This window comes from Roseburia sp. AF02-12 (assembly GCF_003461765.1).
GTDB classification, from domain to species: Bacteria; Bacillota; Clostridia; order Lachnospirales; family Lachnospiraceae; genus Roseburia_C; species Roseburia_C amylophila.
This window is the reverse complement of sequence record NZ_QTXS01000002.1, coordinates 640,652-698,322: the sequence shown is the minus strand read 5'-3', so window position 1 is coordinate 698,322 and position 57,671 is coordinate 640,652. Positions and strand designations below refer to the sequence as shown.

The 57,671-nt window shown below is 41.9% G+C and carries 51 protein-coding genes (1 of these 51 cut by a window edge); 5 read left to right on the top strand and 46 right to left on the bottom strand.

Going from position 1 to position 57,671, the window contains the following annotated elements:
- Window positions 1–82: 82 nt before the first annotated feature.
- The 4 genes from DV740_RS12735 to DV740_RS12720 all read right to left on the bottom strand — a co-directional run bounded on the left by DV740_RS12735 (window position 83) and on the right by DV740_RS12720 (window position 5,553).
- Entirely contained in the window at window positions 83–1,471 is a 1,389-nt protein-coding gene (locus tag DV740_RS12735; protein ID WP_117946494.1) for a uracil-xanthine permease family protein, read from the bottom strand.
- A 176-nt stretch (window positions 1,472–1,647) separates the two neighbouring features.
- Window positions 1,648–2,418 carry an Mrp/NBP35 family ATP-binding protein gene (locus tag DV740_RS12730; RefSeq protein ID WP_022244172.1) on the bottom strand — a complete coding sequence of 257 codons (771 nt, stop codon included), beginning with the start codon at window positions 2,416–2,418 and terminating at the stop codon, window positions 1,648–1,650.
- Between the two features lie 136 nt (window positions 2,419–2,554).
- Window positions 2,555–3,643, bottom strand: coding sequence for an S-methyl-5-thioribose-1-phosphate isomerase (gene mtnA, locus DV740_RS12725; RefSeq protein WP_118088256.1), 1,089 nt, complete (start codon window positions 3,641–3,643; stop codon window positions 2,555–2,557).
- 11 nt (window positions 3,644–3,654) lie between these two features.
- Window positions 3,655–5,553: an ABC-F family ATP-binding cassette domain-containing protein gene (locus tag DV740_RS12720; protein WP_118088255.1), complete on the bottom strand. Its 1,899-nt coding sequence runs from the start codon at window positions 5,551–5,553 to the stop codon at window positions 3,655–3,657.
- Window positions 5,554–5,676: 123 nt separating this feature from the next.
- On the opposite strand from DV740_RS12720, the gene DV740_RS12715 reads away from it, so the two are divergent.
- Window positions 5,677–6,030, top strand: a complete 354-nt coding sequence (locus DV740_RS12715) for a cupin domain-containing protein (RefSeq protein ID WP_022244169.1) — start codon at window positions 5,677–5,679, stop codon at window positions 6,028–6,030.
- On the opposite strand, the gene DV740_RS15120 is transcribed toward DV740_RS12715, so the two are convergent.
- The 18 genes from DV740_RS15120 to DV740_RS12615 form a co-directional block, all read right to left on the bottom strand.
- A complete protein-coding gene (locus DV740_RS15120; RefSeq protein ID WP_022244168.1) occupies window positions 6,027–7,187 on the bottom strand; it encodes an N-acetylmuramoyl-L-alanine amidase in 1,161 nt (386 codons plus the stop codon). The two genes, DV740_RS12715 and DV740_RS15120, sit on opposite strands and share 4 nt — an antisense overlap.
- Window positions 7,188–7,215: 28 nt before the next feature.
- Complete coding sequence (gene arcC, locus DV740_RS12705) at window positions 7,216–8,148, bottom strand: carbamate kinase (protein ID WP_022244167.1); 933 nt, start codon at window positions 8,146–8,148, stop codon at window positions 7,216–7,218.
- A gap of 17 nt (window positions 8,149–8,165) precedes the next feature.
- Window positions 8,166–9,086 carry a sugar phosphate nucleotidyltransferase gene (locus DV740_RS12700; protein WP_118088254.1) on the bottom strand — a complete coding sequence of 307 codons (921 nt, stop codon included), beginning with the start codon at window positions 9,084–9,086 and terminating at the stop codon, window positions 8,166–8,168.
- Between the two features lie 131 nt (window positions 9,087–9,217).
- Window positions 9,218–9,724, bottom strand: coding sequence for a 5-(carboxyamino)imidazole ribonucleotide mutase (gene purE / locus DV740_RS12695; protein ID WP_022244165.1), 507 nt, complete (start codon window positions 9,722–9,724; stop codon window positions 9,218–9,220).
- Between the two features lie 49 nt (window positions 9,725–9,773).
- Window positions 9,774–11,867, bottom strand: a complete 2,094-nt coding sequence (locus DV740_RS12690; RefSeq protein WP_118088253.1) for an aminopeptidase — start codon at window positions 11,865–11,867, stop codon at window positions 9,774–9,776.
- 30 nt (window positions 11,868–11,897) lie between these two features.
- Window positions 11,898–12,230, bottom strand: a complete 333-nt coding sequence (locus tag DV740_RS12685) for a DUF6142 family protein (protein ID WP_117697499.1) — start codon at window positions 12,228–12,230, stop codon at window positions 11,898–11,900.
- Between the two features lie 33 nt (window positions 12,231–12,263).
- Complete coding sequence (locus DV740_RS12680; protein WP_117697497.1) at window positions 12,264–12,734, bottom strand: VanZ family protein; 471 nt, start codon at window positions 12,732–12,734, stop codon at window positions 12,264–12,266.
- A 28-nt stretch (window positions 12,735–12,762) separates the two neighbouring features.
- The gene (gene pyrE, locus DV740_RS12675; protein ID WP_022244161.1) at window positions 12,763–13,440 is read right to left on the bottom strand and encodes an orotate phosphoribosyltransferase; all 678 of its coding nucleotides are present in this window, start codon (window positions 13,438–13,440) and stop codon (window positions 12,763–12,765) included.
- 101 nt (window positions 13,441–13,541) lie between these two features.
- The gene (locus tag DV740_RS12670; protein ID WP_242994312.1) at window positions 13,542–14,876 is read right to left on the bottom strand and encodes a sensor domain-containing diguanylate cyclase; all 1,335 of its coding nucleotides are present in this window, start codon (window positions 14,874–14,876) and stop codon (window positions 13,542–13,544) included.
- Between the two features lie 545 nt (window positions 14,877–15,421).
- Window positions 15,422–16,327: a dihydroorotate dehydrogenase gene (locus DV740_RS12655; protein WP_117697493.1), complete on the bottom strand. Its 906-nt coding sequence runs from the start codon at window positions 16,325–16,327 to the stop codon at window positions 15,422–15,424.
- Window positions 16,327–17,094, bottom strand: coding sequence for a dihydroorotate dehydrogenase electron transfer subunit (locus DV740_RS12650; protein WP_022244410.1), 768 nt, complete (start codon window positions 17,092–17,094; stop codon window positions 16,327–16,329). The genes DV740_RS12655 and DV740_RS12650 overlap by 1 nt, the downstream gene beginning before the upstream one ends.
- Window positions 17,095–17,103: 9 nt before the next feature.
- Window positions 17,104–18,030 carry an orotidine-5'-phosphate decarboxylase gene (gene pyrF / locus DV740_RS12645; protein ID WP_118088251.1) on the bottom strand — a complete coding sequence of 309 codons (927 nt, stop codon included), beginning with the start codon at window positions 18,028–18,030 and terminating at the stop codon, window positions 17,104–17,106.
- 21 nt (window positions 18,031–18,051) lie between these two features.
- Window positions 18,052–19,335, bottom strand: coding sequence for a dihydroorotase (locus DV740_RS12640; protein WP_118088250.1), 1,284 nt, complete (start codon window positions 19,333–19,335; stop codon window positions 18,052–18,054).
- Window positions 19,336–19,392: 57 nt separating this feature from the next.
- On the bottom strand, window positions 19,393–20,643 hold the full coding sequence (hflX, locus tag DV740_RS12635; RefSeq protein WP_118088311.1) for a GTPase HflX: 1,251 nt from the start codon (window positions 20,641–20,643) through the stop codon (window positions 19,393–19,395).
- 25 nt (window positions 20,644–20,668) lie between these two features.
- Complete coding sequence (locus DV740_RS12630) at window positions 20,669–22,105, bottom strand: methyl-accepting chemotaxis protein (protein ID WP_158561574.1); 1,437 nt, start codon at window positions 22,103–22,105, stop codon at window positions 20,669–20,671.
- A gap of 127 nt (window positions 22,106–22,232) precedes the next feature.
- A complete protein-coding gene (locus DV740_RS12625; RefSeq protein WP_118088248.1) occupies window positions 22,233–23,507 on the bottom strand; it encodes a M18 family aminopeptidase in 1,275 nt (424 codons plus the stop codon).
- Between the two features lie 14 nt (window positions 23,508–23,521).
- Entirely contained in the window at window positions 23,522–24,331 is an 810-nt protein-coding gene (locus DV740_RS12620) for a Cof-type HAD-IIB family hydrolase (protein ID WP_118088247.1), read from the bottom strand.
- A gap of 65 nt (window positions 24,332–24,396) precedes the next feature.
- Window positions 24,397–25,353, bottom strand: coding sequence for a tetratricopeptide repeat protein (locus tag DV740_RS12615; RefSeq protein WP_158561573.1), 957 nt, complete (start codon window positions 25,351–25,353; stop codon window positions 24,397–24,399).
- 683 nt (window positions 25,354–26,036) lie between these two features.
- Here DV740_RS12615 and DV740_RS12605 point away from each other — a divergent pair.
- Window positions 26,037–26,960: a 30S ribosomal protein S1 gene (locus DV740_RS12605; RefSeq protein WP_118088245.1), complete on the top strand. Its 924-nt coding sequence runs from the start codon at window positions 26,037–26,039 to the stop codon at window positions 26,958–26,960.
- An 87-nt stretch (window positions 26,961–27,047) separates the two neighbouring features.
- On the opposite strand, the gene DV740_RS12600 is transcribed toward DV740_RS12605, so the two are convergent.
- Complete coding sequence (locus DV740_RS12600; protein WP_022244419.1) at window positions 27,048–29,303, bottom strand: glycogen/starch/alpha-glucan phosphorylase; 2,256 nt, start codon at window positions 29,301–29,303, stop codon at window positions 27,048–27,050.
- A gap of 171 nt (window positions 29,304–29,474) precedes the next feature.
- Here DV740_RS12600 and DV740_RS12595 point away from each other — a divergent pair, with 171 nt between their 5' ends.
- A complete protein-coding gene (locus tag DV740_RS12595; RefSeq protein ID WP_118088244.1) occupies window positions 29,475–30,356 on the top strand; it encodes an AraC family transcriptional regulator in 882 nt (293 codons plus the stop codon).
- Here the strand turns inward: DV740_RS12595 and DV740_RS12590 are convergent.
- The 9 genes from DV740_RS12590 to DV740_RS12555 form a co-directional block, all read right to left on the bottom strand.
- Complete coding sequence (locus DV740_RS12590) at window positions 30,319–31,089, bottom strand: HAD family hydrolase (RefSeq protein WP_242986066.1); 771 nt, start codon at window positions 31,087–31,089, stop codon at window positions 30,319–30,321. The two genes, DV740_RS12595 and DV740_RS12590, sit on opposite strands and share 38 nt — an antisense overlap.
- Before the next feature lie 21 nt (window positions 31,090–31,110).
- Complete coding sequence (locus DV740_RS12585) at window positions 31,111–32,055, bottom strand: magnesium transporter CorA family protein (protein WP_022244422.1); 945 nt, start codon at window positions 32,053–32,055, stop codon at window positions 31,111–31,113.
- A gap of 117 nt (window positions 32,056–32,172) precedes the next feature.
- Window positions 32,173–32,895: a SigF/SigG family RNA polymerase sporulation sigma factor gene (locus DV740_RS12580; protein WP_118088243.1), complete on the bottom strand. Its 723-nt coding sequence runs from the start codon at window positions 32,893–32,895 to the stop codon at window positions 32,173–32,175.
- A 7-nt stretch (window positions 32,896–32,902) separates the two neighbouring features.
- Window positions 32,903–33,334, bottom strand: a complete 432-nt coding sequence (spoIIAB, locus tag DV740_RS12575; RefSeq protein WP_117697634.1) for an anti-sigma F factor — start codon at window positions 33,332–33,334, stop codon at window positions 32,903–32,905.
- A gap of 17 nt (window positions 33,335–33,351) precedes the next feature.
- On the bottom strand, window positions 33,352–33,678 hold the full coding sequence (locus DV740_RS12570) for an STAS domain-containing protein (RefSeq protein WP_117697469.1): 327 nt from the start codon (window positions 33,676–33,678) through the stop codon (window positions 33,352–33,354).
- A 210-nt stretch (window positions 33,679–33,888) separates the two neighbouring features.
- A complete protein-coding gene (locus DV740_RS12565; protein WP_118088242.1) occupies window positions 33,889–35,271 on the bottom strand; it encodes a tetratricopeptide repeat protein in 1,383 nt (460 codons plus the stop codon).
- 22 nt (window positions 35,272–35,293) lie between these two features.
- A complete protein-coding gene (locus tag DV740_RS14980) occupies window positions 35,294–35,434 on the bottom strand; it encodes a hypothetical protein (protein ID WP_022244427.1) in 141 nt (46 codons plus the stop codon).
- Window positions 35,431–36,720 (bottom strand): bifunctional folylpolyglutamate synthase/dihydrofolate synthase, encoded by a 1,290-nt coding sequence (locus DV740_RS12560; protein WP_118088241.1) that lies wholly within the window; start codon window positions 36,718–36,720, stop codon window positions 35,431–35,433. Before DV740_RS12560 ends, DV740_RS14980 begins: the two co-directional genes overlap by 4 nt.
- Window positions 36,721–36,847: 127 nt before the next feature.
- Window positions 36,848–39,496, bottom strand: a complete 2,649-nt coding sequence (locus DV740_RS12555) for a valine--tRNA ligase (protein ID WP_118088240.1) — start codon at window positions 39,494–39,496, stop codon at window positions 36,848–36,850.
- Between the two features lie 619 nt (window positions 39,497–40,115).
- Here DV740_RS12555 and DV740_RS12545 point away from each other — a divergent pair.
- Entirely contained in the window at window positions 40,116–40,739 is a 624-nt protein-coding gene (locus tag DV740_RS12545; protein ID WP_117840517.1) for a chemotaxis protein CheC, read from the top strand.
- Window positions 40,740–40,805: 66 nt separating this feature from the next.
- Here the strand turns inward: DV740_RS12545 and DV740_RS15230 are convergent, their stop codons facing one another.
- The 5 genes from DV740_RS15230 to DV740_RS12525 all read right to left on the bottom strand — a co-directional run bounded on the left by DV740_RS15230 (window position 40,806) and on the right by DV740_RS12525 (window position 47,482).
- Window positions 40,806–40,940 (bottom strand): hypothetical protein, encoded by a 135-nt coding sequence (locus tag DV740_RS15230; protein WP_022244432.1) that lies wholly within the window; start codon window positions 40,938–40,940, stop codon window positions 40,806–40,808.
- A gap of 38 nt (window positions 40,941–40,978) precedes the next feature.
- Window positions 40,979–41,656, bottom strand: coding sequence for a GTP pyrophosphokinase (locus tag DV740_RS12540; RefSeq protein ID WP_117840515.1), 678 nt, complete (start codon window positions 41,654–41,656; stop codon window positions 40,979–40,981).
- Between the two features lie 421 nt (window positions 41,657–42,077).
- Window positions 42,078–43,565, bottom strand: a complete 1,488-nt coding sequence (locus DV740_RS12535) for a S1C family serine protease (protein ID WP_118088239.1) — start codon at window positions 43,563–43,565, stop codon at window positions 42,078–42,080.
- A gap of 635 nt (window positions 43,566–44,200) precedes the next feature.
- The gene (gene glmS / locus DV740_RS12530) at window positions 44,201–46,027 is read right to left on the bottom strand and encodes a glutamine--fructose-6-phosphate transaminase (isomerizing) (RefSeq protein WP_118088238.1); all 1,827 of its coding nucleotides are present in this window, start codon (window positions 46,025–46,027) and stop codon (window positions 44,201–44,203) included.
- A gap of 135 nt (window positions 46,028–46,162) precedes the next feature.
- Entirely contained in the window at window positions 46,163–47,482 is a 1,320-nt protein-coding gene (locus DV740_RS12525) for an ArnT family glycosyltransferase (protein ID WP_117840508.1), read from the bottom strand.
- 193 nt (window positions 47,483–47,675) lie between these two features.
- On the opposite strand from DV740_RS12525, the gene DV740_RS12520 reads away from it, so the two are divergent.
- A complete protein-coding gene (locus tag DV740_RS12520) occupies window positions 47,676–48,650 on the top strand; it encodes a glycosyltransferase family 2 protein (protein WP_117697452.1) in 975 nt (324 codons plus the stop codon).
- Here DV740_RS12520 and DV740_RS12515 read toward each other — a convergent pair.
- From DV740_RS12515 to DV740_RS12475, 9 genes are all read right to left on the bottom strand, one after another.
- Entirely contained in the window at window positions 48,631–50,082 is a 1,452-nt protein-coding gene (locus DV740_RS12515) for an MBOAT family O-acyltransferase (protein ID WP_118088237.1), read from the bottom strand. The two genes, DV740_RS12520 and DV740_RS12515, sit on opposite strands and share 20 nt — an antisense overlap.
- Entirely contained in the window at window positions 50,079–51,140 is a 1,062-nt protein-coding gene (locus tag DV740_RS12510; RefSeq protein ID WP_118088236.1) for an SGNH/GDSL hydrolase family protein, read from the bottom strand. The genes DV740_RS12515 and DV740_RS12510 overlap by 4 nt, the downstream gene beginning before the upstream one ends.
- Before the next feature lie 142 nt (window positions 51,141–51,282).
- Window positions 51,283–52,431 (bottom strand): LCP family protein, encoded by a 1,149-nt coding sequence (locus DV740_RS12505; RefSeq protein WP_118088235.1) that lies wholly within the window; start codon window positions 52,429–52,431, stop codon window positions 51,283–51,285.
- Window positions 52,432–52,532: 101 nt separating this feature from the next.
- The gene (locus DV740_RS12500; protein WP_118088234.1) at window positions 52,533–53,237 is read right to left on the bottom strand and encodes a glycosyltransferase family 2 protein; all 705 of its coding nucleotides are present in this window, start codon (window positions 53,235–53,237) and stop codon (window positions 52,533–52,535) included.
- Complete coding sequence (cps2T, locus tag DV740_RS12495; protein ID WP_118088233.1) at window positions 53,234–54,400, bottom strand: beta 1-4 rhamnosyltransferase Cps2T; 1,167 nt, start codon at window positions 54,398–54,400, stop codon at window positions 53,234–53,236. The genes DV740_RS12500 and cps2T overlap by 4 nt, the downstream gene beginning before the upstream one ends.
- Before the next feature lie 3 nt (window positions 54,401–54,403).
- Complete coding sequence (locus tag DV740_RS12490; protein ID WP_118088232.1) at window positions 54,404–55,852, bottom strand: glycosyltransferase family 2 protein; 1,449 nt, start codon at window positions 55,850–55,852, stop codon at window positions 54,404–54,406.
- Between the two features lie 3 nt (window positions 55,853–55,855).
- A complete protein-coding gene (locus tag DV740_RS12485; RefSeq protein WP_117840496.1) occupies window positions 55,856–57,262 on the bottom strand; it encodes a sugar transferase in 1,407 nt (468 codons plus the stop codon).
- Between the two features lie 117 nt (window positions 57,263–57,379).
- Window positions 57,380–57,577, bottom strand: a complete 198-nt coding sequence (locus DV740_RS12480) for a hypothetical protein (RefSeq protein WP_022244445.1) — start codon at window positions 57,575–57,577, stop codon at window positions 57,380–57,382.
- An 81-nt stretch (window positions 57,578–57,658) separates the two neighbouring features.
- Window positions 57,659–57,671 carry the end of a glycosyltransferase family 2 protein gene (locus DV740_RS12475; protein WP_118088231.1) on the bottom strand. The gene runs 1,631 nt beyond the window's last position, so the window shows 13 of its 1,644 coding nt (coding positions 1,632–1,644); its start codon lies off the right edge, out of view; the stop codon is at window positions 57,659–57,661.

Here is a 57,671-nt window from a genome sequence, read left to right as displayed (position 1 = left end):
CCAAGCAACGCAAAACAGGTCATCCCAGCCCTCACAAGCTGAACATGACCTGTTTCTTTCTACATAAATTGCTTTTTATTACTTACTGAATATCTTCTTCCTGAATCGGATTCATGTCAAGTCCACGGTTGGCATCTGCCTTTGGATCATCTCCGAAATGATAATCTTTACCAGGTAAGATTGCATTTAAGATAATTCCAGCTAAAGCTGCGATTGCAAGTCCGGTTAAGGTAATGCTGGTTCCTGCAATGGTAAAGGTAAGTCCATTGGAAAATCCAAGTCCGCTGACTAAGATTACTGCTGCAATGATTAAGTTACGGGATTTGGTAAAATCAACGTGATTTTCTACTACGTTTCTGACACCGATTGCAGAGATCATACCATAAAGCATGAAGCTGACACCACCGATGATTGCAGATGGCATGGAGCCAATGATTTCAGCCATTTTCGGAATAAAGCTTAATATAACTGCAAATACAGCTGCAATACGGATCACTCTAGGGTCATGCACACGGCTTAATTCCAATACACCGGTATTCTCACCATATGTAGTATTTGCAGGACCACCAACCATACCTGCAAATGCGGTTGCAAGTCCGTCACCGATTAAGGTTCTGTGAAGTCCCGGATCTTCGATGAAGTTCTCACCAACAGTTGCAGAAATTGCAGACATATCTCCGATATGCTCCATCATAGTTGCCAGTGCGATTGGTGCCATAACCAAGATTGCAGTCAGGTTAAATTTGCATAACTGGAATGGAGGAAGTCCTACCCAGCTTGCAGATGCTACTTCGGTAAAGTTTAAGATAGCACTTCCATCCGGATTAGTCAGTCCTGCTGCCTGCATAATCAGTGCTGCTGCATAGGAAATGACAACACCTAAAAGAATCGGGATAATGCGGAACATTCCTTTTCCCCAGATGTTAAAGATAATGATAACTGCCAGTGCAATCAGTGCAAGAATCCAGTTGGTGGATGCATTGTTTACTGCAGATGGTGCAAGGGAAAGGCCGATACAGATGATGATTGGTCCTGTTACAACAGGTGGCAGGAAACGCATTACTTTCTTTACTCCTACGACCTTGATAACAAGTGCAAGAATCAGATATAAAGCTCCTGCAACAACAATACCACCACAGGCATATGGAAGCTTCTCTCCCATGGTCATGTCTGCAAAGACTCCGGTATCCAACTGTGCAATCGTAGAAAATCCTCCTAAGAATGCAAAGGATGAACCTAAGAATGCAGGTACTTTTAATTTGGTACAAAGGTGGAAGAATAAAGTTCCAAGTCCGGCACAGATTAAAGTAACCTGTACGGAAAGGCCTTCTCCCTCAAAATAGCTGTTCACCAGAATCGGCACAAGAATGGTTGCGCCAAACATTGCGAACATGTGCTGAAGTCCTAACAACAGCATCTTCGGAACACCAAGTGTCCGTGCGTCGCGAATTGCGTCTTTTCGTTCGTTCATAACGAAAGCTCCTCCTTAAAATATAATGTGTGATATCCGTGGAATTTTATTTTCCACTTCTGCGGTGCTTTTCATACATTTTTCTGTTGCTATGCTGCATCCGCTTTAACTACGGGAAACATATTTTCCCGCATAAAACAGGTAACCCACCGAAATGGCAGATTACCTGTTATTATCTAAATTTGTTCCAACGCCTCAATTGCTTTGGCAATATATGGGTTGTCCATAGTATAAAATTGTCCTGCATCGGCAGCTTTTGCATATGCCGGATCCAATGGAAGTTTTCCAAGAACGGACAAATCAAGGTCTGCTGCGATTTCATCAATATGGCTTTCTCCAAATAAGGAAATCTCTTTTCCACAATCCGGACATTTTAAATAGCTGTAATTTTCAACGATTCCAAGGACAGGAACATTCATCATCCCTGCCATGTTATATGCTTTCTTTACAATCATCTGAACCAGTTCCTGCGGAGAAGTTACGATAATGATTCCTTCTACCGGAAGAGACTGGAATACAGTCAGTGGAACATCTCCGGTTCCCGGTGGCATATCTACGAAAAGGTAATCAATGTCACCCCATACCACGTCACTCCAGAACTGCTTTACCACGCCGGCAACGACTGGTCCACGCCATACAACCGGTGTTTCTTCTGTATCAACCAATAAATTTACAGACATAATCCTGGTTCCATCTTCTGCCACTGCCGGAAGAATCTCTTTTCCATCTCCGACTGCTTTTCCGTGAATTCCATACATCTTTGGAATGGATGGTCCGGTAATGTCGGCATCCATAATACCCACTTCATAACCTTTCTTACGCATAGCGGCTGCCATGGATGCTGTGACAAAGGATTTTCCAACACCACCTTTACCGCTGACTACGCCGATTACATGCTTTATGGATGAATGTGCATTCATTGGCTCTTTCTGAAACTTTATTGCCATTTCTATTCCCTCTTTTCGCTAAACAGGCGGTGTACGTAATCGACACCGCCCATATTTTTATTAAAACCTCATTATTACTATCATACCTTACTGATAGATACTTTTCAAGATATCAGTTTGCACAAAAATTGATACCTTATGCATTTCTCTTCGAAAGGATTTCCTTTAAACTCTCCATATATGGCTCTCTTGCGATTCCATACTCTGTTACAATTCCGCTTATTAAATCGTGGTCTGTCACATCAAATGCCGGATTGTATACTTTGACACCTTCCGGTGCCATCCGCTCCTGATACCACATTTCCGTCACTTCCTCTGCCGGACGCTCTTCGATGCAGATGTCATCTCCGGTTGCTGTATTTAAGTCAATGGTAGAAGTCGGTGCACAGACATAAAAAGGTACATGATACCGCTTTGCTACCGTTGCCACAACGGAGGTTCCGATTTTATTTGCGGTGTCTCCATTGGCTGCCACCCGGTCACAGCCTACAAATACAGCCTGTACCAGCCCCTGCTTCATAACGGCGCCTGACATATTATCACAAATCAGGGTCACATCCACCCCTGCTGCATGCAGTTCAAAAGAAGTAAGTCTCGCCCCCTGCAAAAGAGGTCTTGTCTCATCTGCAAATACATGAAAATGATAACCTCTTTCTTCCCCCAGATAAATCGGTGCTGTAGCAGTTCCATATTTACTGGTGGCAAGCTGTCCGGCATTGCAATGGGTCAAAATGCCATCACCCGGCTTCACCAGTGCCAGTCCGTGTTCTCCGATGCTTTTGCAGACCCGGATATCTTCTTCCTGAATCTCAATGGCTTCTTTATGAAGCAATTCTTTTATCTCTGCAACCGGCTTATTTTTATTTGCAATGCAGACCCTCTCCATCCGGTTTAATGCCCAGGAAAGATTGACTGCGGTCGGGCGGGAAGAATTCAAATATTCCTTCTGTTTCTGAAAAGTTTCATAAAAGACTTCATAATCCTCTGTTTCAATTTCTTTTGCCAGAAGATAAATGCCAAAGCCTGCTGCTACACCAATTGCCGGTGCGCCACGGACTTTTAATAAATAAATGGCATCCCAGATTTCCTGTGCACTCTTTAACCGGATCAGTTCTATCGTTCCCGGCAGCTTTGTCTGGTCGATGATTTCAATGGCATTCTCTGCATCTAAGAGTGTAACCGTTGCATAATCCATAATATTCTTACTGTTTTTTTCCTTCTCCATAGCCTTATCTCCTACTTGTCCTGAGCCTTTATTCTGGCATTCAGTTCTTCTAAATACTCCCAGCGTTCCATCTTATGCTCTAATTCATCTTCCACTTTTATCTTCTCCTGGGTCAGCTCATTTAACTTTACAAAATCACTGGCAAAGCTTCCCATCTTCTCATCCAGTTCTTCTAACTTTGCTTCCAAAGCTGCAATATCGTCCTCAATGGTCTCATAATCCTTCTGCTCCTGCCAGGTAAATTTCAACTTCCTGCCGCTCTTCCAGGTCGCCCTGGAATCCTTCTTTTCGTCATTCTCTGTGGCATCTGCGTTTTCCGTCTGGTCTGCTTTCTTCCCGGAAGTCTCTGTGCCTGCATTTCCCACTGCTGTCTCATCCTCCGGCCGCTTGGCAAGATAATCCGTATAACCGCCCTCATACTGTCTTATGTTTCCCTGTTCAAATGCAAAAATCCGCTTTGCGATACGGTCAAGGAAATACCGGTCATGGGATACCGTAATGACGATTCCATCATAATTATCAAGATAATCCTCTAAAATTGCCAGTGTCGTAATATCAAGATCATTGGTTGGCTCGTCCAAAATCAGTACATTCGGTGCTTCCATCAATACACGAAGCAGATTCAGTCTCCGCTTTTCTCCACCGGAAAGTTTTCCGATAACACCATACTGTTCTTCCGGTGGGAATAAGAAACGCTCCAACATGGCTGATGCGGACACCAGTCCATCCTCTGTCCGGACATATTCTGCAGTATTGCGGATATATTCAATAACCTTTAAAGACGGATCCATATAGGCAACTCCCGCCGATGCATCCTTTTCAATCTCCTGGGAATAATAGCCTATCTTTATGGTCTGTCCGATAACCAGTTCTCCGGCATCCGGCTTTACCCTGCCATCGATAATCTTCATCAAAGTGGTCTTACCGCATCCATTATGTCCCACAAATCCGACTCTGTCATTCTTAAGAAAGATATAGGAAAAATCCTCAATCAGCTTTTTTTCTCCATAGGATTTACTGATATGATGAAGCTCTACCGTCGTCTTTCCCATACGGCTGGAAACCGAGCTTAATTCCACCTGCTTATCAAACTGTGGTCCCGACTGGTCTCTAAGATTCTCATAACGTTTGATATGGGCTTTCTGCTTGGTAGACCTTGCTCTTGCGCCCCGCTGCATCCAGGCGATCTCCTTGCGAAGGATGGACTGCCGCTTCCGTTCCCCGGCAACTGCCATATCCATACGCTCCTGCTTCAGATTCAGATAACCGGAATAATTTTCCTGATAACTGTAAATGGAGCCTTTATCAATTTCTGCAATACGGTTACATACGCTGTCCAGAAAATACCGGTCATGGGTTACCATAATCAGTGTTCCCTTAAAGCCCTTTAAATACCCTTCCAGCCACTCTGCCATATCTGCATCCAGGTGGTTGGTAGGCTCGTCTAACAGCAGAATATCGCAGGGTGTTAAAAGCACTGCCACAAGAGCCAGACGTTTTCTTTCTCCACCGGATAAATTTTTCGTCTTTTCTTCAAAATTATATACGCCAAGTCTTGTGAGCATGGATTTTGCCTTGCTCTCTAAATTCCACATCTGATAATCTTCCCCGGAAGCATCTGCCTGATTTTTCCGGTGTGCCGTTACCAGTACACTTTCTAAAACAGTCTCTTCTTCTCCAAATTCCGGCATCTGCGGAAGATAGCGGATTACCGCATGATTTGCCTTGGTGATTTCTCCAGCATCCGGTTCCTCTAAGCCTGCCAGCATTTTCAGTAAAGTGGATTTTCCGGTTCCGTTAATTCCCACAATTCCGACTTTCTCTCCTTCCTGCAAATAAAAGGAGGCATTGGAAAATAACTTTCTTCCGGTAAATGTCTTGGTTATATTCTCTGCTGATAATAAATTCATAAAGGTCTCCTGTATTTCTTTTTCATTCTTATTGACAATAATTTTCTATCACAATACATATTTACATTTGACTGCTCACTGACTATACTGTAATGCATAGCACAACTATTCAGGAGGTAATATATGTATCATAGAGCATCTGAATTAAAACATATTTTTAACGAAAATATGAAAGGCGGAACCGGCACTGTTGAGATTATCCGTTCCGTCAATCCTATAGACTATGAAAGCCCAGCCAAGATGATTGCAAAACTCATCTTAAGACCGGGCTGTTCTCTCGGAAAGCATATGCATGAAGGGGAAGAAGAAATCATCACCATTCTCTCCGGTCATGCAGCCTATGACGATAACGGAACCATCGTTGCTTTAGAAGCCGGTGATACCTGCGTCTGCAAAAGCGGAGAGTCCCACAGCATTGCAAATGCTTCTCCAAAAGAAGATCTCATTCTCTTTGCTGTCATTAATTATCTTGCCTAATTACCGGCAAAATAAGCATCAATCCCATTGGCGATTCCCTGTGCAATCTGAGTCTGATAAGAGTCCGTTGCCATATTGGAATCTTCGGTGGGATTTGTCATATATCCCATTTCAACAATTGTTACCGGTACGGTACTCCAGTTAATTCCACTCATGGTATCCGTCTCCCACACATATTCCTTCTTTGCACCGGTCTGTGCACACAGACTATCCAGTATATTCTGGGAAAGAGAACGGCTCTGGCTGTAAAAGCTTCCTACATACGGATTGGACGCCGTCTGGCAGATTGTCATAGCCCCATTGGCTCCGCTGTTGGTAGATCCGTTGGCATGTATACGGACAAATGCTTCTGCTCCCGCATTGGTTGCAATGGCTGCCCGCTCGCTGTTACTGAGATTCACATCATTGGTTTCTCTTGTCATGACTACGGTATAACCTCTTGCAACCAGTTCATCCCGCAATTTTAAGCTGACGGATAAATTAAGCTGATACTCTGTCTGTCCGGTTGCAACGCCGGATGTTCCTCCGGTTACTCTTGCCTTGGTCTCAGAAGATCCCGGTGCTACCGGCTCCGGTGTACTGTCTCCTCTGCTCTGATGTCCCGGGTCAATGCAGATGACATGTCCACCGCTTCCGGATGTAATTCCGGTTCCCGCACTTCCAGTCAATGCTACCGGCTCCTGCGGCTTCTCTGTGGTCAGATAATCGGATGCTATATAATAAGTTCCTTCATCCAATGAAACCTGGCTCCAGCTTCCATCATTTGCAGTGCGGGTAAGTTCTTTTCCCGCAGATAATTTCTTATAAACCTCTGCATCGGTAGAAGGTTCTACCCTCACATTGACTCTTGTTGTCGTATAAACAGTCTCTTCTGCATAAACTACCGTATCCGGATTCAATACTGCCGGAACATGCTCTGTTTCCGTCTCTGTTTCTGTTTCCGTATCTACAACTTCTTCGGTGTCAATTACATTTTCTGTTGTTGGTACCTCTGTATTTGTTAATGTTTCTTCGGTATTCACATTCGCAACTGTATCGTCTTTTTTATCCTTCCCGCAAGCGGTCAGAAATACCAGACACATAACAAGCAACAGGCATACGGTAACTGCCGAGTGCCTGCTGCCCTTATGGAATGTGCTTCTTTCTGATGTTCTCATAGATTCCCTCACATTTCCCTATATCATCTTACTTATGAATCAAAGTTCCCTTTAATCCGCTGACACCATCTAATGCTTCCTCTAAGTTTGCAATCAGTACGGAACGGACTGCAGAATTGCCGATGTAATCGATTGCTGCCTGAATCTTCGGAAGCATGGTTCCTTCTTCAAACTGTCCCTCGTCCATATACTGTTTTGCTTCTTCTACGGTCATCTCATCCAATGGCTGTTCATTGGCTGTACCATAATTTAAGCATACCCGCTCTACACTAGTTAAGATAATGAGCTGGTCAGCATCTAAAAGCTCTGCAAGTCTGCCTGCTGCAAGGTCTTTTTCAATGACTGCGCTGGCACCTTTTAGATTATTATCCTGCTCTAATACAGGAATACCGCCACCACCACAGGCAATTACTACCTGGTCTGCATCGGAAAGTGCACGGATGGCATCAATTTCTACGATGTCCATTGGCTTTGGAGCTGCTACGATACGGCGGTATCCATCGCCCTGTTTTACCGTATGGTTCCCTTTCTTCTCTTCTGCTTCTGCCTCTTCCTCTGTCATGACACGGCCGATAATTTTGGTTGGATGATAAAATGCTTCATCGTATGGGTCTACGGTTACCTGTGTTAAAACAGTAGATACCGGTTTGTAAATTCCACGGTTTAATAATTCGGTACGAATGGCATTCTGCAAATCGTATCCGATATAGCCCTGACTCATAGCAGAGCAGACAGACATCGGAGTAGCAGTATATTCCGGATAAATTCTTGCGAATTCAGCCATTGCAGTATGTATCATTCCCACCTGTGGTCCATTGCTGTGGGAAAGAACTACCTGACAGTCATCCTTAATATAATCTCCGATTGCTTTTGCGGTAAGCTTGGTTGCTTTCTTCTGTTCCGGAAGTGTTGTTCCCAATGCTTCATGTCCTAATGCAATCACAATTCTCTTCTTTTTCATGTTACAATCCTCCAATTCTATGCCCAAAGATTTTCCGGATAGACACCGTCTTTAATCAGTCCGCGGATGGAATCCACAACAAATGGTTTGTCCTCTAAATAAGTAACTCCAAACCAGCGGTCTGCTGTCTCATAAACTTTTACGGTTGCCTTATCCTGATTCAAAAGCAATTCCACAATATTTGGCAGCAGATACTCTTTCTTCATCGGATTGTCTTCAATATGTGCCAAGAACTCACGGAAGCCCTCTTCCAGATAATCAATAAAATCCGGATAGCCAGCCCACATGTTCATAGATACATTTACATCCGGGTGAATCCATTCTGCCACATCAGCTTCTTCACAATGTACTTTTCCTTTTTCATCGGCATAGATGCTGTGTGTCTCTAAAATTTTTTCAAGATAGCCACTCTTTTCATCTACCACACAGACACCACGGGTAACGGTTCCGTTATCACTCAGTGTGTTCTTCAGGATATATCCAGCCATTCCAAGGCGGAATCTTTCCTTATCCTCTTCATGATTTACCAGAAAATCATGCATCTTTACAAATGCTTCTTTTCCGTAATAATCATCTGCATTGATGACTAAAAATGGTTCCTTCACTACGCCTTTGCAGCATAATACTGCCTGACCGGTTCCCCATGGTTTTGTTCTGCCTTCCGGCACTGTAAAGCCTTCCGGTATATCATTGATATCCTGGAATACATAATCTACTTCTACCTGTTTTCCGATTCTGTTTCCAATGATTTCTTTAAAATCCGCCTCAATATCCTTGCGAATGATAAATACAACCTTATCAAAACCTGCTTCCACCGCGTCATAAATGGAATAGTCCATAATAATCTCGCCGTTCGGTCCCATTTTCTCAAGCTGCTTAATTCCGCCGCCAAAACGGGAGCCAATGCCTGCCGCCATAATAATCAGTGTAGTTTTCATTCGTATTCTCCTCAACCTTATTTCTAAAACTTTTTCTCTCTACCCTTTTCTTTTTTCCTCTAGTTCATTATTCTTATCTAATGATTTCTCCTCTCGTCAACGATAAAGGCATGCTGACTCACTTACGCCTGCTATTTCATGTATTCTTTATAGCCGACTTCCTGAAGCTTCTTATCCTTTGCTTCTACCTGCTCTTTTAAATTCTTAGAATATTCTTTTAATCGTGCCAATAATGCATCATCTGATGTTGCAAGAATCTTTGCTGCAAGAATTCCTGCATTTGCGCCACCATTGATTGCAACGGTTGCTACCGGAATACCGGTCGGCATCTGTACGATAGAATAAAGAGAATCTCTTCCGCCTAAGGATGTGGTATGCATCGGAATTCCGATTACCGGCATAGGGAAGATTGCTGCACACATTCCCGGAAGATGTGCTGCCATTCCTGCTCCTGCGATAATTACTTTAAATCCTTTGCTCTCTGCGCTCTTTGCATATTCAAAAAATACATCCGGCTCACGATGTGCGGAAATAATTGTCATCTCATACTCGATTCCAAGCTGTTCCAAAATATCTGCTGCTTTTGCCATTACAGGCATATCTGAATCACTGCCCATTACAATTCCTACTTTTGCCATTTTCTTTCTCCTTTTCTCATAGATACTTGTCCTTTTAGTATACACTGTTTTACGCCGGAAATGAAGTCTTATTTTCCAACGGCTCATTCAGTTTTTCTGTGCCCGGTACTACAAACCTGCCATCTCTTATAATATCCCCGGTACTGCCATCTGCCCGTTCAATATAAATGCAGTCTAATTCATCATACGGTATCGTAATATCCGTATGACAGTTAAAGTATGCCTTACTCTCGTCTTCTTTCCGAAGAATTGAGATTTCATTATCCCTTGCCACAATTTCTTTGCCATCCGGATTATAAACCGGTGTATCCTCTGCCTGGGAATAACAGGTATCTCCCACTGCAAAATGTGGACCTGTCTTCTCTGCAATCAGAATCGGCAATTTATCTGCAATATCAAAGTCCTTTGCCATCCGGTATGCCGTGGTGTTGGTTCCAATAGCAAACTCCCCTAACGGCAGCGTATCATGGTGCATCAGCACATTATCATAAATATATTTATGGTTCTCTTCTTCACTGTCAAAATTACTGCAGCTGTAATCCACAACTTTTCCATCTTCAAACGTCATTTTCAGGTTCTCATACCGGAGTCCGTTAAGATAGACATAAGATACATGCAGTACTCCGTGGGTTCCGGTCAGCACCGGTGAAGTAAATACTTCCCCTACCGGAATATTGACATCTGCCACGCAGTTTTCAAAGATAGTCTCTTCCTGTGGATTCTTAAGGCGGTATAATTCCACTGTCATATCTGTTTCGTTATCGCCTTTTCCCTTGATATGTGCCCGGACTCCCTGGTCTAATACTTCAATAATTTTCGCCTGCATATCCCGGTACAGGGTATAATCCAGTGTATTTAATTCTACCGTCTTATCAAAGATTTCTTCAAAGTTGCTGCCAATCTGCGGGAGCGGATAAGCAATAATCGTAAAGCTTCTTTCCTCTCCCTTAATATACTGATTGGTAATCTGCCCAGCCTGTGACGCATAATAGACATTTAATTCATTCTGCTTATCACTGTAATGGCAGGCAGTTTTTCTATTTTCCGGCTCAAATAACGGTTCTCCAAACACTTCGATTACTGCCGGGCCTGCGTAGCCTGCTGCAAGATTTTTCTTATCTTCATATACGGTCCGGAGTGTCTCTAATCGGCGTTCCACAAAGGCTTTATCTAAATATACTGCTTTATCTGCTTTATGGTCATAATCAAACTGGCGGTTCACAGAAGTCGCATAGCAGCCCCGCTTGGAATTGCCGCGGTTACGGAAGGAAGAAAACGCATCCCGGTAAATCGTCGGTTTTAATCCCATCTTCTCAAAATTTGCAATTGCTGCCCGCACCATACGTTCCATTCCGATGGCATATTCCACATTTACGGTAGATTTTATGGATAAGTCTTTTCCGGTGGTAATAAAGCCAATCCGGTAGCCTTCCGTATAAGTATCCGCCATTGCCTGAATCTTCTCCTGCGGAAGCTGGTTCATATACTCTGCCATACGGATTTCATTTTCTCCGACTGGTTCTCCATAATAATAAAGGTATTTTAAATCCTGTAAATCAGAATCCATTACTATCCGGGTAAAGAAATCCCGGCTGGCATCTACCATTTCACAGACGCTGCGCTCGGTAAACAATTCACTGTAATCGTGGAAGAACCAGTAAATTGCCTGCTGCACTTCTTTCGGTGTCGTTCCCTCTTCATCATTGAAGCAGGTATGAACCTGGATAAACAATTCACAGAAGCAGGTATAGGCTTCCATATCTCCCTCATGAGCATAAGGAATCAGGCTTCGAAGTTCTGCGTATAGCATACTAAGCAGTGTCCCGTATTCCTCTCCCAATGTTTCACAGGCATAATCCGGGTTGGCATAGCTTTCTTTATAATGTTCCGGCAAAATATCCTCATACAATGCTTCATTTATCTTCTGTAATGTTACCCTGCTCTGGCTGCAGAAGCTGTCATTTAATACCTGCCGCAATACTTCTTCCGTTTTTACAATAAATGCTGCTGTTCCTTTAAAATAAGCACGGAACGGCTCACAAACCTCCGGTTCTGCCGCAAGTTCATGTATCCGCTCCGTTACCAAATCCAATCGTTCTGTAATTGCTTCTCTTTCTTCTGCGTTTAAATTCTGATATTCCATACTTTCTATCCTTTATATTTCTAATTTTGTCTACAACAGAATACCGCCTGCATAGACAGCAATCCAGATAAGCAGTGAAAAAATCGAGAAAAATGTAGCAGCATACGGAATGCTGCGAAATGAATTTTCCTCCTTCAGGCTTATAATTGCAAGAATCACTGCGGCTAATGCTGCAAAAAAAGCGAGGATTCCATAGCAGGCTATGTATATGCTTAAATTACCGGCACTTCTGAATGCAAGAACTACCATCACCACAAAACTGACCAGTGACAGTAATGCCAGAACAAGTGCTGTAATTCCTCTTTTCGAAAGTGTTTTTTCTGTAAATTTATATTTTCTGTATCCTCTTCGTCTTTTTCTCATGTTCTTTCTCCCGATACCATATTGTACCGAAGTCTATTCTTTCTGCTCAAATTTGTGACACCGGATATGATTTGCCAGCAAAAATCCAACATATCCAATTGCCCCGCCGATGGTATTTAAAATCAGATCATCTACATCAAAGCTTCCTACCTTGGATACAAGCTGTACCAGTTCCACCAGCAGGCTGAAGTCAAAACTCAAAAGCACTATCCGGTAGAACTTTCTCTGATTATGTGCCAGTAATGGTAGCAGCATTCCATAAGGAATAAAAGCGACAATATTTCCCAGAAGGTTAAAGCAGACTGCTTTCGTCCCCAGTACCTTCCGGTAAATAATAAACCGCTTGATTTCTTTTAAGGGCATAAGATTATAATGGTAGCTTCTTTCGGAATAGGTTCTTCCCATCATTTCTGAGAAGAACAGGAAATAGCAAAGCAGACCCAGATATATTACGAATAAAATCCATGCTCCGATACGAAGCAGTTTTCTCGTCTTCTGACTCAATTCCTTTTCCCCATTTCATTTTTGCTGTTTATTTTGCCCCATACTGCTCATAATATTTATCAATTGCTTCTTTCATCTTATCATCAATGATAAGCCTGCCCTGACAAGGACGGTTGTATAAACACTCTACCACATCTGCCATGCTGACAATTGCATTTGCAGGAAAACCATATTTCTCCTGAATCTCATCCAATGCGCATTTGTCTGTCTCAAGTCCTTTTTCCATACGGTTTAAGGATACCATCAGTCCAAGAATGGTTACATCTCCCTGTGCCTGAATGATTGGGAATGTCTCCTGAATAGATTTTCCGGATGTCGTTACATCCTCAATAATAACAACACGGTCACCATCTTTGATTTTGCTTCCAAGCAAAATTCCGGTATCGCCATGGTCTTTTACTTCTTTACGGTTAGAACAGTAACGAATCTCTTTGCCATAAAGACGGCTGAATGCGATTGTTGTTGCAACAGAAAGCGGAATTCCCTTATATGCCGGTCCAAACAGCACATCAAAATCGGTACCATAGTGGTCGTGAATTGCTTTTGCATAATATTCTCCAAGGCGGGATAACTGTGAACCGGTTACATATGCACCTGCATTCATAAAGAATGGAGACTTTCTTCCACTCTTTAATGTGAAGTCACCAAATTTCAAAACCTCACTCTCCACCATAAATTCAATAAACTCTTTCTTATATGCTTCCATGTATGAAACCTCCTGAATATGTCAACAGTGAAATATCACTTTTTTCTTTTACCTAATTTCTTATGCTACCATACTTCCCTGAAAACCTCAATGCATTTTTCTTAATGGCGCCGGTCTATACCGGCATTATTATAATAAGCTGCTTTTTCCTGATACATTCTGCGTTCAGCTTCCATCAGCAAGAGGTCAAATCCACGCTCCCAGCTTTCCTGCCATACTGTTCCGACTGCCATTACTACATCTTTTTTCTTCATGCCAGCCTTCATACGTTCTATCCGCTGCTTCAGTTCCTCTTCTCCGATACCTGCACACAGTGCCAGAAGTTCATCCCCTCCAATACGGAACAGTCCATAGTCTGAAAATTCCTCACGGAGTAATTCGCCGGCACGCAGAATGAGCTGGTCACCTGCCTGATGACCTAAAGTATCATTTACCCTTTTCAGTCCTGTAATATCGCAATACACCACACCAAAGCATGAAGTCCCTGATGCATCTGTAACATACTGTTCCATGGCGAACCGGTTTCCAAGTTTCGTAAGCTGGTCACTATAGCTCATCCGTTCCAATTCCCGCACCAGATTACGCCTTCTGATGCTGGAGACAATAAAATATCCCATAATCTGAAGCATATTAGAAGTATAATCCAACATTTTTTCGGGAGGATTATCAACTCCATAAAAACCGATGATTTTCTGACCTTCATACAGTGGAACTACTACCAGCGTTGAAATATTCTGTTGTTTCAGATTCTCATACTGCAGTGGATCACTCTCACGTATATTTTCCAGATTACCAATGATAATATTTTTGCCTTCCCTAAAATTGCGGTACCAGTTCTCGCATACTTCAGCCGGAACATTCTGCAAATTATCTTTCTCAGGCCTGATACCATTCGCTACCCATTCATAGGTGTTATCGTCATTTCCCAATAAGTTTTTTTCAAAAATATAGGTACGTTCTCCATTCAATGCCTTTCCAAGATATTCCAGGATAATTTCCAGTGACTGTTCTGATGTAGGGGCATTTAACGCAATTCTTATGCCCTCATTTATAATAGCCTCCATATTTTCATAGTTTTGAATCAGACTTCCCTGTTTTTCTTCGTTGCTGACATCCAGTGCAATTTCTACCCGGTAACGTCGACCATCCTGTTCCAGCATAGTATCCTTCAACAACAGATGTTTGCCAAGAACCGGATTATAATACTTCCATTCTTTAAACTCACCTTCTACCAGTTCCTGATTATTGCACATACTACAAGGGGCGGCATTATGCTGCATCACCTCATAACATTTCTTTCCTTTTATTTCCTCCTGGGTCTGAAATCCAAAGTTTTCCCGTGTTTTCCGGTTCATATACACAAGCTCATATGTATCAACATCTGAGACATATACAAATTCATCAAGATTTTCAAAGAAATTCCAAATCTTTTCCACTGTTTCTATCCTTTCCGGCAATTACATTCCTTTAGGCGGTTGCGAAAGGGGACAAAAAGATGATTGCCCCAATAATATCACGGGATTACAGGAGATTTATCTTTATCCGGTATGAAATGCCAACAGTTCTTATAATGCGTGTTTTTCTTGATTATAAACTGTCTTTCCGGTTGCTTTGGCTGAATATCGACGCTGTCCGCCGGGTACAGATGCCACATAATGCCTGCAAGGGGCACAGGGGATTTCGGTATGCGTTGCTTTTTGTCTGGCAACCGGCACAAATTCACATCCATGTTCAATTGTGCCTCGCTGGTACATCCCTGTACCAGCGTTGCCTGTTGCCAGACGAAATTCCCAGTGCCCCTAACAGCCCTTATCAGGCATCTGTGTTTCGGCGAACTGTGTCGATATTCTGACAAACATTGGAAAGACTGTTTTCATAACAAAAAGAAAAACACGCATTTTAGAACTGCGGTATTTCGTAGCAAAAGATAATCCCCTGTGAATCCCGTGATATTCTTCCGGCAGCATCAAAAACAGTCCCATTAATCAGTGACTGCACCAATCAGTTCATTGATATCTTCAACTCCATTATTTTCCATATAATCCTGTATACCATTGATAATATCAATCGTTGCGGTAGGATTGGTAAAGTTTGCAGTTCCCACAGATACTGCGGTTGCTCCTGCCAGTATCAGTTCCAATGCATCTTCCGTGCTCTGTACACCTCCCATTCCGATAATCGGAATATTCACTGCCTGGGCTGCCTGATATACCATACGCACTGCAATTGGATGCACTGCCGGTCCGGACATCCCACCAGTTCTGTTTGCCAAAGCAAATTTTCTGCGGTTTACATCAATCTTCATTCCAGTCAGTGTATTAATCAGGGAAATCACATCTGCTCCGCCTGCTTCTGCCGCTTTTGCCATCTCTGTAATATCCGTTACATTCGGGCTCAATTTCATAATAACCGGCTGTCTTGCATATTTTTTCACTTCTTTTGTAATTTCTTCTACAGAAGCTGCATTCTGTCCAAAGGCAATACCTCCTTCTTTGACATTTGGGCAGGAAATATTGATTTCCAGCATATCTACCGGCTGATCGGAGAGTCTTTCCACAACTTCTATATAATCGGATGTTGTTTTACCACAAACATTTACAATAATGCGTGTGTCATAGTGGGTAAGAAACGGAATATCACGCTGTACAAATACATCAATACCAGGATTCTGTAAACCGATAGCATTTAACATTCCACCGTACACTTCTGCCACACGAGGGGTCGGATTTCCCGGCCATGGTACATTGGCAACACCTTTCGTCACTACTGCACCCAGTTTATTCAAATCTACAAATTCACTGTATTCCTGACCGGAGCCAAAGGTTCCGGATGCTGTCATAATCGGGTTCTTCAATAATACTCCTGCCAGATTCACTCTTGTATTCATTAAAGTTCCACCTCCTCAGCCCGAAAAACCGGTCCTTCTTTACATACACGTTTATTATTGACATTGGAATGTTCGTCCTTGTCCTTAGACTGGCACACGCAGGCTAAGCAGGCTCCGATTCCACAAGCCATACGTTCTTCCATGGAAATCCAGCACTCAATCTGTTTCTCTTTTGCATATTCCTTAATAGCTGCCAGCATCGGCTTTGGTCCGCAGGCATAGATAATATCTGCTGTCAGCCCATTTTCACGAATGGCATCCAATACATTTCCTTCTGTCCCGGCACTTCCGTCCTCAGTTGCCACATAGACTTCCCCTTCTTCACGAAATTCATCCATCAGGAAAAGTTCATCCCGGAAGCCAAGTACCATCTGCTTTTCACAGTCCAATTCTTTTGCCAGCTCTAACATTGGTGGAATACCAATTCCACCGCCAATTAAGAACGCTTTCTTTTCTTTCTTCGGAAATCCATTTCCCAGCGGTCCTGTTATATTAAGGATTCCGCCGGTATGCATACCGGAAAACTCTTCTGTTCCCTTTCCAACTTTACGGTATACCAGACGGATGGCATTATCCTTTTTATCAATTTCACAGATACTGATTGGTCTTGGAAGCAGTCTGCTTCCTTCATTACAATATACAGATACAAACTGACCTGCTTTTGCATGTGCTGCAATCTCTTCCGTACGCAGCCACATACTGTAAATGTCATCCGCAATTTCTTCCTGGCGGATAATAATCGCCTGTTCTTTAAACTTCTCTGCCATCTTCTTCTCCTATCTTGCCTGTAAAGCTCCATCGATATCTTTTATCATTGCCTCTACTGCTGCTCTGGATGCATCTGCAAAATGCTCTGCTCCAAAAGATGCATAAGCTTCCTGCTTATATGCGGCAATGATTCCACGGGATGAATTAACAATTGCACCCAGTCCGTTTTCGTCGAAGTAATGTACTAAGTCCGCTCCTTTTCCACCCTGGGCACCGTATCCCGGAACCAGGATAAAGCTCTTTGGCATTACTTTACGAAGGACTTTTCCGATCTCCGGATAGGTTGCTCCTACTACTGCTCCCACATAGCTGTAGTTATCTCCCATGACTTCTTCGCCCCACTGCGCTACCTTTTCACCGACATATTCATACAGTGGTCTGCCATCAATTAATCTGTCCTGGAATTCTCCACTGGATGGATTGCTGGTCTTAACTAAAATGAAGATACCTTTTTTCTCTTCTTTACATACTTCCAGGAAAGGCTTGATTCCGTCTGAACCCAGATATGGATTGACTGTTGCAAAGTCTTCATCAAAAGCAGAAAGCTTTTTACCTCCCACCTGAACTTTACCAAGATGTCCCACTGCATAAGCTGCGGATGTAGAACCGATATCGCCACGTTTTACATCTCCGATTACCACAAGGTCTTTGGAGTGGCAGTAATCTACTGTCTTCTGATATGCTTTCACACCCTCTGTTCCAAACTGCTCATACATGGCAATCTGTGGTTTTACAGCAGGAATCAGATCATAAGTGGCATCTACAATTGCTTTGTTAAACTGCCAGATTGCTTCTGCTGCACCCTCTAAAGTCTCACCATGCTCCTTAAATGCTGCTGCCTTAATATGTTCCGGAACATAATCTAACATCGGGTCTAAGCCGACAACGATTGGTGCATGGGTTTTCTCGATTTTTTTAATTAATTTGTTAATCATATCTTTAAGCCTTTCTTTTTCTTATTCTTCTGCTGCATCATATACAATTCTGCCTTCACAGATAGTCATCATTACTTTACCGGTTACTTTTCTGCCGTGGAATGGTGTATTCTTTGCTTTCGACCAGAACTTGTTCTTATCAATGGCATAAGTGCATTCTGGATCAAAAAGCATGACATCTGCCATACTTCCCTCTTCCAAAGTTCCCTTCTTCAAATGAAGAATCTGTGCCGGGTTATAGCTCATCTTCTCTACCATCTGCATCGGTGTTAAGTATCCCCCCAGCACAAGTTCTGTATAAGTCAGTGCTGCTGCAGTTTCCATTCCAACGATTCCAAATGGAGCCTTTACCATGCTGTTATTTTTTTCATCTGCTGTATGCGGTGCATGGTCTGTGGAAATGACTTCCATGGTTCCATCGGAAAGTCCCTTTTTCAATGCCTCCACATCCTCTTTACGGCGGAGTGGTGGATTCATCTTATAATTGGTATCTCCCTCTGCCATATCATCTGATGTCAGTGTAAAATGATGCGGACATACCTCTGCTGATACCGGAATATGCTCTAACTTGGCATATTTTACCATGTTTACACTGTTCTTTGTGGAGCAGTGGCAAAGATGCAGATGTGCACCGGTATCTTTGGATAACAGGATATTTCTTGCAATCATGATATCTTCTACGGAATTGGTAATTCCAGCCAGTCCCCAGCGTTTTGCATTCTCATCTTCGTTGACCACACCGGAGCCAACCAGATTCTTATCTTCGCAATGTGACAGTACCGGAATGTTACAGTCTCTTGCTACCAGCATGGCATCTCTTGCAAGAAGTGAATTCATGACTGATTTGCCATCTTCACTGATTGCAGGGCTTCCTGCCTCCGCCATCTCTTTGATGTCAGCTAATTCCTCTCCCTGCTGTCCTTTTGTTATAGCGCCAACCTGTAATACATGCACCAGTCCGACACTTTCTGCCTTATGATGTACATAACGTACCACATCAGCATTATCTACCACCGGCTTGGTATTTGGCATTGCAAGTACCGTGGTATATCCGCCTCTTGCTGCGGAACGGGTTTCTGTTTCAACATCGCCCTTATGGGTAAATCCTGGATCCCGCAAATGCACGTGCATATCAACGAGTCCCGGCATTACATACAGTCCTTTGGCATCAATAGTCTTCTCTGCCTTTTTTTTGATATTTTTCCCTCTTTTGGTAATGACTCCATCTTCTATGAAAAGGTCCATTACATCATCTGTTTTCGTAGCCGGATCTAAAATGCGGCCACCTTTTATTAAGATTGTCATGTGGAATACCTCCTGTTGCTCCTATTTTAGCATACAAGCAGTTTTGGGGCAATCTGCTCATGCATGTATTTTCTCAAATAGCGCCGGAGGTACATATGCTTCTATACGAATTCCCTCCGGCAGATATTCTTCTGCTATTAATTCTCCTGTTTCTCTTATCTGCTGCAGCAATCCACCCTTGTCATATGGCAGCACTGTCTCAAGATAGCGCTTGTTCTCCCGCAGTATCCGGGCAAGACAGTCTTTCAGTTCTTCTAAGCCATCACCTCTTGCTGCAGATACCCGTAAAGTAATATCTGCCCTGCCATCCCGCAATGGTTCCCGGTCTGTAATAGCATCCTGCTTATTAAACAATGTCAGTATCTTTTTATCTGTAACCTCTAACTGGTGCAATGTCTCATATACAATATGCATCTGCTTGGCAGCCTGTGGATTGGATGCATCCACCACATGAATGATAAAATCTGCATACTTAGCTTCCTCTAAAGTACTACGGAAGGCATCAATCAGATGATGCGGCAGTTTCCGGATAAACCCTACCGTATCCGTAAGCAAAAGCTTCTGGCTTCCCGGAAGTTCTAACATTCTGGTAGTCGGGTCTAAGGTTGCAAAAAGTTTATCCTCTGCAAGAATTCCAGCTCCGGTCAGAGCATTTAAAAGGGTTGATTTACCGGCATTGGTATACCCTACAATCGCTGCCACTGGAACATGATTCCGCTGTCTTGCCACACGATTCACTTCCCGGTGTCGTTTCACTTCCTCTAACTCCCGTTTGAGCTGGCTGATTCTTGATGCAATCAGACGACGGTCTACCTCTAACTTTTTCTCTCCCGGACCTCTCGTTCCAATTCCTCCTCCCAGCCTTGACATACTCTTTCCTATGCCGGAAAGGCGACTCATGCGGTAACGAAGCTGTGCCAGTTCCACCTGTATCTTTCCTTCACTGGTAGATGCTCTGGCAGCAAAAATATCAAGGATAATTAAGGTTCTGTCCATCACTTTTACGTTCAGGGCATCCGAAAGATTCCGAAGCTGTGCCGGGCTTAGTTCGTCATCGCAGACAATTCCTGTTGCATTGGTCCATGCAATTTCATCCAGCAGATCTTCTACTTTTCCGCTACCAATATAAAGCCCCGGATGTATTGTCTGACGGTTCTGGATTACCCTGCCCACCGTTACTGCTCCGGCAGTCTTCACCAGCTCCTCCAATTCATCCAGGGAGTCTTCTGTATCATCGCCATCCTGGCTGCTTACGCCAACCAGGATGACTCTTTCTTCCATTTCATTGTTTTCAAAAAATTCAGGCATAAAATATCCTTTTCTTACTTTCTGTTTACGCAAACACACTCTGTCCGTTCTGGGATAATCCTGCAGAAATATTTAAAATTGAAGCAAAATCATTCTGTAATTCATTTGAGCATTTCTCTGCTTCCTGATAAATTTCTTCTGCTCTTTCCGCATTTTCATCGAACAGTGCCTGCTGCACTTCTTTTCCATAGCCATGGAATCTTCTGTGTTTCTCTGCCAGCGCATTCCAGACCGGTGCAATTGCCGGATTTCCCGGATGCATGGAATGGTAAAAATGACCAAAGCCGCATTTTGTATCATCAAATTGTAACGGAAGGACATTCTTCTCAGTTACCATGGTATGTAAAGTCTCAAGCCATGCCCTATGTGCTTCCATTGCTTTTTGTACATAAGTATCAAAAACTGCATTATCCATACGGTAAAATGCATCACGGCTCATTTCTCCTATAACCTTCGCCACATTATCCATACCCGTTTCAACCTGGGTTAATGGTTCTAACGAACCTTTTAAATTTACATTTATAACGGTCAGCAATTCTGCATCATTGCTGAGATTACTGCACTGGTCCTCAATACAGGACACCTGGGTTTCCAGCACATTCATGGAGCTGCTGATTTCTTCACTGATACCAGCAAGGGAACCAATCGATTCGCTGATGGTTCCAACATTTTTCTTGTTCTCGTCATTAATATTCCATACAGCATTAATCTTCTGATCAATATTGTCAAGAGATGTAATTGCAACATCCACACTCTTAGAACTCTTCTCAGAAGCATCGCGGATTCCTTCTACGAATTCACCCATATTTCCGGTTAACTGCTTGGTTCCCTCTGCCAGCTGACGTATTTCTTCCGCTACAACGGCAAATCCCTTTCCTGCTTCTCCTGCTCTTGCTGCCTCGATTGATGCGTTCAATGCCAGCAGGTTGGTCTGTTCGGAAATTGCATTGATGCCTTCAATGACTTCATTCATATGATTGATAACATCCATCAATGCATCCATATTTTTCTTCATTTCTGTGGATTCTGAGATTGCATCTTTGGACAAATCCCGGATAGCTGTCAGTTCTTCCTGGCCATTCTCTATCTTCTTATAAATATCAGTAGTTTTCTCTGATACATCAATAATTGTATTGGTCAGACCCTCATGGGAATTTCTTACTTCCTCTGCAATACTGGATGTTTCTGCTGTTGCATCATGGATTGTCTTTGTTGCTGCATTGACATCTTCTGCTGCCGTTGTCATCTTTACGGTATCATGTCCAACTTTCAGACCCAAAGCACTCATTGTCATAACTGCCTTCATATCTTCCCCATATACCTGTGCAAGCTGACGTCTGCCAGCGTTCATTCGCTCATACATATTCTGCAGTTCCGGTAAACCTGCAGCATAATTCTCTTCTTTCATCTCACTGATTGACTGAACCAGATTTACAATTTTTTTGTTCTTTCCCAATGCCATATATTTCCTCCAATCAATGCACTTTCTGTGCATTACGTTATACTACTAATTTTGTACTGAATCTTACCGATTGTCAACGACATTTTGTGATATTTTTCCAAAAAGTCCAACCTTTTTTGCAATTTCTTTATGCAGAAAATATTTTCAAAAACATTACCAATGCCTGATAATCTCCCATATCTGCCAGTTCTCTTGCGGAATGCATGGCAAGCATTGGAATTCCAATATCCGCCCCCTGCATTGGCAGGTAGGAAACCGCAATTGGTCCAAGGGTCTGTCCACCCGGCATGCCCGAACGGTTTACCTGCACCTGATATGGAATATCTGTCTTTTTACAAAGCTGCATCACCACCGCTGTTGCCTCACTGTCAGAAAGATACCGCTGGCTGGCAGAAGTCTTTACGGTAATTCCTTTTCCCAATATCACATCATTCGTAATATCTGATTTATTTGTGTAATTCGGGTGTACAGCATGAGCTCCGTCTATAGACAAGAGAAAGCCTCCCCGGAGCATATCATTTACCTCTGTTTCTGCCATTCCAAAGGCTGCACCAATCTTCATTATGATATCCTTAAGAAGACTGCTGTCTGCTCCCTGCTTGGAGCGGCTGCCGATTTCCTCATTATCAAATAATCCTGCCACAACCAGTGAATCTCCGGTCGTTTTTTCACACATTGTCTCCACAATTGCTGCTACCGATGCCAGATTATCGATTCTCGGAGAAGAAAGAAGCTCCTTATCACTTCCTATTAATTCCGGTTCATCCATATTGGTAAGGAATAAATCATAGCTTAAAACCTCATTTGCCTCTGCCCCAAGATGCTCTTTTAAGTAATCCGTAAAGAAATTCTCTGTAACGTCTCCGTCCCGCTCTATTCCAAACAGTGGAAGCAGTTCTCTTTGCATATCATATTCCTGTTTTCCGCCTGCCTCACGGTTCAGGTGTGGTGCTAATGACGGAATCACTGCTGCCGGTTCCTCACTTCCGAAAAGCTTTACTTCCGGTGCAAATGGATGTTCCGATTCTAATACCACTTTCCCATAAATTCCAAGTGGACGGTCAAACCATGTATTTTTGAGCATACCGCCATATGGCTCCACATTTAACTGCCTGTAATCCTTCGTCTTCACTTCAGGATTCGGTTTTATTTTAAAACATGGAAAATCTGTATGAGCCAGCATCAGGCGGAGTGCCGTCTTTCTGTCCAGCTGTTCCGGAACAGCGAATGCTGCTACCATACCGGAATACGGTCTTACATAGTATTTACCGCCTGCATGAAGCTGCCAGGATTCCTGTAGCTTTAATTCTTCATACCCTGCCTCCTGTAACTGCTTTCCTGTCCATTCTGTTACATGATATGGTGATTTTCCCTTTGACAATAGTTCTGTTATTTTCTGCATGCCATACGCCTTCCTTACATGAATCTGTCTATTACAAGTGCCACTCCGTCTTCATCATTGGAGGTGGTAATATAATCTGCGACCTCTTTTACCTCCGGCTGTGCGTTTGCCATTGCCACACCAAGCCCGGCAAATGCAATCATAGACTTGTCATTAAAGCCATCTCCACAGCAGATCATCTGCTCCTTCTTTTCTCCCAGATATTCTAACAGTTTTCCAAGAGAATATGCCTTATCAATGGATGGTGGAACAATTTCTAAGAAAAACGGTTCTGAGCGAAAAATGTTTAATTGTTCTCCAAAGGTCTGCCGCATCACATCCTGTGCTTTTGCAATCTTTTCCGGTTCTCCTGTCATCAGGAATTTATTTACCGGATAATCTACATATTCTGCGAAATTATCTACCTCTTCCATCGGCATTCCGTTAATTTTTGCCTCGATACTGCTGTATTCATTCACTCCGTTTCCATGGATGATGGTATTTCCTTTATAAGTAAGCACGCCCACACCCAGTCTGCATGCCTGCTCATACACTGCCGGCACCAGTTCTACCGGTATTGTCTTATTGTATACAATCTCTCCGGTCTCATAATTAATAATCTTTCCACCATTAAATGCCAGTACAAATCCGCCATAGCTCTTCAAATCCAGTTCGTCTGCCAGCTTTACGATGCCCCCGGTAGGACGGCCGGATGCCAGCACTACTTTTTTCCCTTCCTTTTGAATCCGCATCAGTGCGTCTTTCGTCTTTGGTGTAATGACTTTCTTTGAATTGGTTAAGGTGCCATCTAAATCCAGCACGATAATCTCATAGGTTTCGCTCATTTTCGTATTGTTCCTCTCTGCCTTTTTCCCTCGTTTTCCTGTCCCATACATTTTGCCCTTTTTGCTTAACGTGTCATCAAAAACAAGTATTCCCGGGCAGCTTCTTCGTCATTCGGATAATTCTTTGTATAATCCTCCATCTCGCTTTTTGCAGATGCGAAATCTCCGCTCTGTTCATATGCCAGTATCAGATTACGCTGCGCCTCCTGCTTCTGTGAGCCTGCATCTAAATCCAGTGCCATCTTAAGATAGTTTATTGCACTATCATAATTACCTTTTTCTAATTCCATTCCTCCCAGACAAATCAATGCTGTCGGATTATCCTGGTTTTCATCAATATATTCTTTATATAATCCGGCTGCCTTCTCATCTTCGCCTTTCACTTCATAGAGCTGTGCCATATACAAAGAAGCTTCCGTGCTCTTTTTATTAATAGCTGTCGTAAGCTCTGTTTCCGCATTATCATAATCTCCCAGTAATAGATAAATTCTGCCTCTCTGGGCATAGTCCTCCGCTGATTTACCACCTGCTTCAATACCTTTTTTCAGATACTCCTGACCTTCGGTCTGCATTCCTGCGGCATAACACTCCTGGTACAAAGCAATATACATTTCATAGTCACTGCCGGCATACTGTGCTGCCAGATTAAAATTTTCTTTTGCTTTATCCATGTCATTTTCTTTCCGGTACAGTTCTCCTAACAGGAAATATGCCTGGGCATTTTTCTTGTCATAATTGATTAATGCCTGATATGTCTCAATGGCATCCTCTTTCTTTCCTGCGGCATACTGTGCTGCTGCTTTATAATAACAGGTATCTATTTCTTCTTCTCCCACAACTGCCAGCGACTGGTCCAGTGCATTCTGAAATGCATCAATGGCGCCTTCATAGTCACCCTCCTGCATACAGTTGATGCCTATCTGCCGATATGCATCTTTATTATTCTGTGTCTCATCCTCCTCACAGCCGGCCAACAGTAGTCCTGTGGCAAGTACAACTGCCATATATTTTATTTTCTTCATAATTGCCTCGCTTTCATCCGCTTTAGTATAGCAAATTAAGGTTCTTCTTTCAACCTCGCCCCGGCTTGTTTTTCTTCGTTTCCTGTGATACACTGCAAGAAAAATCATGAGTTATTCTCATGCATATGGTTAGGCGATTGCGAAGCGGGACAGAAAGATGATTGCCCCAATAATATCACGGATTCACAGGGGATTATCTTTCGCTACGAAATACCACAGTTCTAAAATGCGTGTCTTTCTTTTTGCTATTAAAACAGTCTTTCCAATGTTTGTCAGAATATCGGCACGGTTCGCCGAAGCACAGATGCCTGATAAGGGCTGTTAGGGGCACTGGGAATTTTGTCTGGCAACAGGCAACGCTGGTACAGGGATGTACCAGCGAGGCACAATTGAACATGGATGTGAATTTGTGCCGGTTGCCAGGCAAAAGAAAAAGTATGCCGAAATTCCCAGTGCCCCTTGCAGGCATTATGTGGCATCTGTGCCCGGCGGACAGCGTCGATATTCAGCCAAAGCAACCGGAAAGACAGTTTACAATTAAGAAAAACACGCATTATAAGAACTGTTGGCATTTCATACCGGATAAAGATAAATCTCCTGTGAATCCCGTAATATTCTTCCGGCAGCTCCTGTCCCCTTTCGCAATCGCCTAACCAGAATCAGATAAGAAAAGAGGTTTTACTATGTCAGAAAACGAAGCAAAAGAAACCATGCAGGACTTTGAAGCAGAGCTTGAGGCTTCCTTCCGGAAAATCAACGAAGGAGACATCTTAACCGGAACCGTTATCTCTGTGGATGAAGACGCCATCACATTGGACTTAAAGTATTATGCCCCGGGAATCATCAAAGCAGATGAAGTCAGCAACGACCCATCCTTTGTCATTGACGAGCACATTCATCCGGGAGATGTCTTAGAAGCAACGGTCATCCGCCGGGATGATGGAGAAGGCAACATTTTACTTTCCATGAAAGAAGCCAACGAAGTGCTTGCCTGGGATAAGTTAAAAGAGCTGTTGGAAAACGAAACCGTTGTTACCGTAAAGGTCAGTGAAGCGGTAAAAGCCGGTGTGGTTGCATACCTTTATGGCATTCGCGGATTTATTCCGGCTTCACAGATTACCACAGCCTATGTAGAAGATACCGAAAGCTATGTTGGCAAAGAATTAGAAGTCCGTGTCATTACTGTAGACGAGGAAGATGACCGTCTGGTGCTCTCCGGTAAATCCGTTGCTCTTGAAAAAGAAGCAGAAGAGAGGAATCACAAGATTGCCATGTTAGTTCCGGGCAGTATTGTAGAAGGAACCGTGGAAAGCCTGATGCCATATGGTGCATTTATCAACCTTGGGGACGGACTTACGGGACTTGTCCACATTTCCCAGATTTGTGAACGCCGTATCAACAAGCCTTCCGAAGTATTAAAGGAAGGACAGCATGTAAAAGCCAAGCTTTTAAATACCAACGACGGCAAAATCAGCTTAAGCATGCGTGCATTGGAAGAAGAAATGGTAGATACTTCTGTAGAAGAAAAAGAAGACTTATCCACCTACACCTCTGATGAAAGTGCTTCTACCAGCCTTGGCGCACTGTTAAAGGGATTGAAGCTCTAAGTCGTATTTCATAAAACGCAACAAGGGACAGATATTTCTATCTGTCCCTCATTGTTTTTAAAGGTTGGAGAATACTTTTATCAAAATTTAGTCTAATTTCCAAATATCTTTGTTGTACTGCTCAATTGTACGGTCAGATGAGAAGAAGCCGGCTTTGCTGATGTTTGTCAGCATCATTTTTGCCCATGCTTTTCTATCTTCATAATCTGCAAGCATTTCATCTTTCTTTGCACGATAAGATTCGAAATCCGGAAGAGTCATGAACCAGTCTTTGTTGATTAACTCATTGAAAAGTCTCTCTAAGTTCTCTGCATTTCCGATTGCTTTCATTTCATCACTTACGATGAAGTCGATTGCACGTTTGATATCTGCATCATTATCATAATACTTGCGTGATACATAATCAGCTTTTGCGTAATGCTCAATTACTTCGTCAGAAGACTCTCCGAAGATGTAGATGTTATCATCTCCTACTAACTGATGCATTTCTACGTTTGCTCCGTCCATGGTTCCGATTGCTACTGCACCATTTAACATGAACTTCATGTTAGATGTTCCGGATGCCTCTTTAGAAGCTAAGGAAATCTGCTCATGGATATCTGCTGCCGGGATTAATTTCTCAGCTAAAGTAACATTGTAGTTCTCTACCATAACAACCTGTAAGTATGGGCTTACTTCCGGGTCATTTGCAATTAACTGCTGTAAGCAGAGAATTAAATGGATAATGTCTTTTGCAATAATGTAAGCCGGAGCTGCCTTTGCGCCAAAGATTGCAGTAATCTTTCTTGCCGGTTTCTTTCCTGCTTTGATTTCAAAATATTTGTTAATTACATAGAGTGCATTCATCTGCTGTCTCTTGTACTCATGTAATCTCTTAATCTGAATATCAAATACTGAGTTCTCATCTAAGTCGATGTTCTGTGTTGCCTTTAAGTAGTTCTTAAGAACAACTTTGTTCTCAGTCTTGATTGCAAGTAATTTATCTAATACTGCATCATCATTTACGAACTGTCCTAATTTTTCCAGTTCCATTGCATCTTTCTTGAATCCTGGTCCAATCAGTTCTTCGATTAAGGATGTCAATCCCTTATCACAGTGTAATAACCAACGACGGAATGTGATACCGTTTGTCTTGTTATTGAACTTCTCAGGATAAATCTTGTAGAAGTTATTTAACTCAGAATCTTTTAAGATTTCTGTATGAAGGTATGCAACACCATTTACGCTGAATCCGTAGTGGATATCCATATGAGCCATGTGTACACGTTTTTCATCATCAATGATGTATACAGACTTGTCATCATATTTAGCAACTACACGGTTGTTTAATTCGTAGATGATTGGCATTAACTGTGGAACAACTTTCTCTAAGAAAGAGATTGGCCATTTCTCTAATGCTTCTGCTAAGATGGTGTGATTGGTATATGCACAACACTTGGAAACGATTGCAATAGCCTCGTCCATGCCGATTCCTCTTTCCATTAACAGACGAATCATCTCCGGGATTACCATAGATGGATGGGTATCATTAATCTGGATTACTGCATAATCAGCAAGATCATGCAAGTTACATCCTCTTTCTACTGCCTCATCTAAGATTAACTGTGCAGCGTTGCTTACCATGAAGTACTGCTGGTAAACACGAAGGAGACGTCCCTTGTCATCGCTGTCATCCGGATATAAGAATAATGTCAGGTTTTTCTTGATATCCTCTTTGTCAAAGTCAATTCCATCCCCAACGATGCTCTCATCTACTGTTTCGATATCGAATAAATGAAGCTTGTTGGTTGTGTTTTCATATCCGGTAACATCAATATCATATAATTTTGAAGTTACATTAAATCCACCAAACTGTACCTGATAGCTCTTATCTGTCTTTGTCAGCCAGCTTTCATCCTGAATCCAAGGATTCTTGGTTTCTTTCTGAAGGTTGTTTTCAAATACCTGTTTGAATAATCCGTAATGATAGTTAAGTCCAACTCCATCACCGTTTAATCCTAATGTTGCAATAGAATCAAGGAAGCATGCTGCAAGTCTTCCAAGACCACCGTTACCAAGTGATGGTTCCGGCTCAACCTCTTCAATTGCACAGATGTCTTTGCCATTTGCTGCAAGTACATCTCTCACTTCATCATATACGCCTAAATTAATCAGGTTGTTGGAGAGAAGTTTTCCAATTAAGAACTCTGCGGAAATATAATATAATTTTTTCTTTCCGTTGTGGTTTTCTTTCTTCTCAGCCATTGCTTTTGTCATCTCTAATAATGCGAAGTATAATTCTTCATTAGAGCAATCAGCAATTCCCTTGTTATATTTCTTTGTTACGATTTCCTGTAAATTCATTTTTGACCCTCCGTAAAATTTGAATTCAGTTCGTTCTCTTATGTATGCATTATCTAACATTTCTTTTACATTTTCTTGTAATATACCGATCAAAAGTGGTACAATACTATCATATTTCGGTGATTTTAGAAAAAATCACTTTTTTGTACATTTTGACGAAAGGCGTTTTCCATGAATATTCTCGAATATGAAAATTACCAGGAAAAGAAATCACATGGTTCAGAAAGTTTCCCATATATCACCTATCCCTGTTCAATTCCCTTAGATTTTGAGCGGGTGCCTGCCCACTGGCATGATGAAACGGAAATTATCTACATCAAAAAAGGCTGCGGACTGATTACCGTAGATTTGGAAGAATACCCGGTTCAGGAAGGAAGTATTCTTCTGATTCTTCCGGGACAGGTTCATTCCATTGAACAGTATCTCGATTACAAAATGGAATATATTAATATTATTTTTAAACTGGAAATGCTCCTTGCCAAACAGACAGACATCTGTAACAGCCGCTACTTTACACCGCTTTTAGACGGCACACTGCGGCTTACCACACATTTTACACCGGGTATGCCATTCTATAACGAGGTTGCCGGCTGTATCAATGCTGCGGATGAAGTCTGCAGGACCAATCCCCCGGCCTTCCAGCTTGTGATTAAAGGACAGCTTTTCCTGCTCTTTTCCATTCTGATTTCTAACTGCTGCGAAACAAGTGTCGCCCGCAAGAACCAGAAATCCCTGGAAAAAATGAAACGCATCATTAAATATATTGAGACAAATTATGCCAGTAAAATTTCCATTGAAGAAATGGCAGATGCGCTGGACTTAAGCCAGTCTCATTTTATGAAGTTTTTCAAAAATACCATGGGAACTACTTTTACAGAATATTTAAATGATTACCGGCTGACCATGGCCAGCCGGCTGCTTATTTCGTCTGAAGCTTCTATATTAGACATTGCCGCTGAAGTAGGCTTTGACAACCTCTCTTACTTCAACCGGCTGTTTAAGAAACGCTTTTATGTTACACCCCGTGAGTACCGGAAGCGTTTTGCAGGATAAGTTCTTTTACTTTTTTCATATCCATTGCAGGCAGGTAATAGGTACTGTCCGGCTTTTTGTCATCTTTTGGAGAAATATTCGAATGAATGTAAAAAGTGTCAAGGCCTGCCTCTTTGGCCCCGTTGATGTCACAACGTACATCATTTCCTATCATCAGTGTTTTCTTCACATCCAGATGATACTTTTCTATCAGTTGTTCAAAAAAACGGATGTCCGGTTTCTTGGTTCCATAATCGGATGAAATTAAAATATCGTCAAAATATTTTGTAATATCCAAATAATTCATCTCATATTCCGTAAAGATTCTCTGGGCATTGGATAAAAGATATACCTTTTTACCACATTTTTTCAATGCTTTTAATAATTCTCTTACGCCATCATAAATCCGCACATACTCCATGGTCAGTACCCGGAAGAACTGTCCGGTATGAACTGCCAGCGCATCATCAGCCTTTATCCCCTTCTTCGCATAAAGCTCTTTGAATACTTCTTCAATACGAATCTCCGGAAATGCCTCATGGGCATAGTGTGGCTCCTTTTCCAACTCTCCCTTTAAATCTGTCTCTTTGCTTTGAATCAATGCCAGATAAGATTCCTGTAATTCCTGCGGGTCATATAAAGCTCCATGAAATCCGTAAAACAGACTCAGTTTTTCCCATACCTTAGCATCGTTTTCCTCTGTATGGATATCTACCAGTGTTCCATACAGGTCAAACACATAATTGTCGTACATATTACCTTCCATCCCCTACTTTTATTTAAACATCTTTGTCTTAGCAAAGATTAATGCAACAATGAGACTGCATACCACTGCGATTAATACGATAATAAGAAATCCATAAGGACTCTCTGCGAACGGCATTCCCTTTGCAGCCACATTCATGCCATATGCTGAGAATATCATAGTCGGAACAGAAAGTACAGCTGTAATTATGGCAAGCACCTTCATTACCACATTCAGATTATTGGAAATAACGGATGCAAAAGCATCCATCATTCCGCTCAAAATACCGCTGTAAATATTTGCCATCTCAATTGCCTGCTTGTTTTCAACAATAACATCCTCAAGAAGTTCTTCATCTTCCTGATATTTTTTAATATTGTCATTTTTAAATAATTTTTCCAATACCACCTCATTGGAGCGGAGTGCTGTCGTAAAGTAAACCAGACTCTTTTCCAGTTTCAAAAGTTCGATTAACTCCCGGTTCTGTGTGGACTTGTGCAGCTTGTTTTCCACAATTTCGCTCTGGCGGTCAATACTTCTTAAGTACTGTAAGAAAAGAGAGGATGTCCGGTACAAAATCTGAAGCACAAAGCGGGAACGCATGGCAGGATTAAAATCCCGCACCGTGCCATTGGCAAATGCTTCTAATATCGGAGTCTTCTCAAGACTTACTGTAATGACTGCTTTTTTTACCACAAAAATAGAAAGTGGAATGGTATCATAAAGTTCCTTATCATTATGGGTTTCAATATTCGGGATATTAACCAATACCATAGTATAATTCTCATCTGTTTCAATACGCGAGCGCTCGTCCGTATCCAGTGCGGAACGCATGGCATCTGCATCAATTCCATACTGATTTACCATTGCTGCGACTTCTGCCTCTGTTGGATTTACAAGGGAAATCCAGCAATCCTCCCCTGGTGATTCAATTTCGGTGATACGGTTCTGTTCACTGCAATAGTACTTAATCATCTTTCCACTTCCTTTCTCTTCTTTTCCTGTAAAAAAAAGTCCCCATCAAAGCCGGAACACTTTGACAAGGGAATCTTGCTTAATCCTTTTTTAGTATATTTCCACCCCCTTTGTTTGTCAACCCTGGCTCATATATTTTCTCATCTGTAGTAATATTTTCTTCTCCATGCGGCTGACCTGCACCTGACTGGTGCCAAGCTTTGCTGCAATCTGGCTTTGCGTGGCATTTTCAAAATAACGCATCTTAATCAGCTGCTGCTCCCTTCCGGATAACTGTTGCAGCAATTCTTCTATCAGAAGCTTATTTTCCAGTTCTTCCTGCGCATTTTTCTTATCCTTTAACCGGTCCAATAGATAGATTTCACTGCCATCTGACTGATAGACGCTCTGGTAAATGGATTCTACTTCTCCATTGGCTTCCACTGCAAGGACAATCTCTTCCTCCGAAAGCCCGGCTTTTTCTGCCAGTTCCTTTAACTCCGGCTCCCTTCCAAGCATGTCTGTCAGTTCCTTTCTTGCATTGCTGATAAGATAGCCTTTTTCTTTCATGCTCCTGCTGACCTTCACCATGCCATCATCCCTCAGGAAGCGGCGGATTTCTCCCATAATCACCGGTACTGCATAAGTGGAAAAGCATACCTCATAACTTACATCAAATTTATCCACTGCCTTCATCAGTCCGATGCATCCAATCTGAAACAGTTCTTCTTTATCATGTCCTCTTCCTAAAAATCTTTGTACCACACTCCAGACCAGTCCCTGATTTCCAAGCACCAGCGTATCTCTTGCCTGCTTATCCCCTTTGTGTGCCCGTTTGATATAAGCAATTGTCTGTTCCATTCTCCACTTAACTTTCCCGCACCAGATTTTTTTTCATTTTTATAACAGTTCCTTCTCCGACCTTTGACCGTACTTCTACTTCATCCATGAAAGCCTCCATAAAAGAAAAGCCCATACCGGACCGTTCCAGCTCCGGCCTTGTCGTAAAAAACGGCTCCTTTGCCCGTTCAATATCCGCAATTCCCTTCCCGCTGTCTTTTACGGTAATATGTACGGTACTTCCGGAAAGACAGCACTGCATCACTACCGTTCCCTCCTTTTCTTCATAGCCATGGATAATGGCATTGGTTACCGCCTCCGATACCGCAGTTTTAATATCCTCTAACTCATCCAGTGTGGGATTCATCTGGGCGCAAAATGCTGCTACCGCTACTCTGGCAAATCCTTCATTTACGGATAATGCCTCAAATTCCAGTTTCATCTCATTTCTTCTTTCCATATTTACAGCCTCCATTTTCATGCCTCCTTCTTCTCCCCTTCTTTCATCTGAACCAGTTTATGCAGACCTGATACCACAAAAATTTTCCGGATCCGCTCATTCATATTCTCTGCCACCACTTTTCCACCACTGTAATTCATATTCCGGCACCTTCCGATTACCACGCCAATTCCTGAACTGTCCATAAATTCTGTACCGGCAAAATCAAAAACCAGTTTGTTAACCCGGTAAGAATCAATCAGTAAATCTGCCTCTGCCCGCAGCTGTGTGGCGCAATGATGATCCAACTCCTTTGGTACCCGGATGGTAAGACATCCATTTTCTAATTCATACTTAAATTCCATTCTTCTATCCTCCATATACATTACGAAAAAAGAATCTGCCCTGGCACATTCCCGCGCCTGCGGCGGTCGCTTGCGACATCTACCTTATACGCCGCAGTGTGCATCCTCGCGGTGCGTTTTGTAGTTTACAGGAAAGCAATTTCCTGTAAACTACAAAAGACGCCCGGCAATCTGCCTGACGTCTTTTGTAAACTGTTTTTCTTTATTCTGTTACTGTTCTGCATTCTGTAATTCTTCCAGATAGCGGGAAGAATTGGCTGCACGTTCCGTATTCGGATAACCATCAATCACTTTCTGATAGTATTCGATGGCTTTTTCATTCTCGCCCAAATTCCGGTAGGTCTGTGCCAGATAATAAATCGCATTGCCATCCTGGTATGCCTCATCCATCTCTACTACCTTTTCAAATCCGTTCTTCGCTTCTTCATAGTTATAATTACTGTATGCCTGATAACTGTCTGCATAAGTCACCTGAAGATACTGGTCATTTACAGTTGCGTTGATATTCTGATAAATTTCCTTTGCGGTATCGGAAAGGTTTTCTTCCTTCACACCGGAAAGTGCATCTCCTGCTGCTGTAATATCTCCCTCCTGGAAGGATTTATATGCTGAAAGCAGCTGGTCATAGCTGTTAATCTTATTGGAAGTCTCCTCGGAATCGCTTTTTGCAGAAGACACCTGCTGGTTCAGGTCATCAATCTGATTTTCCAGATTGGTAATCTGCTGATTCTTCGTGGTTATGGTATCATTTGCCTGAACCACTGATGTATTGGCATCACTCTTTGCCTTCTGTCTTACACTTGGCACTACAAGGAAACAGGTGACTGCAACACCAATTGCCACCCCAAGCAAAATGGTCAGTATCGTGGCAAAACCTGAAGTATCTTTGAATTTTGTCGGCTGGATAATGAGGTCATTTCCACTCTTATAGGAAATAAGGTCATCTTCTTTCTTTTTCTTCTTACCGCTGTTGGCACTGCGCAGCATCTGATTGGTCTCTTTCATGTAACGCAGTGTAATCGTATTGCTGGAATCAATTTTCATAGCTGCCCGCAATGACTTCTTTGCCTGCTCGAATTTATTCTCTTTCATGTACAAAAGAGCCAGCAGCTGATGTCCCTTTACCAGTCTCGGGTTTAAGGACAATACCTTCTTCAACTGGATAATTGCAAGATCTGTACTATTCTGTCTGCAATATAACAATGCCTGATTGTATTTCTTAATGGTCTGATTTACCGTTTCTAACTGTGCCGGATTCTTCTGCACAGCGTCCAGATAACGTCCTGCATCATTATCCTTTGGCTGAAGGCTCTTACTAATTACCCATTCACCCATGGCAGATACCGCCTCACCGGTCTCAAAAAGTACCAGTCCCAGGAGATTTCTTGCCTGAATGTTCGTCTTATCAAACCGAAGACTCTTCTTAAGACTTTCAATCGCTCCGGATAAATCACGGACATTGCTTCGCTCTAATCCCTGATTATAATAATAATTAGAGGTCATCACAATTTTCTTATATACTTTTACATCAATTCCACAGTTCGGACAACGGTTGTCCCCTGTCAGATCTGCTCCGCAATTATAACATTTCATACTTTACCTCACTTAACGAATTCTACTGTCGTCTTGCTTCTTTCATCATTTCTCTTAAAATGTCTGTCATATCCGTTAAGTCCTGATTGTAAATAGCTTCCTCTGCCTCTTCTACTTCCAGGCTTGGTTTGAATTTCTTTAATTCTTCTTCAAAATCTATCATGCTTCATTTCCTCCTGCTATCTTTTCCAATTCTCCAATCAAATACAGGGAACCCGCACAGAATACCATCTGGTTGTCCTTCCTGTATTCCTTTACATATCTGTATGCCTGTGCACAGTCTTCTATTACTACTGTTTCCCGGCCGTTTGCCATAAATTCATCCTGCAATTTCAATGGGTCAATTCCACGGCTGTCCGGGATGCGAGTCAGTACAATACTATCCCACGAAACTTCCTTGCACAGTACTTTTACTGCTTCTTTATGATTCTTCTCTTCCATCATGGAAAAAAGAAGAACCGGCTTTTCTTCCGCAATCTTCTGCACATTTTTCACAAAGTGGGCAATACCATCTGCATTATGTGCTCCATCAAAATAGATAAATGGCTCTGCCTGCTGCATTCTGCCCATCCATCTGGTATGTTCCATTGCAGAGATAATCTCTGCTTTTCCAATTCCGGTTTCCACCTGAAGGACAGATAACGCCCGATATGCCAGTGACGCATTCATCATCTGATATTCTGCCGGAAACGGGATTTTCAAATCAACAACATCATACCCATTGGTATAACAAAAATCAATAGTTTTCCCGGTTATTTTATGAATTTTAAGACTTTCTAAAGAAATACAGTAATAAGGTGCTCTTTTTGCCCTTGCAGTCTGCCTTATCACTTCTGCCGCTGTTTCATTACTTCCATCAAAGATAACAGGAACGCCTTCTTTGATAATCCCTGCCTTTTCTCCTGCAATTGCTTCAATGGAATCTCCTAAAATCTGTGTATGCTCGAGACTGATAGATGTAATAATCGTAAGCAACGGTTCCTCAAATATATTCGTTGCATCTAACCTTCCTCCAAGTCCGGTCTCTAAAATAAGATAATGTACTTTCCGCTTCTGAAAAAGATACATGCCCATGGCAAAAAGATATTCAAAAAATGCTGGATGCGGCAGTCCTTCTGCTTCCATCTGCTCTACCACCTTCTGCACTGCCTCAAAGCTTTCTACAAATTCTTCCTGACTGCACTTTTCGCCATTGATTACGAAACGCTCTTCCATGCATACAAGGTGCGGAGAAGTAAAGAGTCCCACTTCACATCCATGTTCCACCAGCACCTGATTGATAAATGCACAGACACTTCCTTTGCCATTGCTTCCTGCCACATGGATGATTTCAAACTGATGCTCTCTGATAGAAAGCCTCCGCAGAATCTCTTTCGTATGCTCTAAACTGTTTTTCTTTGTGAACTTTGGTATTTCATATATATAATTGCAAATCTCTTCATAAGTCATTTTTGTCACCACTTTTATAAGTATAATATAGTGGAAAATTTTTTCAAGAGGTTATCCTGTTTCCATAAAAAGTTTTCGCCGCAGAAACTGCGGCGAATCGACAATACCTGTCTTTTAACTTTTGTAACTATTTCATCTGAGCCAGACGCTCCTGTACGGTAGCCATCATCTGCTCATATTTTGCAAGCTTATCTTTCTCTTCCTGAATCTTTGCAGCAGGTGCCTTGCTTACAAACCTCTCATTATTTAACATGCCGTGGGAGCGGGCAAGTTCTTTCTTAAGACGCTCTTCTTCTTTCAAAAGACGCTCTTTTTCTTTTTCCATATCTACCAGGTCTTCCAACGGCATGTATACAACAGCTCCCGGAATAACTACGGATACTGCATCTTCTCCGATTCCTGCCTTATCGGACTGGACATCAATCTCGCTGGCACTGATAAGATTCTGGTATGTTTTCTTCATGCTCTCGAAGGTCTCACAAAGTGCTTTGTCTTCAGATACGATAAATACCTTTGCCTTTCTGGATGGTGGAACATCCATCTCTGTTCTTAAGTTACGGATGCCTTTTACCAGCTCTTTTACATGAGCAAGCATCTCTTCTTCTGCCGAGAAATTCCACTCTTCTTTGTAAACCGGCCAGTCAGCCAGCATAATGGTCTCTTCCTGCGGATTTAAGGTACAGTAGATTTCTTCTGTGATAAATGGCATATATGGATGTAATAATTTTAATGCCTGTCCTAATACAGTACGAAGTGTCCAGAGTGCACTGTTGGCAGCCCTGGCATCCTCGTCTTTCTTATAAGTACGAACTTTGGCAATCTCGATATACCAGTCACAGAATTCATCCCAGATAAAGTCATATACTTTCTGTACTGCAATACCAAGTTCGAATTTATCCATATTTTCTGTTACATCTTTGGTCAATGTATTAACTGCTGAAAGAATCCATTTATCTTCCGGTGCCAGGTCAGAAATTGCAGGCTCTGTTACCTCCATGCCCTCTAAGTTCATCATAATGAAACGGGATGCATTCCACACTTTATTGGCAAAGTTACGGGATGCTTCTACACGCTCCCAGTAGAAACGCATATCATTTCCCGGTGCATTTCCGGTAATCAGTGTCAGTCTCAAGGCATCTGCACCATATTTATCAATAACCTCTAACGGGTCAATTCCATTTCCAAGAGATTTACTCATCTTACGGCCCTGGGAATCACGAACCAGTCCGTGGAATAATACAGTATGGAATGGTGCTTTGCCCATCTGCTCATATCCTGAGAAAATCATACGGATTACCCAGAAGAAAATAATATCGTATCCTGTTACTAATACATCATTCGGATAGAAATAATCTAAGTCTTCTGTTTTCTCCGGCCAGCCTAAGGTTGAGAATGGCCATAATGCAGAAGAGAACCAGGTATCCAGAGTATCCGGATCCTGTGTCATATGGGTGCAGCCGCACTTCGGACATTTCTCCGGTGCGTTCTTAGATACTACCATTTCTCCGCATTCATCACAGTAATATGCAGGAATACGATGTCCCCACCAGAGCTGTCTGGAAATACACCAGTCACGGATATTATCCGTCCAGTTAAAGTAGGTTTTCTCCATACGTTTTGGAAGGAGCTTGATATCTCCATTCTTTACACCTTCTACTGCCGGTTTGATTAAATCATCCATTTTTACAAACCACTGCTGTTTAATCATTGGCTCTACGGTTGTGCCACAGCGGTCATGGGTTCCTACGTTATGGGAATGCGGAACAACTTTTACCAAAAGTCCTTCCTTCTCTAAATCCTCTACCAGTGCTTTCCGGCATTCGTATCTGTCCATGCCCGCATATTTGCCGGCTTTGCTGTTCATGGTTGCATCATCATTGATAACAACGATTTCTTCCAGATTATGACGTTTTCCCACTTCAAAGTCGTTCGGGTCATGAGCCGGTGTAATCTTTACACATCCGGTTCCAAATTCTTTATCTACATAGGAGTCTGCAATAACCGGAATCTCACGGTCTGTCATCGGAAGCTTTAACATTTTTCCGATAATATCCTGATAACGTTCATCATCCGGATTTACTGCTACTGCAGTATCACCAAATAAAGTCTCCGGACGGGTGGTTGCGATTTCTACGAATCTTCCCGCTTCTCCTACTACCGGATAATTGATATGCCAGAAGAAGCCATCCTGTTCTTCATGTTCTACCTCGGCATCGGAAATAGATGTCTTGCAGACAGGACACCAGTTTACAATACGGGAGCCTTTATAAATAAGACCTTTTTCATATAATTTTATAAATACTTCAAGAACTGCATCAGAGCATCCTTTATCCATGGTAAAACGTTCTCTGCTCCAGTCTGCGGAAGAACCCATTTTCTTTAACTGGTTGATGATGCGGCTGCCATACTCATCCTTCCACTCCCAGCATTTTTCTAAGAAGCCTTCTCTTCCGAGGTCATTCTTGTCAATTCCCTGCTTCTTTAAGGAATCAATAACCTTTACCTCTGTTGCAATGGCTGCATGGTCTGTTCCCGGCTGCCATAATGCATTATATCCCTGCATTCTCTTGTAACGGATTAATATATCCTGCATGGTATTATCCAATGCATGTCCCATATGAAGCTGTCCGGTAATATTTGGCGGCGGCATTACAATGGTAAACGGTTTCTTGCTGCGGTCAGCCTGTGCATGGAAATATCCATTGTCTTCCCATTTCTTATAAAGTCGGTCTTCAATCCCTTTTGGGTCGTAGGTTTTTGCAAGTTCTTTGCTCATAATTGTTCTCCTTTTTCTAAATTGGACGTTTCGTAATTTGTAAAAGTGCTATCTTTATTCATAGACATTTCAGTTATCTGAAAGGTATGGGACTTTTGATAGGAAATACTGCTGTTCTAAAGGCACATGTTTTTCTTTACAGAAAAGCAATTTTCTGTAAAGTTAAAAAAGCCCTCCCTATCCAACTGGATAAGAAGGGCGAATCAGCGCGGTACCACCTTCGTTATACATAGTATCTATGCATATCTCTTCTCCGTAACGTGGAGTGCCGGGAAAACTTATGCCATTCTGGGATTCTTTATGAGATTCCGTTTGCAGGCTTTCTGGGTCTTCCGGTTCGAAAGCTACCTTCCATCTGTCGTATTCAGACAACCTTTCAGCCGATGAGCCGTCCTCTCTTAGAACCGTACCGATGTACTCCTCTTTCTCATTACCTTTATCTCTAGGCATTATATTAAATTTGCCAGGCACTTTTGTCAAGGGTGAGTTTTTTATTCTTCAAAATTCTTTATAATTCCTTTCGAAATGCCATAAAAATCCATTCTCATTGCCTGTATCCTATGTTATAATAAACGAAAACGAGAAAAATTTATACTGTAATGACAAAGGGAGAGTTTTTATGTCTATGCTAAATTTAAAAGAACTGGATTCTATGCATTTAAGCGTTCTAGCTGAAATTGGCAACATCGGTTCCGGTAATGCTGCTACTGCACTGGCAGGCCTCTTAAATACACCGGTAGATATTGAAGTGCCAAATATCTGCCTGATGGATTATACCAAAGCTGCAGATTATCTTGGTGGGGCAGATAAAACTGCTATTGGTATGACTGTAAATGTAAAAGGTGATATGAATGGTGTTATGCTTCAGATTGTGGAGAAAGAATTTGCCAGCCGGCTTATCAACACCTTTTATAAAAAAAATGTCGCTTCCATTGATTCACTGGATGATATGGATTTATCCGTATTGCGCGAAATGGCAAACATCACAACTGCTGCTTATGTAAATTCTATTGCAAAAATGACAAATACCTTTATTGATATTGAACCACCGCAGAACCATCTTGGTACCATTGGTGAAATTCTGGCTGTCCCGGAAAAAGAATTTACAAAACTGGATTATCAGGTTCTCTTTATTGATGAACGGTTAAGTTTTGCCCATACCCAGATTAAAAGTGCCATGATTCTGATTCTTGAAATAGACTCTATGAAAGTGCTTTTTGAAGGACTTGGTATCGATTTATAACATTGTAAAAGACAAAAAAGGACGTTCCCGTCTGGAATAATTTCCATTCAGGAACGTTCTTTTTCTCTACTCTTCTTCTTTGTCCTCATCTGCAATTGCCGCTGCGGCCCCGGATACTGCGGCTACTACCGCTATTACAGCTACAATTATTACAAATAAGATTAAAATTCCAAGGAAAATCAGAAGTCCACCCTCTGTCATCTTATTACCTCCTCCTTGTGCCAGATATCTATAGTATACTACGATTCTGTATTATCGTCTATAAATTCTATCATATGACGAATATCCTGCATCTCGCAGTCCATTTCTGTAATTACATCTGCAACATGCTTTAATTTATCTGCTATTTCTTCTGAATTATTAATATGTTTCTTATAGCGAAGCTTGTGCTCAAGACTCGCCCAGAAATCCATGGCAATGGTCCGGAGCTGCACCTCCACTTTCATATGGCGCTTCTCGTTCGATAAAAATATCGGCACATCTACAATCAGATGCAGACTACGGTATCCGTTATCCTTCGGATGTGCAATATAATCTTTCTTCTCTACCAGAATGATATCATCCTGCTGCAGCAGCAAATCTGCCATCGTATAAATATCTTCCTGAAAAGAACAGATGACACGCACTCCCGCAATATCAAACATATTCTCCTCAATTGCTTTCATGGAAAATCCAATATTCTTCCGTTTGATTTTTTCAATAATACTTGCCGGTTTCTTCAGTCTTGTTTTTATGGACTCAATCGGATTCCTGTTATATTGTGTGGAAAACTGCTCATTTAATACCTTAAACTTTGTTTCCACTTCCATCATGGCACACCGGTAATACATCATCAAATCCCCAAAGGGTTTCATCTCACTTAAAAAATCCTCCGGATGTGCCTCGTCTTTTATTCTGCTAAAATCTAATGGATTCATCTTTTACTTTCCTCATAAGTTTATTTTTCTTACTTTTCTATCATATCAGAAAATACCCGAAACAACTATTAATTTTTTCTAAAGTTATCGCAGCGCTTACCAAAGTCTGGCAGAAAAGAAGTTCGCTCAAACAAACCTGGCTCCTTCTTTTCTGCTAGATTTTTTCTCGCTACTTGCGTAACAAAGAATGTGCCTTGGCACATTCTCGCGCCTGCGGCGGTCGCTTGCGACATCTACCTTATACGCCGCAGTGTGCATCCTCGCGGAGCGTTTTTTACTTTACAGGAAAGCAATTTCCTGTAAAGTAAAAAAACAGCAGTGTCCATGTTTTCTTCAACATATTTAAGACACTGCTGTTTTATCTGCCTTATCGGTAGCTTTGCTTTATAGATGACTAAGGGTTACATTTTGTTATCCGTTTTTAGTTTTTCTGCCCTAAAGTTACGGTTACCGTCTGTTCCTGATACTGTCCATCTGTCTGACGTTCAAATACAACTTCTACAGAATCACCTGCTGCACAATACTTAATCGCATCATTTAATTCTGTTGTAGATGAAACCTTGCTTCCATCAAAGGATGTGATAATATCTCCTGCCTGTAAGCCTGCCTGCTCTGCCGGTGAACCTTCCTTTACCTGATAGAGATATATTCCTTCCGGCATATTATAGGTCTGTGCAACGGCGGAGGATACATCTACACCTGAGATTCCAAGATATGCGGAACGGGATTCATCCACCTGTTCCCGGTTGATTAATTTTTCAATAATCGGAGACGCTGTATTAATCGGGATAGCATAGCCCATACCTTCTACACTGGTATCAGAATATTTTACAGAACTGATACCGATTACTTCACCCTTGGCATTCAGTAATGCGCCACCACTATTACCAGGGTTAATAGCCGCATCAGTCTGTATCAGTTCATTGGTGGTGGTAGAACCGTCATCATTTTCTACGGACACCTCTCGGTTCAATGCACTGATAACACCGGTTGTAACAGACTGCCCATAACCTAACGCATTTCCGATTGCGACTGCTGCCTGACCTACACTTAAGTCATCAGAATTGCCAAGGGTTGCAACCTTAATGGTACTTAAGGTGTCTGCGCTGATATCGGAAATCGGAACTGCAACGACTGCTAAGTCACTTCCTGCATCTGTTCCTTTTACTTCTGCGGCTACTGTGCTGTCATCTGAGAACTGCACGGTAATACTTTGGGCACCGGATACCACATGATTATTCGTTGCTACATAGATGTACTGGTCATCCTGGCTTACTATGATTCCGGAACCACAGCTTTCCTGTGGCTGTGATGCAGTATATCCATACCAGGTGCTTACCTGTTTTTCACTCATATTCGTAATTGCAACAATAGATGGCATTACATTATCTGCAATATCTGAGACATCCGTCAAATCGGTTACTGCTTTGGATGAAGTATTTGCTGCCTTAACGGTATCTCCGCTGCTGCTCTTATTCAGGGAAGCCTCTGTCTTAGCAGATTCAGAGTTGCTCCACTTCGTTCCAAGCAGCTGATTTGTTCCCGCAAATACGCTTCCTGAAATCAATCCAAAGACTAATGCAATAGCTGCACATTTTGCAAGTTTTACACCAAATCCGCCTTTGTCATGCTCCTTCTTTACTTTTTCCTTACGCTTTTTCTTCGGCTGGGTCTGACCATACGGCTGTGTTCCCTGATTATAATAGGCATTTCCCTGTCCATACTGGGTTCCCTGACTATAATAGGCATTTTCCTGTCCATACTGGGTTCCCTGACTGTAGCCCTGTGAAGTATTTCCGTTCACCTGACTGCTCCATGAAGTATTTGTTCCGTCTCCTGTCTGCTGGTTCGTCTGATTATATGAATAAGGAGAGCTGGAGTTAAAATTGTTGTTATAATTGTTTTCCATAAAGATTACTCCTTTCATCTCTTTGTTACTTTCTGATTATGATAATATCCATAAATTGTGTCAGTTCTGTGTTTATTTATTGAGAAAAATATGTTTCTTTTATGTTTAATTTGTAAAAAGCTCTGCAAAAGAGGATATATTTTACATTAGAATTTTTTCTATAAAAAAGGACATTTTATTTTCACACCGAAATACCACCGTTCTTAATATTTCGTTTTGCTTTTTGCTATAAAAACAGTCTTTCCAATGTTTGACATAGATAGCTCCACCGTTCGTCGAAGTACGGATGCCTGATAAGGACTGTTAGGGGCACTTAGGATTTCGTCTGGCACCCGGCAACGCTGGCACAGGACGTGCCAGCGAGGCGCATCTGAACATGGATGTGAATATGCGCCGGTTGCCAGATGAATTAAACTTTATCCGAAATCCTTAGTGCCCCTTGCAGGCATTATGTGGCATCCGTATTCAACGGACGGTGGAGCTATCTTAAGTCAAAGCAACGGAAAGACAGTTTACAAGCAAGCAAAACGAAATTTTAGAACGGCTGGCATTTTAGTGTGCACAAAATAAAATGTCCTTTCATAGAAATAGAATTCTAAGTAAAACCACATCTTCTTTTCCAATTGCTCTATAAATTACTCAACCGTAACAGATTTTGCAAGATTCCTTGGTTTATCCACATCACAGCCCTTTCCAACTGCTACATAATAACTGAACAGCTGTAACGGAATAATTGCCAGTGAATTGGCAAAATATGCATTGGTCTGTGGAATATAGATGACATAGTCTGCAGTCTTCTCAATCTCAGTATTACCTTCATTGGTGACTGCCATGACAAATGCACCTCTGGTTCTCACTTCTACAATGTTGCTGATGGTCTTTTTCAGCAGTGCATCCTGTGTTGCCACTGCAACGACCGGTGTACCATCTTCAATCAGGGAAATGGTTCCGTGCTTTAACTCACCTGCTGCATATGCCTCAGAATGAATATAGGAAATCTCCTTTAATTTTAAAGAGCCTTCCATGGAAATCGCATAATCAATTCCTCTTCCGATAAAGAAAATATCCTTTGCTACAATAAAGCGGTTGGCAAATTTCTGGATCTTCTCTTTATGGCTCAGTAACATTTCTACCTGATCCGGCAGCTTCTTAAGGTCACGAAGCATTTCTCCTACTTCTGCTTCTGAAACTTTACCACGAACCTGTGCAAATTTAATTGCCAGAAGATATTGTGCTACAAGCTGTGCACTGTATGCCTTTGTAGTTGCAACTGCAATTTCCGGTCCAGCCCAGGTATACATTACTTTATCTGCCTCTCTTGCAATGGAGCTTCCAACTACGTTTACAATACCAAGAGTCTTAATGCCACGCTCTTTTGCCATACGGAGTGCAGCCAGGGAATCTGCGGTCTCTCCAGACTGACTGATAATAATGACAAGGGCTCCATCCTCTAAAATCGGATTCCGGTAGCGGAACTCGGATGCCACATCTACATCTACCGGAATTCTTGCCATTCCTTCGAAAATATACTTACTGGTAAATCCGGTATGATAAGCAGAACCGCAGGCAACAATGTGAATTCTGCTGATATTTCTGATTTCTTCGTCACTCATGCCAAGCTCGTCGATGACAATTCTGCCATCCTTGATACGTGGACTGATGGTATCTCTTATGGTCTTTGGCTGTTCATTCATTTCTTTTAACATGAAATGCTCATAGCCGCCTTTTTCAGCTGCATGAATATCCCACTCGATATGTCTGCATTCTTTTTCGATAGATTCCCCGTCAACATTAAAGAATTCTATTTTTTCTTCGGACAGGCGGGCAATTTCTTCATTTTCAATAAAATATACATCTCTGGTATATTTTAAAATTGCCGGGACATCTGACGCAATCAGATTCTCCCCCTCACCTCTTCCTACAATCAGAGGACTGTCCTTACGGACTGCATAGATAACATCCGGATTCTCTGCAAAGATAATTCCCAGTGCATAAGAACCTTCCACACGATGCATGACCTTGGTAATAGTCTCCAACGGATCCCCGGTATAGTAATAATCCAGCAGCTGGGCCACAACCTCAGTGTCCGTGTCTGACTGGAACTTATAGCCTTTTTCTGATAACTTTTTCTTTAATTTCATATAGTTTTCAATGATACCATTGTGTACCACAGCAATCGTACCGGCTTCATTGAAATGTGGATGCGCATTGATATCACTCGGTGCACCATGGGTTGCCCAGCGTGTGTGACCGATTCCAACCGTTCCCGGCAAGGTAGCACCCTCATGGGTCAGCTCAGATAATACCTTTAATCTTCCGGTCGCCTTAGCCATGTTAATCTTCTTCCCATCAAAGATTGCCATACCTGCCGAATCATAACCACGGTACTCCAGTTTTGAAAGTCCATCCAACAAAATTGGAGCAGCCTGTTTCTTCCCTATATACCCAACAATTCCGCACATAATTCTTCCTCCTGCTTTTCTTTTACATTTTATTCTAATTGCTGTTATTTCATCCTGTCTTTTATAGAACTGTCTTTATAGTCCTTTTGACATTATATAAGATAAACCAAGGATTATCCAGTCCTTTTTTGAAATCTATATCAGCGCATGAACATAATAAAAACTTGCTGCAGATATCAATATGAAAAACATATAAATTCCACCGTATAACATACGATTTACTTTTTGTGGTATCTTTTCAAGTACCAAAGTCAGTCCTGTCGTGACAAAATAAAGAAACGGAATCAGCATCGGCATCAGATACCGCCCCTGTGGCTGATAGTCACTATAAAAAGAATAATAAGTACTCAATCCGCATGGAATTACCATGCATATCAGAAATGTGATATGCAGCAGTCTGTCTGACGAAAATATTTTTCTTTTCCACCCACCTGCCAGATAGCCAATGATTCCAGCAAGAAAAAGTATTCCAATCCCCAGATAGCCCCTGCCCATCAGACTCCAGTCGCAGGTCCTTAATATTCCAATAAAGCTGATCAGTGATGTTCTCAGCCAGCCGGAAGTAAATAACATCTGGTACCATGACCAGCCCTGATGATATGGCGTCGGCCGTTCTGACGGACGGAATCCCGGCTGTGCATACATTTCCCCATATTTATCCGTTGTTCGAAGTCCAAGGAAATCACCATCATATAATATTGCACTCCGGATAAACCACCAGCCAGCTAAAAGTATTGCTACAATAGCAATTACTGCTGCCATCCTGAACATCCGATGCATGTCAGTTCTTTTTCCTTCACCTTCTATTTGCCTTTCCTTCCAGTAGGAAATAAAGAAAAACGGTATACTCATCAAAAGATAACCGTAGGCATTATAATAAGATAATGCACATAACCCTATTCCAGTTCCTAATAGGATACAGCTTTTCCAGTCCCAGTGTCTGTCCCTGCCCCTAAGCCAGGCATAAATAATCCATGCAATTGTAAATAATGCAAAGGAATCATTATTCAGATAACTTCCAAGATACATTACCTGGGGCAGCAGGGTTCCAGACATTACGAACAAAAATCTGCTTCTATTGGTTTGAAATAAGTACTCTCCTATCTGAAACATCAAATATGCCATTCCGGTTATGGAAAGTACACTGGTGAATCTGACTGCCACATACAGCCAATACGCATTTGTGGTAAATAAAAAAGCTATTTTCAAAAAAACTCCGCTTATCATATATGACAGAATCGGAGTAAATCCATATGATATTCCCCAGATTGGATTTCTTAGCGCCGGGTCCGTTCCATCAGGAAGCTTTCCATGGGACGCTATATAATTACAGATATCATATTTCATTGCTTCATCCGGCCCGCTTCCGGAAGTAGTTGCCATACTCCAAATTGTCAACGCCAGAAATAAACATATTAAATACCCTCTTTTCAGAGTCTGATTTGTCTTTTCCATTCTCATTTCCTTTTCATTATTAATTTCTTCTTCATGATGAATCGTTGGTATTATACTCCTGAAAACTTATCCAGACAACTAAGAGTTCTCTTACTATTTTCTTAAGACTTTCTTTACCCTATTGATTTTACAAAAACATACGTTATCATAATAAAGAATCAAGAAGTAATAGTTTATGAAAGGAGCCAATGTTATGAAACTATCCATTGTAATACCAGTGTATTTTAACCATGATAACCTTCTTCCACTTTACAATGATCTGCGGGAAAAGGTTTTATGTAAACTAGATTGTGACTATGAAATTCTCATGGTTGATGATGGTTCCAAAGATAAATCCTATGATGTCATCTGCGAGCTTGCCCGCCTGGATACACATATTATCCCATTAAAATTATCCCGTAATTTTGGTGAACATGCTGCCATTCTTGCAGGACTCTCCCGCTGCAGTGGCGATTGTGCTGTCCGCAAAGCTGCAGACTTACAGGAACCATCCGAATTAATCTTAAGTATGTTAGAAAAATACAGGGATGGTAATAAGGTAGTACTTGCTACCCGTGCTGACCGTGAAGAACCTCTTACACAGAAAGCTGTTTCTTCCCTTTATGCCTATATTATGAAGGAGGTTGCACTTCCCACCATGCCCAAAGGTGGATTTGACAGTTTTCTGATTGACCGCCAAATCATTGACCTGCTGGTCGCAATGAAGGAAAAAAATACCTCTCTTATGGGACAGGTCCTGTGGAGTGGCTTTCAGACTGCAACTGTTCCTTATATCCGGAAAAAAAGAACCATCGGACATTCCCGATGGACTCTTCACAAAAAAATAAAACTTGCCACGGATTCCCTGATAGGATTCTCCAGCTTTCCGATTACCATGGTCACTGCAGCCGGTGCCGGAGTATTTCTCTTTGCACTCATTCTGTTCTTTATTACAATTTACCGGAAAATGACCGGAATTATAACTGCAGAAGGCTATACCTCATTATTAATCGTACTTTTAATGGGTATGGGAATTATTATGCTTTCCATCGGTATTATTGGTTCCTACATCTGGCGTATTTATGATGCCACCAGAAACCGTCCACCATTCATTATTGATGAACCGATGACACCAAAGACCTCCATGGCAGACACACAAACTGCCTTACCTAAAACTGAAAATAAATAAACGGACTGCCCTTCACATAAGCCAGACCAAGGATAAGGCCTATCTCAACAAAGAAAATCACAAGAGACCAGAAATGATTTAAATCCATAACCGGATAAAAACCATTGACGGTCTTTTCTTTTTTCTTTGCTGCCCTGAGATATGCAGCCACTGTTGCAATGCAAAGAATAATAATTGCTGCAATAGCAAAGCTGTACGGATGTGTAATGCCCGCCCGGAAGCCAAATAACTGTTCTAATACCAGCCATGCCTTCGGCACATTTTCTGCCCGGAAGAATATCCAGCAGATGCAGACAAAAATGTCCGTTCCGAGGATGGATAAGGTATCCACCAGAACATTTTTCTTTCTCTCCTGCCCTTTCTGATATCCAGCCAGTTTCCGGAAGCCCTTATGGATACAAAGAGCCAGTCCATGAAGACCCCCCCACAATACAAAGCTCCATTCTGCACCGTGCCAGAGTCCCCCTAAAAGCATCGTTATCATCAGGTTTACATAAGTACGAATACGTCCCTTGCGGTTACCACCCAGCGGAATATAAAGATACTGCATCAGCCAGCTTGAAAGGCTGATATGCCACCGTTTCCAGAACTCACTGACATTATGGGATATATATGGAAGGTTAAAGTTCACCGGTAATTCATAGCCCATACATTTTGCACAGCCGATTGCCATATCCGAATAACCGGAAAAATCCATATAAATCTGAATGGCATAGGCTGCTACTGCCAGTGCAACCGTTCCGGAACCAAATATCTGCGGACTACGATATACTTCATCCACAAATACAGAAATATTGTCCGCCAGTACCACTTTTTTAAACATACCAAATTCAAATATCTGTATTCCACTTTCCAGTCCCGCAAGTGTAACCTTCCGGTTCTCCTTAAGCTGTGGCAGAAACTCCGATGCTTTTACAATCGGTCCCGCTACAAGCTGTGGAAAAAAACTTAAGTACAACGCAAACTGCAAAAAGCTTTTTTCTTTTTCTATCTTCCCGGTATAGACATCAATGGTATAGCTCAATGCCTGAAAGGTATAAAAGGAAATTCCTACCGGAAGAATCAGATTCAGCACTCCCGGTGTCAGATGAAACACATCACAAAAGGAAGTCACAAAGAAATCATAATATTTAAAAATTCCAAGGACCGCCAAAGGCGTGCCTACTCCAATCAGAAGAGAAATCTGGCTCTGCCGCAGATGCTTTTCATCTTTTTTTACCGCAGTAAAAAAGGAAATCCATGTAATTCCCATTAAAAGCAGGCAAAGCCGCATATTCCACCAGCCATAAAAAACATAACTGGCTATCAGAAGGATTCCCTGGCATATGATGCGGCGCTTTATTTCCGCAAAAGGCAGCACCCTCTGTACAAGAAGTAAAAGAAGAAGCACTACAAGAAAAAACAGTAAAAAGCTTACACTTGCAAAACTCATCTCTGCTCCTCCTCTCCGATTGCATCATAAATGCACTGTGCCAGAAGCTCATGTCCATATGCATTAAGATGCCCATAGCCAACTGTTGTATTATCAAATCCACTGGCTACGATATGCTCTTTCACATAGGCTTCCTCTACGGAATCTGTCATGTCCGCAAAAATAATATTATATTTTCCACATAATTCTGCAAAAGTATCTCTGGTGTCCACACTTGCAGAGCATTCATAACTACCATCCTCTGTCAATGTCATATCCGGAATATAATAAATCACCGCCTGAACATCTGCTTCTTCCGCTGTCCTGCTGATATAGGCAAGCAGTTCCTCCGTGGCCGCATAGGTGTCATCACCAAATACATCATATCCTGCATTTTCCGTAATCGTTACATCTGCTTCGCCATTGTTCTGGCTCTGCAGATTCTTATACTGCTGATACAATAGCTTGATATAAGGATTCTTTTCTAATACTTCCAGTGCCGGTATTCCGCTTCCCGCTGTCAGCTCAGGCATTTCATGGTTCAATGCCTGCGCAGCTTCTACCGGATTCATTGCCAGTGTTCCGGTCTCTAACGCAACATATTCAGCAGGCCGATAAACCTTAAGGGCATTTTCCAAATTACTGATATTACGGTAAATGGTATGGGCTGACATTCCCACGTTGTATACATACCGGTTGCTTCCATCTTCGGCGTATTTCTCATTTAGCAAATAAGATACACAATCATCCTCGTTGACATACAGTCCTTCCGTCTGGGAAGAACCCATCATTAAAATAGCAGTCTTTCTTCCATCCGCCGGATAACTGTTGTTATAACCACTGTCATCTGTAGTTCCCATGGCAAAACCTTCCGTTCCTCTCGCCCAGAACGTATCTTCCTGTCTTACATAGCTGGTCACTCCATTTCCACATGGTTCATGTACCGGAGGGTTGTAATAAAATACGCAAAAAAGCGCCAGAATTGCAAATGCTGTAATTCCAGCTCCTATTACCTTTCCGATAAAGCAGAATATTGTTTTTCCTGTAGTATTCCCTTTTTCCGATGTTCTTCCCGCCATGGAGAACCTCCTGTCATGATATAAGAAACAACTTTTCCGAATTCGTTTTCCGTCTCTTTTTCGTCTCTTCCTTATTTCCTGCGAAAGAAAAGCTGTCCTATTCCAGACAGCTTTTCCTATGAATATTTTTATTTATCTTTCTTTACTGTGTCTGGGTATCCGCCTCTGTGTCCTCTGCCGTAAACGGATTTGTATCCCTTACTGTATCCGAAGCAGTCTTTCCAGTCTCATTGATTACGGATTTACTGATATTCTTTACGGTCTGTGTTGTCTCATAATCTTCTACATCAAATAAATACTGATGCAGTAAATTTACATTAGTTTCCAGATCTGTAGGAACTACTACATCGCCAAGCTTTCCTCCCATACGCTCTGTCGTAAGCTGGAATGGCCAGCCCTGTGTATCTGCCAGTTCGTAGTCTTTGATGCCTGCTGCCAGTCCCAATATTTCAGAACTGCTAAGACTTGTGGAAATATCCGGGAATAATTTATCAATCACCTTATTTAATGTAGGAAGACTGGCTGCTTTTGCCTTCTCGACTATTTTACTGATAACGGTTCTCTGACGCTCAGTACGGCCGTAGTCATCACCACCGCTGTAACGGTCACGGCAATAAGCCAATGCCTGGATTCCGTTCACTGTCTGAAGTCCAGGTCCGGAAACTGCTGTTCCATTGGTTCCCATTACCTCATTCATCTCATTGATATATATTTTCATGGTTTCTGCTTCTTTGGAACTAATATCAAGTTCAATTCCACCCAGTGCATCTACCACTTCCATAACTGCATTAAAGTCCACAGCTACATACTCTTTAATATCCAGATCAAGATTCTTATTCAATGCTGCAACTGCACCGGTCGGACCGCCTTTTGCATATGCTGCATTGAGTTTTCTTAAATCGTCATCATCATCTACTGCCAGGAAAGAATCACGGTAAACCGATATCAGTCTTACTTCCTTCGTATCATTATTAATACTTGCGATCATGATACAGTCACTGTTTCCGGACTCATATTTACCGGTACTGCGGTTATCAATACCAAATAATGCAATGTTCGTATAACCATCTAACAATTCCTGGGTTTTGGCATCAATATTAATATTCAGCTTATCTTCATCCAAATCACCGGTATTATTGAGTTTATTTAATTTAATAATTACAAATAATGCTGCCAGAAGAATTAAGATAACCAGTACTTCTACTATAAAAAGCATCAATTTTCTCTTTCTTCTCTGACGTCTGGTCATTTTCTTTCTTTTACGGTTTCTATTATTACTACTTGTACTCATAAGTCATCTCCATTATCTTATTTTCCTGATGTTAAACAGTTTTTATTCATTTTTCAAAACAATTGAAATTAATATATAACAAAACACTTTTTGTGTCAATATTATCCATGATAGCTTAAGATCCGTTTCAGAAAAATTAAGCGATTCTTAATCATTACACCCACGCTGTTATGGGAAAAATCGGATACATTCTTTTCATGCCTCCGGTAAAGAATCAATGGTTCCTTTAAAAATACCGTGCGGTGATATTTCAAATCACATTTCACACCAATCCACTGATCATGCATGGTAACATCCTTCGGAATCGGAAGTACTGCATCCAATACCTCTTTCCGAAATGCCATGCAGCAGCCCATATAGGTATTCTTAATCATATTTTTAATCGCACCTCTTCCACTGTGGCGGTAAACAAAAAAGGACGGCATCAGTGTCTCTTTGCATGCAGCATCTGTCACTCTGGCATCATGAACCACAACCATGGCTTTCTTCCTCCGGAATACTTCCATGACTTTCTCTACTTTATCCGGCATCCAGACATCATCCTGGTCTGCAAGAAAAATATAATCGCCCCGGCACGCCCTAAGTCCTGCTTCCACATTGGCAATAACGCCTTCACCCGGTCCTTCCATAACACGGATTCTGGCATCCTGTTCCTGATAGGACTTAAGGATTTCCCTCGTAGTATCCAGTGAACCATCATCCGATACCACCAGTTCATCACCCAGTCCGATATTTTTAAGTATGCTGTCTATCTGTTCTCTGATATAGGTTTCTCCGTTATAGGTTACTACTAAGACCGATATCATTCTCTCTCTTCCTCTCCTGTAAGAAACAGTGTTTCATACTGCTGTACAATTGCTTCCCAGCTATACCATTTCTTCATTCTGTCCTTCGCTTTCCGGCCAAGCTCCTCCCGCTCTGCTTCATCCATAGTATCCGCCTTCTGAATCAGTGTGGCAAGATTTCCGTTTTCCTTATTCCAGTACAGTGCGGCATCTTCTCCCACTTCTTTATTAAAGCCCACATCTAAAAGCAGGTTCAGTTTTGTGGTGCTGAGTGCCTCAAGGAGGGATGGATTGGTTCCTCCCACCTCATGTCCATGGAAGTATCCATACGCAAAGCTGCGGATTTCTGCTAATAAGGCTGCATCATAAACCGTTCCCACAAATTTAATCCTCTTATCCTTTAAAAATCCGGTTTTTTCTTTTAAACTTTCATAAAAAGCATTTTCTTCCACATTTGTAATAATTACAAGATCTTTTGTGGAATCAGATGCCATAAATTCCCGAATCATTGTCTCGTAATTATTTTCCGGAACAAATCTCCCGACGATAAGATAATAATTTTCTTTTCTGATATCAAACTTCTGATACCATACAAGTAAATTCTCTGTTGGTTCACCTGCTTTATAAGATAGTGTTCCATATGCGATAAATGTGGTCTTCGGCTGATATTTATGATATTCATCCCTGATATACTGTTCAATATTCTTTGAATCACAGACTAATAAATCTGCGTGCTTTACCATTCCCTTTTCCGAATATTTCCAGTATTTACGAATCCATTTATTCCATTTTGCCCGCATAAATTCATGTCCATCCGGGTTTACATAAAGTGTACCAGACAACCGGTGCAGCTGCCTTTTAAAGTGCCCCACAAATGGTCCGATTCTGCATGCCAGCACATAGACAACAGCATCCTCTATCTTTTCTTTTTTAATTTTCTGAATGCAGTAACGAAATGCTGCCAAATCATAATACACGGCTCTCGCTGGTCCGATATCCGGCACCTTCACCCGGAAGCATTTCGCATTATGATAAGTAAATTCTTCATTATGGTCAGACATGCACGCCACATGGTACTGAATGTCTTCACTGACTGCCTGTCCGGTCAGATTCTCTACAAATGTCTCGAACCCGCCGTAAGCCGCCGGAATTCCTTTACTGCCTATAATAAATACATGTTTCATTTTCTATCCCTTATAAACTGCTGTAAGTTTTGCATCCAGCATAATCTGATATCCCGCTTTTTTCAGACGTCCGGCAAAATCTATTGCTCTCTCTAACGGTTCTTTATCCAGAGCAATTCCGCCAGCCTTAAGATATGCTTCTTTCTTTATGATACACTGTTCCAACGGAACGGCGCTGACATTCTGCGGAAGCACTGCCCGGTTGAAATATCCCTTGAAGCAGACCGGAAGTTTTTCAAAAAGGTATCCCATCTTTCCATCCGGTAATACGCCAATGCCTGCCGAAACTAACTTCCGGTGCTTTTTAAACCGGACACCTGTCAGTCCCACTTTATTTAAGCAGGCATATTGTGCCAGTTCTTTTCGTTCTCTCTCCCCAAGCAATCTGGTGCGACGGCTGTCATAAATGAAAAGATATTCCCTTGTGCTGTTTTCTACCAATTCATTTAAAGCATCTTTTTCCTTTATTTCTGCAAGATTAATAAGCTCCGGCTCCGGAACTTCCTGTTCATAAATCACTTCATAAGAATTATGCCCCTGGGCTTCTTTAATCTCTGCCGGGATTTTCCGCCTCTGCACGTAAGCTTCCAATGCCCGTTTTCCCGCATCATAGGCATAATCCTTGGACAGGGAACTGCCTGCCGTGGAACCACTGTGTATTCTCCAATGATAAAGAATCTTTCGAATATGATAAATGGCATCCGTCTGCTCCGTCAGGCGGAGCACCAGTTCATAGTCCTGGGCACCATCATAGCAGGGATTGAAATCCCCCACCTTCTCTAACATGGTCTTCTTTACTACCAGAAAATGGCAGATATAATTATAATGCATCAGCAATTCCGGATTATAATCCGTCTTAAAATGTGGCCGGCTGTGTATCCCGGATTCTGCATCAATTTTATCTTCATCGGAATAAATCACCTGTGCATCCGGATGGGCATTTAACATCCGCACCACTTCATAAAGGGCATTGGCAGCCAGCACATCATCATGGTCCAATAATCCGATATATTCACCGATTGCCATCGCAACTGCCTCATTGGTATTCTCTGAAATCCCACCATTTTCCAACAGTCTGCGGTAACGTATTCTTGCATCCTCTTTATAATTTTCTGCAAGAAAACGTTCGATTTTATCGGTAGGGCTTCCATCTGCAAGACACAGTTCCCAGTTTTCATAGGACTGTCCCAGCATGCCCTCTATCAGTTCCCGTAAGAAGCACTCCGGTGTCTCATATAATGGTACTACAACAGAAACCAGCGGCATATGTTCAAACAACGTATTCCGCTGCACCTTCCATTCTTCTTTTGTCACCATATAATTCTGCCAGTTTTTCGTATATTCATGGTCTATGGGCTCATATTTTGTTTCCATTACTTTAATCGCCAGTCCCCGGAGTCCATGCTTGCGTATCATTCCAACTGCATATGCAGCCTTTTTCGTTAATCCCATTGCTTACTTCGATCCTTTTCCTGTTACAACAACCTGAATGGTCTTAAACAAGATTTTAATATCCAATGCCAGTGACCAGTTTGTAATATAGTAGGTATCCAGCTGTACCACTTCTTCAAAATCCGTAATGTCACTTCTTCCACTGACCTGCCACATTCCGGTAAGCCCCGGCTTAATTCCGAGTCTTGCCCGGTGCCTTGCCTCATATCCGGCAAATTCTTCCTCCGTCGGCGGTCTTGTGCCTACCAGACTCATATCCCCTTTTAAAATATTCCAGAACTGTGGCAGTTCATCAATGGAAAACTTCCGCATGAACCTGCCAACCGGAAATACTCTCGGATCATCTTCCATCTTAAACATCAGCCCTGACATCTCATTCTGCCCCATCAGCTCTTTTTTCTGTTCTTCTGCATTTACATTCATGGAACGGAATTTATAAAAGCGGAATTTCCTGCCATTTTTTCCCACACGAATCTGAGAAAAGAAAATCGGTCCCGGTGACTGCTTCTTAATAATCGGTGCAAAAATAATGGTAGCAATACCGGCAATCACCAATCCCACAAAACCGCCTACAATGTCCATCAGACGTTTAAAAAACAACTGACGTGGTGTTGCAATACACATACTGGAAGTTAAAACCATATAATTTCCACACTGCTCGATTACTTTATTCGGCATCAGCTTGGAAGCATGTACCAGATTAAAATGCACTGTAACGCCCATCTCCAGCAGATCATCTGCCAGTGCCTGGCTGCTGGCTATCGTATTGCCATTGATAAACACTTCATCTACCACATTATTTTTTACATATTCAAAGAAATCATCTGCATTTGCTACCACCGGAATGCCCCGGATAATTTCTCCCTTGCGCATTGCATCCACTACAACAACTCCGTGCACGGCAAATTCCCGATATGGCAGATTTTCAAATTCCTTAAGACAGCTCTCCACCAGTTCATCTGTCGTTACCACTATCATGGCAGACAGATTTCTGTCATTCATCATCTTTTTCTTAATAAAATTCTTAAGCCCGGAACGACCGACAAATTCAAAAATCATAGACAGTCCCCAAAACATCAGGAAAATCTGTCTGGAAAAGTCAGACTGTCTGGTCCAGTATCCATATACCATCATTCCAGCAACAATGATTGTTGTATGAATAACAACATGCTTAAATTCCTGCGTATTCTTTCTCCGCAGAATGCTCTTATAGGATTCGCCGAAAAATACCACGCAGATATCAATCAAAATAAGGACTACCGCTAATCGCTGATATTCCTCATTTAAAAACTCATTTTTTCTTCCAAAACGCATAAAATAGGATAAGGCATATGCAAGTTCCAGACAGATAATATCCAGAATCGTAAAGTCAAGATGCTTCATCCAGCTTTTTCGTTCTTTTTTATACATAATCTATTCCCTCTTATGCAATACAAGCCATCTTTTTAGGAATATTATACCAGTCCTACCCTGTCAGGTACAACCGAATTCTTTCTTAATTTTCTGTGAAAAAAGTATGTTCTTCTGTCAAATGCTGTTTCTGTGAATATACAGCCAGCTTTCCGAATAGTCTTTCCGTTCTTTCTCACTCATCTTCCCATATTTCTCATAAGGAATCTTTGCCAGAACCATCTTTTCATTTCCACATTTAAAACATTCCACTTCATTTCTTCTTGAAACCGTCCGTATCCAGCCACATTTCGGACAAATATAAACTTTCATCATGTGTAACTCTACCTCCCTGTTACTTGTTTTTCTCTATACTCAGTTACAAAGTTACCACTTTCTTACAAATTCTGCAATGCCTTAGTGCTTTTGT

Bases quoted from the DNA above. Each gene is read 5' to 3' on its own strand.
- DV740_RS12735 (WP_117946494.1), bottom strand. From the start codon at position 1,471: ATGAACGAACGAAAAGACGCAATTCGCGACGCACGGACACTTGGTGTT.
- DV740_RS12730 (WP_022244172.1), bottom strand. From the start codon at position 2,418: ATGGCAATAAAGTTTCAGAAAGAGCCAATGAATGCACATTCATCCATA.
- mtnA (WP_118088256.1), bottom strand. From the start codon at position 3,643: ATGGAGAAGGAAAAAAACAGTAAGAATATTATGGATTATGCAACGGTT.
- DV740_RS12720 (WP_118088255.1), bottom strand. From the start codon at position 5,553: ATGAATTTATTATCAGCAGAGAATATAACCAAGACATTTACCGGAAGA.
- DV740_RS12715 (WP_022244169.1), top strand. From the start codon at position 5,677: ATGTATCATAGAGCATCTGAATTAAAACATATTTTTAACGAAAATATG.
- DV740_RS15120 (WP_022244168.1), bottom strand. From the start codon at position 7,187: ATGAGAACATCAGAAAGAAGCACATTCCATAAGGGCAGCAGGCACTCG.
- arcC (WP_022244167.1), bottom strand. From the start codon at position 8,148: ATGAAAAAGAAGAGAATTGTGATTGCATTAGGACATGAAGCATTGGGA.
- DV740_RS12700 (WP_118088254.1), bottom strand. From the start codon at position 9,086: ATGAAAACTACACTGATTATTATGGCGGCAGGCATTGGCTCCCGTTTT.
- purE (WP_022244165.1), bottom strand. From the start codon at position 9,724: ATGGCAAAAGTAGGAATTGTAATGGGCAGTGATTCAGATATGCCTGTA.
- DV740_RS12690 (WP_118088253.1), bottom strand. From the start codon at position 11,867: ATGGAATATCAGAATTTAAACGCAGAAGAAAGAGAAGCAATTACAGAA.
- DV740_RS12685 (WP_117697499.1), bottom strand. From the start codon at position 12,230: ATGAGAAAAAGACGAAGAGGATACAGAAAATATAAATTTACAGAAAAA.
- pyrE (WP_022244161.1), bottom strand. From the start codon at position 13,440: ATGGAAGCATATAAGAAAGAGTTTATTGAATTTATGGTGGAGAGTGAG.
- DV740_RS12655 (WP_117697493.1), bottom strand. From the start codon at position 16,327: ATGAATACAAGAGTGAATCTGGCAGGAGTATTATTGAAGAACCCGATT.
- DV740_RS12650 (WP_022244410.1), bottom strand. From the start codon at position 17,094: ATGGCAGAGAAGTTTAAAGAACAGGCGATTATTATCCGCCAGGAAGAA.
- pyrF (WP_118088251.1), bottom strand. From the start codon at position 18,030: ATGATTAACAAATTAATTAAAAAAATCGAGAAAACCCATGCACCAATC.
- DV740_RS12640 (WP_118088250.1), bottom strand. From the start codon at position 19,335: ATGACAATCTTAATAAAAGGTGGCCGCATTTTAGATCCGGCTACGAAA.
- hflX (WP_118088311.1), bottom strand. From the start codon at position 20,643: ATGCCTGAATTTTTTGAAAACAATGAAATGGAAGAAAGAGTCATCCTG.
- DV740_RS12630 (WP_158561574.1), bottom strand. From the start codon at position 22,105: ATGGCATTGGGAAAGAACAAAAAAATTGTAAATCTGGTTCAGTCAATC.
- DV740_RS12625 (WP_118088248.1), bottom strand. From the start codon at position 23,507: ATGCAGAAAATAACAGAACTATTGTCAAAGGGAAAATCACCATATCAT.
- DV740_RS12620 (WP_118088247.1), bottom strand. From the start codon at position 24,331: ATGAGCGAAACCTATGAGATTATCGTGCTGGATTTAGATGGCACCTTA.
- DV740_RS12615 (WP_158561573.1), bottom strand. From the start codon at position 25,353: ATGAAGAAAATAAAATATATGGCAGTTGTACTTGCCACAGGACTACTG.
- DV740_RS12605 (WP_118088245.1), top strand. From the start codon at position 26,037: ATGTCAGAAAACGAAGCAAAAGAAACCATGCAGGACTTTGAAGCAGAG.
- DV740_RS12600 (WP_022244419.1), bottom strand. From the start codon at position 29,303: ATGAATTTACAGGAAATCGTAACAAAGAAATATAACAAGGGAATTGCT.
- DV740_RS12595 (WP_118088244.1), top strand. From the start codon at position 29,475: ATGAATATTCTCGAATATGAAAATTACCAGGAAAAGAAATCACATGGT.
- DV740_RS12590 (WP_242986066.1), bottom strand. From the start codon at position 31,089: ATGTACGACAATTATGTGTTTGACCTGTATGGAACACTGGTAGATATC.
- DV740_RS12585 (WP_022244422.1), bottom strand. From the start codon at position 32,055: ATGATTAAGTACTATTGCAGTGAACAGAACCGTATCACCGAAATTGAA.
- DV740_RS12580 (WP_118088243.1), bottom strand. From the start codon at position 32,895: ATGGAACAGACAATTGCTTATATCAAACGGGCACACAAAGGGGATAAG.
- spoIIAB (WP_117697634.1), bottom strand. From the start codon at position 33,334: ATGGAAAGAAGAAATGAGATGAAACTGGAATTTGAGGCATTATCCGTA.
- DV740_RS12570 (WP_117697469.1), bottom strand. From the start codon at position 33,678: ATGGAATTTAAGTATGAATTAGAAAATGGATGTCTTACCATCCGGGTA.
- DV740_RS12565 (WP_118088242.1), bottom strand. From the start codon at position 35,271: ATGAAATGTTATAATTGCGGAGCAGATCTGACAGGGGACAACCGTTGT.
- DV740_RS14980 (WP_022244427.1), bottom strand. From the start codon at position 35,434: ATGATAGATTTTGAAGAAGAATTAAAGAAATTCAAACCAAGCCTGGAA.
- DV740_RS12560 (WP_118088241.1), bottom strand. From the start codon at position 36,720: ATGACTTATGAAGAGATTTGCAATTATATATATGAAATACCAAAGTTC.
- DV740_RS12555 (WP_118088240.1), bottom strand. From the start codon at position 39,496: ATGAGCAAAGAACTTGCAAAAACCTACGACCCAAAAGGGATTGAAGAC.
- DV740_RS12545 (WP_117840517.1), top strand. From the start codon at position 40,116: ATGTCTATGCTAAATTTAAAAGAACTGGATTCTATGCATTTAAGCGTT.
- DV740_RS15230 (WP_022244432.1), bottom strand. From the start codon at position 40,940: ATGACAGAGGGTGGACTTCTGATTTTCCTTGGAATTTTAATCTTATTT.
- DV740_RS12540 (WP_117840515.1), bottom strand. From the start codon at position 41,656: ATGAATCCATTAGATTTTAGCAGAATAAAAGACGAGGCACATCCGGAG.
- DV740_RS12535 (WP_118088239.1), bottom strand. From the start codon at position 43,565: ATGGAAAACAATTATAACAACAATTTTAACTCCAGCTCTCCTTATTCA.
- glmS (WP_118088238.1), bottom strand. From the start codon at position 46,027: ATGTGCGGAATTGTTGGGTATATAGGGAAGAAACAGGCTGCTCCAATT.
- DV740_RS12525 (WP_117840508.1), bottom strand. From the start codon at position 47,482: ATGGAAAAGACAAATCAGACTCTGAAAAGAGGGTATTTAATATGTTTA.
- DV740_RS12520 (WP_117697452.1), top strand. From the start codon at position 47,676: ATGAAACTATCCATTGTAATACCAGTGTATTTTAACCATGATAACCTT.
- DV740_RS12515 (WP_118088237.1), bottom strand. From the start codon at position 50,082: ATGAGTTTTGCAAGTGTAAGCTTTTTACTGTTTTTTCTTGTAGTGCTT.
- DV740_RS12510 (WP_118088236.1), bottom strand. From the start codon at position 51,140: ATGGCGGGAAGAACATCGGAAAAAGGGAATACTACAGGAAAAACAATA.
- DV740_RS12505 (WP_118088235.1), bottom strand. From the start codon at position 52,431: ATGAGTACAAGTAGTAATAATAGAAACCGTAAAAGAAAGAAAATGACC.
- DV740_RS12500 (WP_118088234.1), bottom strand. From the start codon at position 53,237: ATGATATCGGTCTTAGTAGTAACCTATAACGGAGAAACCTATATCAGA.
- cps2T (WP_118088233.1), bottom strand. From the start codon at position 54,400: ATGAAACATGTATTTATTATAGGCAGTAAAGGAATTCCGGCGGCTTAC.
- DV740_RS12490 (WP_118088232.1), bottom strand. From the start codon at position 55,852: ATGGGATTAACGAAAAAGGCTGCATATGCAGTTGGAATGATACGCAAG.
- DV740_RS12485 (WP_117840496.1), bottom strand. From the start codon at position 57,262: ATGTATAAAAAAGAACGAAAAAGCTGGATGAAGCATCTTGACTTTACG.
- DV740_RS12480 (WP_022244445.1), bottom strand. From the start codon at position 57,577: ATGATGAAAGTTTATATTTGTCCGAAATGTGGCTGGATACGGACGGTT.